The organism is Citrobacter amalonaticus Y19, from assembly GCF_000981805.1.
GTDB classification, from domain to species: Bacteria; Pseudomonadota; Gammaproteobacteria; order Enterobacterales; family Enterobacteriaceae; genus Citrobacter_A; species Citrobacter_A amalonaticus_C.
Map to the genome: position 1 here is coordinate 2,818,715 of NZ_CP011132.1, position 57,671 is coordinate 2,876,385.

The 57,671-nt window shown below is 50.8% G+C and carries 56 protein-coding genes and 4 pseudogenes (2 of these 60 running past the window's edge); 35 read left to right on the forward strand and 25 right to left on the reverse strand.

What is annotated here, in order from left to right:
• From F384_RS12995 to F384_RS13005, 3 genes are all read right to left on the reverse strand, one after another.
• Positions 1-989, reverse strand: the 5' portion of a protein-coding gene (locus F384_RS12995; protein ID WP_046483355.1) for an IS110 family transposase. 94 nt of this gene lie to the left of the window's left edge; only the first 989 of its 1,083 coding nucleotides appear in the window; it begins with the start codon at positions 987-989; the stop codon falls past the left edge of the window.
• 386 nt (positions 990-1,375) lie between these two features.
• Positions 1,376-2,317, reverse strand: a complete 942-nt coding sequence (locus F384_RS13000; protein WP_046483358.1) for an FAD:protein FMN transferase — start codon at positions 2,315-2,317, stop codon at positions 1,376-1,378.
• Positions 2,314-3,270 (reverse strand): LysR family transcriptional regulator, encoded by a 957-nt coding sequence (locus tag F384_RS13005; RefSeq protein ID WP_046483360.1) that lies wholly within the window; start codon positions 3,268-3,270, stop codon positions 2,314-2,316. Before F384_RS13005 ends, F384_RS13000 begins: the two co-directional genes overlap by 4 nt.
• A 150-nt stretch (positions 3,271-3,420) precedes the next feature.
• On the opposite strand from F384_RS13005, the gene F384_RS13010 reads away from it, so the two are divergent.
• Positions 3,421-4,029, forward strand: coding sequence for an NADPH-dependent FMN reductase (locus F384_RS13010; protein WP_046483362.1), 609 nt, complete (start codon positions 3,421-3,423; stop codon positions 4,027-4,029).
• A 5-nt stretch (positions 4,030-4,034) separates the two neighbouring features.
• Positions 4,035-6,455: a flavocytochrome c gene (locus F384_RS13015; RefSeq protein ID WP_046483365.1), complete on the forward strand. Its 2,421-nt coding sequence runs from the start codon at positions 4,035-4,037 to the stop codon at positions 6,453-6,455.
• A 101-nt stretch (positions 6,456-6,556) separates the two neighbouring features.
• On the opposite strand, the pseudogene F384_RS13020 reads toward F384_RS13015, so the two are convergent.
• A pseudogene (locus F384_RS13020) lies at positions 6,557-6,844 on the reverse strand (integrase core domain-containing protein); the annotation flags it as partial.
• A gap of 165 nt (positions 6,845-7,009) precedes the next feature.
• On the opposite strand from F384_RS13020, the pseudogene F384_RS28925 reads away from it, so the two are divergent.
• Together F384_RS28925 and F384_RS13025 are read left to right on the forward strand one after the other, a co-directional pair.
• Positions 7,010-7,499, forward strand: a pseudogene (locus tag F384_RS28925) (IS110 family transposase); the annotation flags it as partial.
• Positions 7,500-7,518: 19 nt separating this feature from the next.
• Positions 7,519-7,812, forward strand: a pseudogene (locus F384_RS13025) (ATP-binding protein); the annotation flags it as partial.
• A gap of 15 nt (positions 7,813-7,827) precedes the next feature.
• On the opposite strand, the gene F384_RS29895 reads toward F384_RS13025, so the two are convergent.
• The 5 genes from F384_RS29895 to F384_RS13045 form a co-directional block, all read right to left on the reverse strand.
• On the reverse strand, positions 7,828-7,983 hold the full coding sequence (locus tag F384_RS29895; RefSeq protein ID WP_155403997.1) for a putative zinc ribbon protein: 156 nt from the start codon (positions 7,981-7,983) through the stop codon (positions 7,828-7,830).
• 472 nt (positions 7,984-8,455) lie between these two features.
• Complete coding sequence (locus tag F384_RS13030; protein ID WP_155403998.1) at positions 8,456-8,692, reverse strand: helix-turn-helix transcriptional regulator; 237 nt, start codon at positions 8,690-8,692, stop codon at positions 8,456-8,458.
• Positions 8,693-8,801: 109 nt separating this feature from the next.
• The gene (locus F384_RS27965) at positions 8,802-9,386 is read right to left on the reverse strand and encodes an inovirus-type Gp2 protein (protein WP_052746927.1); all 585 of its coding nucleotides are present in this window, start codon (positions 9,384-9,386) and stop codon (positions 8,802-8,804) included.
• Positions 9,387-9,491: 105 nt separating this feature from the next.
• Complete coding sequence (locus F384_RS13040) at positions 9,492-10,106, reverse strand: inovirus Gp2 family protein (protein WP_046483374.1); 615 nt, start codon at positions 10,104-10,106, stop codon at positions 9,492-9,494.
• A gap of 349 nt (positions 10,107-10,455) precedes the next feature.
• Positions 10,456-10,698, reverse strand: a complete 243-nt coding sequence (locus F384_RS13045) for a helix-turn-helix transcriptional regulator (protein WP_046483377.1) — start codon at positions 10,696-10,698, stop codon at positions 10,456-10,458.
• 394 nt (positions 10,699-11,092) lie between these two features.
• On the opposite strand from F384_RS13045, the gene F384_RS13050 reads away from it, so the two are divergent.
• Positions 11,093-11,872 (forward strand): hypothetical protein, encoded by a 780-nt coding sequence (locus tag F384_RS13050; protein WP_046483380.1) that lies wholly within the window; start codon positions 11,093-11,095, stop codon positions 11,870-11,872.
• Positions 11,873-11,887: 15 nt separating this feature from the next.
• On the opposite strand, the gene F384_RS13055 is transcribed toward F384_RS13050, so the two are convergent.
• Positions 11,888-12,769, reverse strand: a complete 882-nt coding sequence (locus tag F384_RS13055; RefSeq protein WP_046483383.1) for a hypothetical protein — start codon at positions 12,767-12,769, stop codon at positions 11,888-11,890.
• A 98-nt stretch (positions 12,770-12,867) separates the two neighbouring features.
• Here F384_RS13055 and F384_RS13060 point away from each other — a divergent pair, with 98 nt between their 5' ends.
• The 15 genes from F384_RS13060 (at position 12,868) to F384_RS13130 (ending at position 23,640) form a co-directional block, all read left to right on the forward strand.
• Positions 12,868-13,749: a GTPase family protein gene (locus F384_RS13060; protein ID WP_046483386.1), complete on the forward strand. Its 882-nt coding sequence runs from the start codon at positions 12,868-12,870 to the stop codon at positions 13,747-13,749.
• A 209-nt stretch (positions 13,750-13,958) separates the two neighbouring features.
• On the forward strand, positions 13,959-14,642 hold the full coding sequence (locus tag F384_RS13065) for a helix-turn-helix transcriptional regulator (protein ID WP_005120564.1): 684 nt from the start codon (positions 13,959-13,961) through the stop codon (positions 14,640-14,642).
• Positions 14,643-14,690: 48 nt separating this feature from the next.
• On the forward strand, positions 14,691-15,986 hold the full coding sequence (locus tag F384_RS13070) for a hypothetical protein (protein WP_046483389.1): 1,296 nt from the start codon (positions 14,691-14,693) through the stop codon (positions 15,984-15,986).
• 96 nt (positions 15,987-16,082) lie between these two features.
• On the forward strand, positions 16,083-16,616 hold the full coding sequence (locus tag F384_RS13075; RefSeq protein WP_046483391.1) for a hypothetical protein: 534 nt from the start codon (positions 16,083-16,085) through the stop codon (positions 16,614-16,616).
• A gap of 171 nt (positions 16,617-16,787) precedes the next feature.
• Positions 16,788-17,606, forward strand: a complete 819-nt coding sequence (locus F384_RS13080) for a DUF932 domain-containing protein (RefSeq protein ID WP_005120561.1) — start codon at positions 16,788-16,790, stop codon at positions 17,604-17,606.
• Positions 17,607-17,958: 352 nt separating this feature from the next.
• Positions 17,959-18,444, forward strand: coding sequence for an antirestriction protein (locus F384_RS13085; RefSeq protein WP_046483396.1), 486 nt, complete (start codon positions 17,959-17,961; stop codon positions 18,442-18,444).
• Positions 18,445-18,454: 10 nt separating this feature from the next.
• Positions 18,455-18,934, forward strand: coding sequence for a RadC family protein (gene radC, locus F384_RS13090; RefSeq protein WP_046483399.1), 480 nt, complete (start codon positions 18,455-18,457; stop codon positions 18,932-18,934).
• Between the two features lie 13 nt (positions 18,935-18,947).
• Positions 18,948-19,169 carry a DUF987 domain-containing protein gene (locus F384_RS13095; protein WP_046483401.1) on the forward strand — a complete coding sequence of 74 codons (222 nt, stop codon included), beginning with the start codon at positions 18,948-18,950 and terminating at the stop codon, positions 19,167-19,169.
• Positions 19,170-19,193: 24 nt separating this feature from the next.
• Positions 19,194-19,553: a type IV toxin-antitoxin system YeeU family antitoxin gene (locus F384_RS13100; RefSeq protein WP_046483403.1), complete on the forward strand. Its 360-nt coding sequence runs from the start codon at positions 19,194-19,196 to the stop codon at positions 19,551-19,553.
• Between the two features lie 48 nt (positions 19,554-19,601).
• Entirely contained in the window at positions 19,602-19,979 is a 378-nt protein-coding gene (locus F384_RS13105) for a TA system toxin CbtA family protein (RefSeq protein ID WP_046483405.1), read from the forward strand.
• Complete coding sequence (locus F384_RS13110) at positions 19,976-20,467, forward strand: DUF5983 family protein (protein ID WP_046483407.1); 492 nt, start codon at positions 19,976-19,978, stop codon at positions 20,465-20,467. Before F384_RS13105 ends, F384_RS13110 begins: the two co-directional genes overlap by 4 nt.
• A gap of 29 nt (positions 20,468-20,496) precedes the next feature.
• Entirely contained in the window at positions 20,497-20,700 is a 204-nt protein-coding gene (locus F384_RS13115) for a DUF957 domain-containing protein (RefSeq protein WP_046483411.1), read from the forward strand.
• An 80-nt stretch (positions 20,701-20,780) separates the two neighbouring features.
• On the forward strand, positions 20,781-21,629 hold the full coding sequence (locus F384_RS13120) for a DUF4942 domain-containing protein (protein ID WP_046483413.1): 849 nt from the start codon (positions 20,781-20,783) through the stop codon (positions 21,627-21,629).
• A gap of 585 nt (positions 21,630-22,214) precedes the next feature.
• Complete coding sequence (locus F384_RS13125) at positions 22,215-23,093, forward strand: nucleoside deaminase (RefSeq protein ID WP_046483417.1); 879 nt, start codon at positions 22,215-22,217, stop codon at positions 23,091-23,093.
• 76 nt (positions 23,094-23,169) lie between these two features.
• Positions 23,170-23,640: a GNAT family N-acetyltransferase gene (locus tag F384_RS13130; protein WP_046483419.1), complete on the forward strand. Its 471-nt coding sequence runs from the start codon at positions 23,170-23,172 to the stop codon at positions 23,638-23,640.
• A 57-nt stretch (positions 23,641-23,697) separates the two neighbouring features.
• On the opposite strand, the gene F384_RS13135 is transcribed toward F384_RS13130, so the two are convergent.
• Positions 23,698-24,297 carry a DUF1062 domain-containing protein gene (locus tag F384_RS13135; protein ID WP_046483421.1) on the reverse strand — a complete coding sequence of 200 codons (600 nt, stop codon included), beginning with the start codon at positions 24,295-24,297 and terminating at the stop codon, positions 23,698-23,700.
• A 292-nt stretch (positions 24,298-24,589) separates the two neighbouring features.
• On the opposite strand from F384_RS13135, the gene F384_RS13140 reads away from it, so the two are divergent.
• A complete protein-coding gene (locus F384_RS13140) occupies positions 24,590-24,841 on the forward strand; it encodes a zinc ribbon domain-containing protein (RefSeq protein ID WP_046483423.1) in 252 nt (83 codons plus the stop codon).
• 186 nt (positions 24,842-25,027) lie between these two features.
• Here the strand turns inward: F384_RS13140 and F384_RS27970 are convergent, their stop codons facing one another.
• The 3 genes from F384_RS27970 to F384_RS13155 form a co-directional block, all read right to left on the reverse strand.
• Positions 25,028-28,123 carry an autotransporter outer membrane beta-barrel domain-containing protein gene (locus F384_RS27970; protein WP_226991593.1) on the reverse strand — a complete coding sequence of 1,032 codons (3,096 nt, stop codon included), beginning with the start codon at positions 28,121-28,123 and terminating at the stop codon, positions 25,028-25,030.
• Positions 28,124-28,834: 711 nt separating this feature from the next.
• Positions 28,835-29,482, reverse strand: a complete 648-nt coding sequence (locus F384_RS13150) for an HAD-IA family hydrolase (protein ID WP_046483425.1) — start codon at positions 29,480-29,482, stop codon at positions 28,835-28,837.
• A gap of 117 nt (positions 29,483-29,599) precedes the next feature.
• A complete protein-coding gene (locus F384_RS13155) occupies positions 29,600-37,528 on the reverse strand; it encodes an autotransporter outer membrane beta-barrel domain-containing protein (protein WP_046483426.1) in 7,929 nt (2,642 codons plus the stop codon).
• A 777-nt stretch (positions 37,529-38,305) separates the two neighbouring features.
• Here F384_RS13155 and F384_RS30420 point away from each other — a divergent pair.
• The 3 genes and pseudogenes from F384_RS30420 to F384_RS13165 all read left to right on the forward strand — a co-directional run.
• A pseudogene (locus tag F384_RS30420) lies at positions 38,306-38,491 on the forward strand (IS3 family transposase); the annotation flags it as partial.
• A gap of 232 nt (positions 38,492-38,723) precedes the next feature.
• The gene (locus tag F384_RS13160) at positions 38,724-38,975 is read left to right on the forward strand and encodes a zinc ribbon domain-containing protein (RefSeq protein WP_046483428.1); all 252 of its coding nucleotides are present in this window, start codon (positions 38,724-38,726) and stop codon (positions 38,973-38,975) included.
• A 7-nt stretch (positions 38,976-38,982) separates the two neighbouring features.
• Positions 38,983-39,570, forward strand: coding sequence for a dienelactone hydrolase family protein (locus F384_RS13165; protein ID WP_046483429.1), 588 nt, complete (start codon positions 38,983-38,985; stop codon positions 39,568-39,570).
• Positions 39,571-39,585: 15 nt separating this feature from the next.
• On the opposite strand, the gene F384_RS13170 is transcribed toward F384_RS13165, so the two are convergent.
• Positions 39,586-40,059 (reverse strand): methyltransferase family protein, encoded by a 474-nt coding sequence (locus F384_RS13170; RefSeq protein ID WP_052746929.1) that lies wholly within the window; start codon positions 40,057-40,059, stop codon positions 39,586-39,588.
• A gap of 126 nt (positions 40,060-40,185) precedes the next feature.
• Between F384_RS13170 and F384_RS13175 the strand changes: the two genes are divergently transcribed.
• Positions 40,186-40,518, forward strand: a complete 333-nt coding sequence (locus F384_RS13175) for a YegP family protein (protein ID WP_042317724.1) — start codon at positions 40,186-40,188, stop codon at positions 40,516-40,518.
• 49 nt (positions 40,519-40,567) lie between these two features.
• Here F384_RS13175 and F384_RS13180 read toward each other — a convergent pair whose 3' ends face one another.
• The 4 genes from F384_RS13180 to cynR all read right to left on the reverse strand — a co-directional run bounded on the left by F384_RS13180 (position 40,568) and on the right by cynR (position 43,875).
• Positions 40,568-41,290 carry an amino acid ABC transporter ATP-binding protein gene (locus tag F384_RS13180; protein ID WP_046498144.1) on the reverse strand — a complete coding sequence of 241 codons (723 nt, stop codon included), beginning with the start codon at positions 41,288-41,290 and terminating at the stop codon, positions 40,568-40,570.
• Positions 41,277-42,041, reverse strand: coding sequence for an amino acid ABC transporter permease (locus F384_RS13185; protein WP_042317723.1), 765 nt, complete (start codon positions 42,039-42,041; stop codon positions 41,277-41,279). Before F384_RS13185 ends, F384_RS13180 begins: the two co-directional genes overlap by 14 nt.
• A 66-nt stretch (positions 42,042-42,107) precedes the next feature.
• Entirely contained in the window at positions 42,108-42,875 is a 768-nt protein-coding gene (locus F384_RS13190; protein ID WP_042317722.1) for a basic amino acid ABC transporter substrate-binding protein, read from the reverse strand.
• Positions 42,876-42,981: 106 nt separating this feature from the next.
• Positions 42,982-43,875 carry a transcriptional regulator CynR gene (cynR, locus tag F384_RS13195; RefSeq protein ID WP_046483432.1) on the reverse strand — a complete coding sequence of 298 codons (894 nt, stop codon included), beginning with the start codon at positions 43,873-43,875 and terminating at the stop codon, positions 42,982-42,984.
• 110 nt (positions 43,876-43,985) lie between these two features.
• Between cynR and F384_RS13200 the strand changes: the two genes are divergently transcribed.
• From F384_RS13200 to F384_RS13215, 4 genes are all read left to right on the forward strand, one after another.
• Positions 43,986-44,645, forward strand: coding sequence for a carbonic anhydrase (locus F384_RS13200; RefSeq protein ID WP_046483434.1), 660 nt, complete (start codon positions 43,986-43,988; stop codon positions 44,643-44,645).
• Between the two features lie 32 nt (positions 44,646-44,677).
• Complete coding sequence (cynS, locus tag F384_RS13205; protein WP_046483436.1) at positions 44,678-45,148, forward strand: cyanase; 471 nt, start codon at positions 44,678-44,680, stop codon at positions 45,146-45,148.
• A 61-nt stretch (positions 45,149-45,209) separates the two neighbouring features.
• Positions 45,210-45,668, forward strand: a complete 459-nt coding sequence (locus tag F384_RS13210; RefSeq protein WP_046483438.1) for a nucleoside deaminase — start codon at positions 45,210-45,212, stop codon at positions 45,666-45,668.
• On the forward strand, positions 45,665-46,846 hold the full coding sequence (locus F384_RS13215) for a cyanate transporter (protein WP_046483439.1): 1,182 nt from the start codon (positions 45,665-45,667) through the stop codon (positions 46,844-46,846). Before F384_RS13210 ends, F384_RS13215 begins: the two co-directional genes overlap by 4 nt.
• A gap of 144 nt (positions 46,847-46,990) precedes the next feature.
• On the opposite strand, the gene F384_RS13220 is transcribed toward F384_RS13215, so the two are convergent.
• Positions 46,991-47,233, reverse strand: a complete 243-nt coding sequence (locus tag F384_RS13220) for a DUF2545 family protein (protein ID WP_046483441.1) — start codon at positions 47,231-47,233, stop codon at positions 46,991-46,993.
• A 422-nt stretch (positions 47,234-47,655) separates the two neighbouring features.
• Here F384_RS13220 and lpxP point away from each other — a divergent pair, with 422 nt between their 5' ends.
• Together lpxP and ypdK are read left to right on the forward strand one after the other, a co-directional pair.
• Positions 47,656-48,576, forward strand: a complete 921-nt coding sequence (gene lpxP / locus F384_RS13225; RefSeq protein ID WP_046483443.1) for a kdo(2)-lipid IV(A) palmitoleoyltransferase — start codon at positions 47,656-47,658, stop codon at positions 48,574-48,576.
• Positions 48,577-48,946: 370 nt separating this feature from the next.
• Entirely contained in the window at positions 48,947-49,018 is a 72-nt protein-coding gene (gene ypdK, locus F384_RS29900; RefSeq protein ID WP_010723117.1) for a membrane protein YpdK, read from the forward strand.
• 65 nt (positions 49,019-49,083) lie between these two features.
• Here the strand turns inward: ypdK and alaC are convergent, their stop codons facing one another.
• Entirely contained in the window at positions 49,084-50,322 is a 1,239-nt protein-coding gene (alaC, locus tag F384_RS13235; protein ID WP_046483447.1) for an alanine transaminase, read from the reverse strand.
• Positions 50,323-50,709: 387 nt separating this feature from the next.
• Between alaC and F384_RS13240 the strand changes: the two genes are divergently transcribed.
• Together F384_RS13240 and F384_RS13245 are read left to right on the forward strand one after the other, a co-directional pair.
• On the forward strand, positions 50,710-52,407 hold the full coding sequence (locus F384_RS13240; RefSeq protein WP_155403999.1) for a sensor histidine kinase: 1,698 nt from the start codon (positions 50,710-50,712) through the stop codon (positions 52,405-52,407).
• A 14-nt stretch (positions 52,408-52,421) separates the two neighbouring features.
• A complete protein-coding gene (locus F384_RS13245) occupies positions 52,422-53,156 on the forward strand; it encodes a LytR/AlgR family response regulator transcription factor (RefSeq protein WP_046483452.1) in 735 nt (244 codons plus the stop codon).
• Positions 53,157-53,192: 36 nt separating this feature from the next.
• On the opposite strand, the gene F384_RS13250 is transcribed toward F384_RS13245, so the two are convergent.
• The gene (locus tag F384_RS13250) at positions 53,193-53,675 is read right to left on the reverse strand and encodes a cold-shock protein (protein ID WP_046483454.1); all 483 of its coding nucleotides are present in this window, start codon (positions 53,673-53,675) and stop codon (positions 53,193-53,195) included.
• Between the two features lie 189 nt (positions 53,676-53,864).
• On the opposite strand from F384_RS13250, the gene F384_RS13255 reads away from it, so the two are divergent.
• Entirely contained in the window at positions 53,865-54,563 is a 699-nt protein-coding gene (locus F384_RS13255) for an RluA family pseudouridine synthase (protein WP_046498147.1), read from the forward strand.
• 7 nt (positions 54,564-54,570) lie between these two features.
• Here the strand turns inward: F384_RS13255 and F384_RS13260 are convergent, their stop codons facing one another.
• The 3 genes from F384_RS13260 to glk all read right to left on the reverse strand — a co-directional run bounded on the left by F384_RS13260 (position 54,571) and on the right by glk (position 56,636).
• Entirely contained in the window at positions 54,571-55,110 is a 540-nt protein-coding gene (locus F384_RS13260) for a DUF2058 domain-containing protein (RefSeq protein WP_046483456.1), read from the reverse strand.
• Positions 55,111-55,222: 112 nt separating this feature from the next.
• On the reverse strand, positions 55,223-55,600 hold the full coding sequence (locus F384_RS13265) for a RidA family protein (RefSeq protein WP_046483458.1): 378 nt from the start codon (positions 55,598-55,600) through the stop codon (positions 55,223-55,225).
• 70 nt (positions 55,601-55,670) lie between these two features.
• The gene (gene glk / locus F384_RS13270) at positions 55,671-56,636 is read right to left on the reverse strand and encodes a glucokinase (RefSeq protein ID WP_046483461.1); all 966 of its coding nucleotides are present in this window, start codon (positions 56,634-56,636) and stop codon (positions 55,671-55,673) included.
• Between the two features lie 204 nt (positions 56,637-56,840).
• Here glk and F384_RS13280 point away from each other — a divergent pair, with 204 nt between their 5' ends.
• Positions 56,841-57,671 carry the 5' portion of an ion channel protein gene (locus F384_RS13280; RefSeq protein WP_046483465.1) on the forward strand. The gene runs 405 nt beyond the window's last position, so only the first 831 of its 1,236 coding nucleotides appear in the window; its start codon is at positions 56,841-56,843; the stop codon falls past the right edge of the window.

A 57,671-nucleotide genomic window follows, 5' to 3' on the forward strand; every position in this document is an offset into this window, starting at 1 on the left:
GCTTCCATTTTCGAGTGTCCTTCAGCTACCCGTTTTGCCACATACTCCTGTGTTCTCGTGTCCGTGCGTAATCGGCCAATGGCAATAATGTGCAGGGCACTATTGGCCGCACGATCACCACCACGGTTAAGCCTGTGACGGTTTGTTTTCCCGGAAGAGACTGGAACAGGACTGACGCCACATAGAGCCGCGAAGCCAGACTCCGAGTTCAGACGCTGAGGATTATCGCCAGCCGTAATCAACAGTTGCGAAGCACATTCATACCCCACTGCTTTACATTTGATAAGTTCCGGGGCCAGTTCATCGACTATTGACGTTATCATGATGTCCAGATCTGCTATTTCATCATGCAGTTCAAGATATCTGCGAGCCAGGGATTTCAGCGCAATACGGTAAGCATCCTGGACATTACGATAGGCGGTAACGTCGGGCCGCCACGAAGCCAGGGTACGGATCAACTGCATCCTCGTGAGGTGACGTATCTGGTCACGTAGCTCATCCGGGGCAGAAACGATATTCATCTGGATCATTTGAAGTGCAATACGTCGCGCAGCAACAGCCGTTTTGCAGCAGACTTTCAGGACACGCAACTCTTCAATCATTCCGCTACGAGTTTTTGGTGTGACGGTTCGTATGCGTGAAAAAGCTGCGTGAGCAGCACTTTCTGCATCGATGGTATCGCTTTTACCTCGCTTACGGCGTTCCATTTTATCTGGTGCTGTGACCTCCAGAACTTCCACTCCGGTACTCTGGAGATAACGCAATAAACCTGCACCGTAGGAACCTGTGCATTCAACTCCGATGCGTTTAACAGTTCCGAAAGATGCTATCCAGGCCAGCATCTGACGGTATCCCTGACGTGTTGTCGTGAAAAACTCACTACCTAAGACCCGATTATTTTGATCAACCACAGCAGCAACATGTAAATCTTTATGCGTATCAACGCCACCAACGACAGGCGATAAATGAACGAGTTTTGCCTTTGTCATAGGTTATTCCTGTACCTGCAATTATTCGCCATTTCCCCCCTGACGATAACCCGGACAGGACAGTAAAGAGACAAGCCGTCAGGCTCTTCTTGAGTCACGCGTATCGGTGAGGAGAAGCCTCGCATGGAGTACTTCCCGATAACCGACGGGTCCAGGGAAAGACACATTGCTGGTCGTTCAGAGTGTGAGTCAGGAAACCGGGAAGCCTTCACTGCATCAGTGATCCACCGGTCAGGCAAAACAGCAAGCATGATGATGAAAACTGACGCCGATATTCTTACTGTCTGAGTGAACCAGCACCTGTTTTTGGGGATTACGCCGCCATACAGCCATCAGCAGTGCGTTCAGAACAACATCCTTTGTCATCCGGGATTGCATTGACCAGCCTATGTCTGCGATGCAATCGTTATCTTATCCTTAAGTTTATCAGTAATGGCGAGTTGCCCATCAACGGTAATCACAATGGCTTCCATCCCTTCTATTTTATTGACTTCAACTAAAATTTTTCTCGGTTCCAATCCAAACAGTTTCGTAGTATAGATGTCGCAATCCAATGATTTATCAGAGATAATTGTTAGGGATGCCACATTGTTATCGGCAGGGTAGCCGCTGTGACTATCGAAAATGTGATGGTACTTATTTCCATTGTGCTCAAAGGTTCTTTCATAGATACCTGAAGTCACGACTGACTGATTTCTGATCTTTATCTTGGCGACGCTGTGGCCTCTTGGTAGAAAAGGGTGCTGTATACCAACATCCCAATCCAAGCTTTTCTTTGGCGATTCTCCATAAACAAGCAGGTTTCCGCCAATATCAATCATGGCAGAATGCGGCTCCTTTTCTTTGAAGAAATCCATGATCTTGTCACTGAAATACCCTTTTGCAATGGCACCCAAATCTATTTCAAGACCTTCTTTAGCAAAAAACACCGAATTTTTCTCATCGTCCAAGACAATATTGGCAGGATTTAAGCGCTCCAGGGCCTGGCTGATCTCTTCTTTGCTGGGAATCCTCGCTTCTTTAAAGCCAATACGCCAAAGCTTAATCAAAGGGCCAATGGCAATGTTTAAAAAACTATTGGGTTCAAGACTATGCGCTCTGCCTACCTTGATTAATTCATACAAATCCGGATCTACAGCGACCGGTTCACGGGCTGCTTTTGTTTTCAGAGCAGACAATTGAGATTGCTCCCTGTTGGCGCTAAAGATGTGCTCATAATGCCTTAACATCGCACTCGCTTCCGTTAGACACTTTTCAGCCTGATACCCCTTAAAATAAAGACGAATCTTGGTTCCCATGAGGTCTATCACTTTATTGGCGTCAGTCATTTATTCTTCTCTTCATGGTAGTAGGAGTACTGTTCGGTATCTTTATAACGCAGAAATGCATCAAGTAGGCCTTTATCGATGGCGGACAGTCCTCTCTTTCTACTATGAGCGATGAAGTAATCTAAGTTCAATTGATCAATAGGCAGTTCATAAATGTTGTATTTCGCGGGGCAAGGCTCTAATGCCAAACTTTCAGGGACAAAGGTCAAGCCCACGTCGGCCATGGCAAGATTTTTCACAGTATCTATTTCACTGCTTTCCAGAATGATATTGGCCTTTATTTTATAAATGCCCAACAAGTGATCGACTTGCATTCTAATGGCTGAACCTTTGGATGTTAGCACAAGCCTTTGCCGCAAAAGGTCTTCCATCGCAATACTGCCTTGTGCAATGGTGGCTGTGTCTTTTTGATATAACTCACAAGATCTGGGTATTACGGCATAATATCTATGTTTTCCCCAAGAAACTGCACAAAGCGCCGGCGCAATGCTGCTTGAATTCTGCCCAATCCAAAAGTCCACCTCACTCTTTAACAGTCTTTGCTCATTGTTTCCCGGTATGTCTTCCACCAGCTCTATTTGACATTCGGGATAGATAGCTAGAAACTTGGGTAAAAAAAGTGGGATAAGGTAGGTACCGATACTGGCTAAGATACCAATTTTTATGGCCGTCTTATCCGTGTCCGTTATCGTAGTTATTTTCCTGCGCATATTGACGTAAACTGCCTCGAGTGAACTTAGATAATCATAGTAAATCTTGCCCGGTTCTGTTAAACGGTAGGGCAACTTACTGCGGTTGATAATCTGACAATTCAGCTCATTTTCAATACGCTTAATGACCTGTGTTAAATAAGGTTGAGATATATTAAGGAATTCAGCAGCCTTGCTGTAATTGCTGAAATAAAGCAAAGAGTCAATATAATGTAAAATATTTTGACGTTTGTATGTTGACATTAGCTTTCCCTCCCTAATCAATTAACTTTTGCATTATAACAAATTACTTATAGTTTATAATCATATAACTATTAGCCACCTGTTTCATACTGTGATAAAACTCTATCCAGAAACTATCTATAATTATTCAGCTATAGGAAAACCTTTAATATGAACTATTTAGCAATTGTTGGCACCAATTCCAATGTGTCAACAAACCGCATGTTACTGCAATTCATGAAGGCACATTTTGAAAAAGAAGTCCAGATAGAACTTTTTGAGATCAAAGAATTACCTGCTTTTTATGAAGCAGAAGATGACCAGGTGCCTCAAGAAGTTGAAGCATTGTCCACTAAAATCCGTCAGGCTGATGGCGTTATTATTGCTACCCCGGAGTACGATCACGCGATTCCCGCGGTTTTAAAGAACGCTCTGGAATGGATCAGCTATACAAGTCAGGCTCTCACTGATAAGCCAGCCTTGATTGTGGGCGCTTCCCATGGCGCATTAGGCTCTTCTCGCGCGCAGGGACACCTTCGCCAAATTCTTGATTCTCCTGAATTGGCCGCACGAATTATGCCCAGCAGCGAATTCCTTCTGGGAAAATCACAAACCGCCTTTAATGCTGGGGGCGCGTTGCTCTATGAAGACAAGCTGGCTGAACTTGATGAGATTTTTAGAGAATTTGTTCTGTTTACCGAGCTTATTGTAAAGCTCATATCAGAGAGGGCTGCGCCCCAAAAAGATAAAAAATTCGCATGGCAGACTCAGGAGGCATAAGAAAAATGAAATTTACAGCTATCGTCGGAACCACATCACCAAAGTCCTATAACCGGACACTGCTTCAATTTATGCAAGCGCATTTTAAAGACAAAGCAGAAATTGAATTATTGGAAATCAACGAAATACCCATGTTTAACCAGGACAACCCATCTAACAGCCCACAGCTCCTGAAAATTAATGAAAAAATCATGGCAAGTGATGGCGTCATTCTTGCGACGCCAGAATATAACCATTCTATTCCCTCTAGCCTGAAGAGCCTACTGGAATGGCTAAGCTACGAGCTTCATCCTCTGGATGGCAAGCCGGTTATGATCCTGGGCGCTTCCATTGACTCTCAGGGCTCATCACGTGCTCAGTTGCATCTTCGTCAGATATTGGATGCACCCGGAGTCAATGCCAATGTTATGCCTGGATACGAATTCTTACTTGGCAATGCCCACAAGGCCTTTGATGACAATGGTCAGCTGAACAGCGAAGGTACAATCGACTTTTTGGAAATCTGCTTCTTAAGGTTCATGCGTTTTGCCAAGATCTCGAACCAATTAAATGAAGAAGAGGATTTCGCCTTCAATCCCGGCACCTATGAAGTCAAGGCCTTAGGTCATGGTGGCGACCTTCCAATAAAGGTATCCTTTAGCGAGAAGAAAATCGAAAGCATTAATATTGACACCGGCGGTGAGACAGAAGGTCTAGCTGACGTTGTGTTTATAAGGATCCCTGACAAGATCATTGAGGGGCAAACCCTTAATGTGGATGCCCTATCAGGCGCATCTGAGACAAGTCATGCGGTTATTGATGGTGTTGCCAAAGCGGTTAAACTAGCTGGTGTTAATCCTGATATCTTGAAAAGGCGTCCGAAACCAGCCAGCAGTCTGAATCGTGGCGATGAAGAGTATACCTGTGATGTCGTTGTCATTGGCGGCGGCGGAGCAGGATTAAGTGCGGCAGCAACCGTCTTGCAAGAAGGCAAGAGTGCTATCGTACTAGAAAAATACCCAGCCGTTGGAGGTAATACTATCCGTACTGGTGGCCCTATTAATGCCGCTAACCCTGAGTGGCAGAGATCTTTCCAGGAAAATCCGGGTGAAAGACATACCATTGAAGTCCTATTAAACACAGATGAAAGTAATATTCACGAAGAGTATCTGGCTGACTTCAGAGCGCTGAAACAGGAATTCGCTGTCTACCAAAAACAGTTCGGCGATGAAAAAGGTTATTTATTTGATTCTCCGCTTCTTCACAGAATGCAGACCTATTTCGGTGGCAAGCGTACGGATCTCGAAGGAAACAACATCTATGGTCAATACGATCTGGTTAAGATCTTAACAGACAGAGCTCTGGAGAGTATTAAATGGCTCGAGGAAATTGGTGTTGAGTATCATAAAGACATCGTCTTTGCCCCTGTTGGTGCACTATGGCGTCGTGGGCATAAACCCGTCAAAAAATATGGTACAGCCTTTATTCTTGCCTTAAGAAAATATATTGAAGACATGTTTGGAACCATTATTACCGATAGCCCAGCGAAAGAGCTCTTAATTGAAGATGGGGAAATCAAAGGGGTTATTGCCGTAGGTGTTAACGGTCAGAAGATTACCATTCGTTCCAAAGCAGTTGTTCTGGCCAGCGGTGGTTTTGGTGCCAATACCAGGATGCTAAAACAATACAATACATACTGGAGCCACATTGCTGACGATATTAAGACAACGAACTCCTACGCAATGACAGGTGACGGAATCCTTCTGGGTCAATCCGTGGGTGCCGGATTAACGGGGATGGGTTTCACTCAGTTGATGCCAGTAGCAGACCCTAATACGGGCGAGCTCTTTAGTGGGCTTCAGGTACCGCCAGAGAACTTCGTGATTGTGAATAAACAAGGGAAACGTTTTGTCAATGAATTCGCCGGCCGAGACGTATTGACAAAAGCTGCACTGGCAGAAGGTGGCCTCTTTTATCTGATTGCTGATGATGAGATAAAGAAAACCGCCGCCAATACAAGTCAGGAGAAAATTGATCGTCAAGTTGAAGAGGGTACTCTCTTTAGAGCCGATACTCTTGAAGCGTTGGCTGTTAAAGTTGGAATGGATCCCGCTGTGCTAGTGGATACAGTTGACAAGTATAATAGCTATGTAGAGTCAGGTATCGACCCTGAATTCCACAAGGACACCTTTAGCTTGAAGGTCGAAAAAGCACCTTTCTATGCAACCCCGAGACAGCCAGCCGTTCACCATACGATGGGCGGACTTAAGATCGATACAGCCACTCGGGTTCTGGATGAAAATAACCACCCTATCAATAACTTATATGCGGCTGGTGAAGTAGCGGGGGGGATCCATGCAGGTAACCGCTTAGGGGGAAATGCACTGGCAGATATCTTTACTTTTGGCCGCATTGCTGGGAAAACTGCGGTTGACGAAATGAACTAAAACAGGTTGTATTGCGTGAGAAAAGTCAATTAACGCTCGGCTTTTCTCACCACTGACCCTGACCCCGAATATGCTCCAGTCATAATCAGGAATAACCGGCTTCATGTTGGCTGCATATTCTGCCAACCGGCAGACTTCTCAGCGAATTCGGATGGCGTCATCCAGCCCAGTGCGGAATGGGGACGGCATATGCACCAGGCCTCGATTTTGCACCGGGCATCTTCCACAGACATGAACCAATTCTCGTTCAGACATTCCTGCCGTAATCTCCCGTTGAAGGACTCTATCGTCGCATTATCCGTCGGTGTTCCTGGCTGTGAGAAGTCGATTCTGATCCCTCTTTCATACACCCATTTATCCAGCATTTTACCTGCAAATTCAGAACCATGGTACCTATTGAATGCATCCAGTTAGCGTTTTACTCGTAAGACAGTATGACTTTCCGTGAGACAGGTGCTGGCCAACGTGGGATATTTAACGCGGGTTAACATCATTGTCAGAGCCGCATGGGTGAGCAATTGCTACACCCCGATATTTCCATCACGGAGGCCAGCATGAACAACCATAGTACGTTGTGCGTCGGATTAGATGTTCACAAAGAATCGATTACTGTCGCCTATGCTATCAATTCTGAACCTGTTGAGCTGGGGTACAACACCTACCGATATTAAACGAATTGGCAAGCGTCTGGGGTCAAAGTCATCGCAGGTAAGTATCGTTTATGAAGCCTGTCCCTGTGGTTATGGCCTTTATCGGCGGCTGGTGAAGTTCGGGTTTAACTGTATGGTCTGTGCGCCCTCGCTTATTCCGAAATAAACGGGTGAGCGGGTTAAAACTGACCGACGTGATGCCATCAGGCTGGTGCGTTCACTGCGCGCAGGAGATCTATCTGCTGTTTACATTCCTGGAGTTGAAGATAAGGCATTCAGAGATTTAGCTCGAACATGGGCACCTGCCCGTGAAGATTTAAAGTGTGCGCGGCAGCGGCTGAAGTCCTTTCTTCTGCCTCATGGCATCCATTACATCGGTCGGGCAGACTGGGGGCGGCGCATCGCCGTTGCGCTTGGCACCGAAGCTGCTCATCATTGATGAAATAGGCTATCTGCCGTTCAGTCAGGAAGAGGCAAAGCTGTTCTTCCAGGTCATCGCTAAACGTTACGAAAAGAGCGCGATGATCCTGACATCCAATCTGCCGTTCGGGCAGAGGGATCAGACGTTCGCCGGGGATGCAGCACTGACATCGGCGATGCTGGACCGGATCTTACACCACTCACACGTTGTTCAAATAAAAGGAGAGAGCTATCGACTGAAACAGAAACGAAAGGCCGGGGTTATCGCAGAAGCTAATCCTGAGTAAAACGGTGGATCAATATTAGACCGTCGGTGGAGATGTAAGTGGATCACTTTTTATCCGTCGTTGACAGCAGGAGGTACAGCTCCATGCCAGCTCCGGTGCCCGTATCGCCTCACCGGCAGTGACTAAATGTCCGGAGCTGTCGCTCGCCATATAGCATTTCAGCATACGCATGTCGTCACCCCGGCAGCTTCATTATCAAAGCCTGTCGCTCCAGGGCGTGCCATTGCAGAAAACCATGTTCACCGTGACAGCGTTTCCCACAACCAGTGTGGCGCTTATACGGGAAACGTTGTGCGATCCACTTGTCAATAAAGTGGTTATTGCTGTCAGAAACCATAAACGATTTTGCATTCACAGGATTTGTTCCCTGCCACCAGACTACACGCAGGCATGAGTCGTCCCTGTTCGGGCTGCATGACGGGCGGTGTCTGGCGGATAAATGATGTTAAATTGTGAGCCTGCGGAGGATGTTGATACGGGCTATACGAATAACCGGGGATGTAGCGAACAGGCCGTCAGTGCGTGCTCAGCCGCCAGCAGAAAGGACAGGGCTTCTCACCACGGTACCGGCGTCGGCATTTGTCGCATATCCAGTACGGCGGAATGCCACCCGACTTTGGGGGACGTCGCGTACTCATTGAGGTCAGGTCCCCCGTGAATCAGCAATGCGCTGCTGCATCCAGTGTTCCACTTCACTCCTGAACCAGCGGGAACTGCGGCCAAGTTTGACGGGTTTCGGAAACAACCCGTCGCTTATTAGTTTATAAAACCACTTGTCGGTCATGCCGGTGTATGTAGTGATGAACGTCATATCGATAAGCGGATCTTCCGCACGGAGTAACTGCTGCGTGGTGCTCCCGGTATGCGTTGTGGTGGTCATAATCGCGCTCTCCCTCTGAATGATTAATGGCGGGAGCAGACCGGCGTGACTGCGTTACAGGACACGCCGATACTCCTTCAGAGGATGAGGAACTTCTGTTAAAAAATACCTACCAGGCACTGCTCTCCAGCGCTCTGGCTTCCGGATTTGTCACCCGGGCACGATCGCGGGCCATATCACTGATATGCCAGATCAACCGGTTCAGTTCCTCCCGGTAATCACAATGGTTCGGATCCAGCAGATAAACATCATTGACTCTCTCACAGAACGGTGATGCCGTTGAGAGCCCGGAAAAACCCTGCACGTTCCTCCAGGTACGGCTGAGCAGTTGATCCAGACTATCTGCACGGCTGGTCCTGGCTGTATCCGCGTCGAAGGTGTCCTGATTCATGAAGAGCACCGCATGGTAGCAGGGTCGGCTTTCATCCCGTGTCCACAGATAGCTGAGCTGACTTTCCGGCGTGTTGTGCTCCCTGCTGTAAGACGCCAGCGAGGTCCGCAGCGCGTCGATAAAATCAGCAGACAACCAGTGACGGCGCTCCGTCAGCGTCTCCAGCGACAGCCAGAGTTTTAGTCTGACAGCCAGCGTTCGCGGATGCGTTCTTTGAGCCTGTGCGATGACAGCGATGATCTTGTCCTGGTAGGGAGGATAAAAGGGTTCAAACCGTGTGTTAAAGCAAAGTGGATAATGCATGGGGTATTCCTGTCCGGGATGTTTCACCAGGAAGTTGATTCGGTAGAATGAAGTTGAGGACGAAAGATATTCGTTCCTCAGAACATTGCCCTCTTCAGTTATTGTTTACTTCTGGCTGCATCCCATTGAACGCTTATCCGGGCTGTAAATCTTGGTACGCTCTTTTGCCAGATAACTTAATCGTGAAAACAACTTATCGAACTGTATTAAATATTCAGAACTGTTATAGTCCAGGATATATACTCCTTGCTGAGGGAAATGAACCAGTCGGTAATACTCGTTGTAAGCGGATACGTCTAATGCGCTTAACCAGGCATCAGATATCATTGTCCAGAGGCATTGTTTATCGCCAGTGACATTACCCAGTTTCCAGAACAGATCTTTGTTCAGAAAGATTACAACATGGTAATGCGGAAACACTGCATCGTTTATTTCTTTTACCCAGAAATATCTCAGTGTACACGGATGAGCTCGTTTCCCTTCTTTACTAATCCTGTAGCGATAGTGCTCAATCTTCGCTTTTAGTGAGCGGGTAAAACGCGCCATTACGTTTTCTGAGAGGTTAGGATAGCAAGTTATCATCTCGTTATCATACCAGTCGGGTGATAAGTGTAAATCAATCCGGACAGCCAGAGTCCGGGGATGTTCTCCGAGTGCCTTATCAATCACATGGGTTATTTTGTCGAGATAGTGCGGGTTATATTTCTTTTCATTCATCATGGTATTTATTCCTTAATGATTTAAATGTGCAGATACAGCAATACCTCAGCAAAGGTGTTTCTGTACTTATATTTTATTATTTATCCAAGATGGATTGTGTCTAACAGATAACTGAATGATGATACTTACAGTAAGTTAGGGCAGTAATGATGCTTACAGTAAGAAGGTATATGACAGCAGACCAATACGGATGTACAAATGAAGATATATAAACAAGGATATATTACTATTACCGACATCAGGCCATATTGTTTTAACATGGTATTTCACATGGCAGATGTGAAGTTCAGTATTACATCGTTAATGATATCACTCTCAAGTTAGCGCTGGATGAATAAAAACATCACAATCACTTCCCTCCTGATTCCATAACGCTCTCCTGCATCCAGATTTCCACTTCGCTCACTTTCCAGTGAGAACTACGTCCAGGCTTAATCGGTTTTGGGAATTTCCCTTCAGAGATGAGTTTATAAAACCACTTGTCTGTCATACCGGTAAACTCCGTGATAAATGCCATATCAACAAGTTGATCGTTCAGGAGAGAAGTGTTAACGGGTTTACTGGAAATAAAGGATTCTGTTTTCGTTGTCATTGTAAGGTTCCCGTAAATTGATGAGTTCGGGAGACAACTCCAGTTAGTCAATCGCAGGTAACTGATGCCGTTCCCATACAATGACACCGGAAGTATGAACTTACTGCTTTACTGCCAGCCATCTGCATAAATGCCTTTAAAGGGTACCTTTACCTCATCCTGATGGGAGTTACAGCGAAAGGCATCCTGACATGACAGCCCTTCACGTTGAGTTAAGACCGCATAACCCTCCTCTCAGGTAATAGAGACTCCAAACAAGGTATGTAAACCAAAAAGTAAGAATTTTACAGGAATTTTTTCGACATTTTTTTGCATGTTAAAGCTGGATTTATTGACTTTTGATGACGCCTAAAGTAGTAAAGTTGATGAGAGGAAATGAAGAATGGAGTGAGTGATGGGTAATGATAAATCTGATTCAATAGGGAGACCTTTTGTCAGACGCACCAGAGAAATATCAGGTGAGGCATGGTCGAATCTGAAAGTGAAAAAAGATACAAAACCTGACTGGGTTAATGGTGAACGTATAATTTTCTGGTGCTGGCTTTTTATTCTTAGAGCCGATTGCTCAACCCTTAATATTGTTATTGATGGCAATGATAATACAGAACCACTTTATAACTATCTCCAGTTAGGCAAGGCCCCTACTTCGCATGAAGAACGTGTGTTCGCTGTGAAATCATGGTTTAATATGTTAAGTAAAAAAATATCAGAGCATGACTTTAACCGTGTTGTTTCAGATATGCGTGATGAATGGGCTTACTTATCTGATAAAATAAAAGATCTTTCATGGCTACCAAAGACAGAAAAAGCAACAAAATGGGCATGGGAATTCATAAAGAAAAAGAATCCTTTTGATTCCCGTAGTTTTATTTACAATTACTATCCGTATAACACAACCGAGCGTTACCATGCTATTGTTGCAGCCATAGATGAAATATATTTAAAAGAATATGAGAAACTGGATGGTATTATTCTAATTAGAAATAACTTTATTACTTTTTTCCATAACGCCTATAAAAATAAATTTATAAACAAAAAAGATGATAGCATTACACAAATTACAGTGAAAATAAGTTTAGTGGCGAAAAAGAAACTGGATAAACTTGTCAAAGAGAGAAAAACAACACAGCGCGCTTTAATTGAACAGATAATCCTTAATAGTAAACTCGATTGATGCATTATTTGTTGTTTACTTTTTTTTACGACGTTTAGTTGCGGGTGAGAGATATTTTTTATACACAAGAGCAATGAAATCATCCGTTTTTTTATTCATATATTTAGAGTGGAAGTTTTTAGCTTCAGGAATAAACAACCAGTAAAAAAAAGAAGAAAGCGAATCATCTTTATCCCAATACATTAACATGAAGAATAATGCGCAGGATAATTTATGAAATTTCTCTGTTTCCTCACTGTTTATTATTCTTATCATTGCCTTCATTGGTTGTTCGAGATCATGAAAATAGCCGAGGCGCCTGCATTCATAACAAAAAAGTCTGAAAACAGTAACGTACTGCGAATGGACTTTTCGATATATGTCAATACTGAGCTCAGGTGCTGCATGTATTTCTTCTCTGGTAACAGGCAAATCAATAATCATCTTATTAAGTTTTTCCATATCTTTTTTATACACATCACATAGCAAGGCATAGAGGCTTCCACTAAATTCTGGTTCTTTATCAACATTATCTGTAATCTGTTTTTCTGTCATTTGTCGGAAACCTTCAGCCTTACGCCTGACAGAAAGAGGAACAATTATATATGGTGGAATGATATTACTGCTAAAGCCATAAAGTTTTGCGACTTCAACCTTACCCGGAAAATGTTTATGTTGATTGATTAATCCAGCGGCAGTATGGAGCATATACAGGTATCTGACAGTATGAAAACTAAAGGTTCCTTGACCATATTCAAATTTTCCGTCCTCCTGTTCCTTTACACATATCAGCCCACTCCTCTTGAGTGTTCTCTGCGTATTAACCCAGGCTTTACTGTACAGTATCTCCTCAATACGGGCCTGTGTTCGAATCTTTTGCAAAAACACCTGCCTGCTGTTACTACCATTTTCAGACATCTCACAACCCCTGATTTTCCAGAAAATCTCACGGCTATATTACCTCCATGATTAGCCTGGCTGTCAACGCCAGGATGCCTTTATCATACGGAGCGACTATGTCCACACTACATCCCGCGCTGCAAAAACTGCGCACGCATCTTACTTTCCTGCCTGAAAATATCCTTCAACAGCTTCTTGAGCATCTTCATCAGACCATCCACTATAAACCCGTTATTGGCATCATGGGCAAGAGCGGCACGGGTAAAAGCAGCCTCTGCAATGCCCTGTTTCAGTCCCCGCTTTGCGCCACGCATCCCCTGACAGGCTGTACCCGCGACGCTCAGCGCCTGACTCTGGAGATTGGTGAGCGGCAGATGACTCTTGTGGATTTACCCGGGGTCGGAGAAACACCGGAGTATGACCGGGAATACAGAATGTTATATCAAAGCCTGCTGCCTGAACTTGATTTGATTATCTGGGTACTGAGGGCGGATGAACGGGCTTATGCCGCTGACATCTCCATGCACCGTTTTTTGCTGGGTGAAGGGGCTGATCCCTCACGGTTTCTGTTTGTGCTGAGCCAGGCCGATCGCATTTCGCCAGCCCATGAGTGGGATGCGCAGCATTTATCGCCCTCCCGCCAGCAGCAACTTTCGCTGGCGGCTACCAGCGCCAGAGTGGCCGGATTATTTCCTTCCTCCTTTCCGGTTCTGCCCGTTGCCGCTCCGGCAGGATGGAATCTCCCGGCATTTGTCTCTCTGATGATCCATGCGCTGCCTGCTCATGCCACCAGCGCCGTGTTCAGCCATTGTCGTCAGGAGAATTGCTCGGAGCAGGATCAGCAGCAGGCCCGGGAAGATTTTGGTGAAACAATGGGAGACAGCTTCGATCGGATTATCGATACTTTTTCCCTGCCCTCCTGGCTTATTGCACTTCTTCGCAGGGCCAGACAAAAAATCATCGGGTTGCTTGTCTCGCTCTGGGATAAATTTTTCTGATTTCATTCCTCCAGCGACAGGTTGTGTCGCCACCACTTATCATAATGCCCCTGCATGCAAATTTATCATTGAATATCAGCCTGTTAACTCAGGTGATTTTTTTAGTGTTTTTTGCATCCCCTGGCTCTTCAGCGACATAACCTGGCAACCTCATATTGCATAATAACCCCATGAAATAACTGGCATTTACTGTCCAGGAGATCCCGCTTATGCCTGACAACAGCTCACGACACGATCGGCTGGCTGTTCGCTTATCACTGATCATCAGTCGCCTGATGGCGGGGGAGTCTCTGTCACTGAAAGCGCTGTCTGACGAGTTTGGTGTTACCGAACGTACCCTGCAGCGTGATTTCCACCAGCGGCTGATCCATCTTGATTTAGAAAATGATGAGGGCCGCTACAGGCTAAAAGCCGGTGTCAGCCAGGCATTCACACCGGAAATGCTTTCCTTTATACGCAATACGGGTATTGCCCAGATACTTCCGGATCAGAACCCCCGGCTAATGTCCTGTCTGACAGGGGATCAGGATCCTTTTCCCTGCCTTATCTGGTTTTCACCTTTAACTACAACTACCGCGCTGCCGGACTGTTTTTCACGGCTGATCCAGGCTATCAGGCAACAGCTTTGCATTTCCCTGTTATCGGACGGACGACGGCATTCGCCCCTGGAGCCCTATCGTCTCATCTATTACGGATGCGACTGGTACCTGGTGGCTTCACAAAAAGGGGAGATCCGGGTGTTTCTTCTGGCAAAGATCAGCACGGTCACCCTGACATCAGCGCGGTTTGAGCGGAGAGAAGATATCAGCAGCCTGACGGCTGAAGAGAACTTCATTTCTGCGCTGCCGCATTTCCCCTTCATCAATAACCTTATAAACAGCTTTCGACCGTGACTGCCAGCAGATTATGGCGGCAATCACACGGACGAATATGGAGAAAATATGTTAACCACCAGAAAGTTAAGACCACAGATATTCCGGCATTCTCTGATCATCGTTGCGGCAATAACCACGCTTACCGGGTGCGATTACTTTTCCGATAACTGGGAAATTGAAAGTGGAAAGTGTCAGGCCCTCAGCAGCGGACAAAACGAAATCGCGATTGTGTCTGAAGGCAGCGTGGGATTTCTGAAAATGGAGAAAGGCTGTCCGGATAACCTGGATATCCTGGGCTCTCGTTTTACTGATATTGAGATTAACGGAAACCCTTATAAGGCCACACTGCTGTGCAGTGACGCGACGGGTAATCGCAGGGTGACCATGCTCGGTACCAGTGAAAACTCAGCATCGACGCTGTCCGCTCAGGCGATGAGAGAATTCACCGGGTTCATGGGCGCGAAGGTCACTATCGAAGGGGAGTCCTCCCGCTTTTATAAAGGCAATTTCACCAAAATCTGCCAGCGGTTCCTGCCACGCCAGACGGCCAGTGCACCTTCCCCGTCTTCTGATAATTCATCCCTGACATTAGGTGATTTGCTGAGTGGCGGGAGAAAAAATGAACCCGCTCCGGAGCCTGCCGCAGACCCTCAGGCGCAGATGATGGCTCAGGCGGGATATGAAAAGATTGACGGTGAATGGAGGAAAAAATCCCGTCACCCCCTGGCTGTGACGGAGCAGGATCGCGCCGCAACTGAACGCATCCAGTCTCAGACTCGCCATCAGTATCAGGGAAATGGTAATGACATGCCCGTCTCTGCATACGGGCATAATGCCGGGGAAAAAAGCACTCCGGAAACGGAGAGTTCTGACACCCCGGCCCCAACGCCATCCGTACCGGAAAACCCGCAGCCCTCAGTATCACACACGGACGCACCAGCAACGGTAGTCGCAGACTGTAAGCTCACGAATGGTAAAGCTCTGTCGGTGCTTGCTCAGGACGGCTTTCCATACACCTATAACCTCTTTAAAAAAGATGGTACCCAGGAGCTGGAGTTAAAAGAAGGGATGTCTGGTGTCAAAGCCTTTCACTACTACCGTGAACTCAATCGCGGTAAAGGTGAGCTGAAGTATCTGCGTTTTAATAAAGGGAAATATGACTATGTTGTTGTACAACGCTATGACGGTGAAACCCCTGCCTTCGATGGCATTATCGTATTCAACAATGGTACGAAGATTGCCACACTTGCCTGTAAAGGAGCGTTCAATAATCTGTTCTCCGTTGAACAACTACCAAAAAATAGCCATGAAGACAGTGAAGATATAGCTGACTTTATTATTGGCTATACAGTGAGAGATTAATTTATTTCTCGTCCCACCATTCAGAAGAAGATCAGACAATTTTTGTTTTATCACGAAACATTCTGACATCAACCATCAATTATAAGGTATTTTTTAATGAGCGATTCAACTATTTCATCTTTAAAAGAAAAGCTGAACACCCCAACATGGCATCTGGTATTACTGGCAGCTGCCACATATGGAATATACCCCCTGATGTGGCTGTATAAAAATCAGGACACCATTATGGATGAAGTTGGGCAACGTTTCTCATCCGGAACATTTATTGTCTGGATGGCGGTATGCTCCGGCGTTTCCGTCATGCTTAATCTGCTTTTTCCGGTTCAGGTTGATCAATATGGATACGCCTATGACAGTTCCGCACAAATGATGGCCGGACTTGCCTTTCTAATCTCGCTGGCCTGGATTGTACTGACCATTGTCTGGGCATTTAAAGCCAGAGCTTCACTGCAACAGTACGCGCTGACGCAGTTTCGTTTTGAATTAAGAATGAATCCTGCATGGACAATTCTGTTCCATGTTTTCTACATTAACTATTGCATCAACACAATGCCGGAAGCCCTGGCAAAGCATCAGATAATTCACGGTAAACCCGATGTAGCAACAACAACCTCTGATGCTGAAAAATAGTATTTTTAGCAGACATATTTTTTCTGAAGAGCAGTGCGTTTTAGAGACGCACTGCTCTTTTCCATTTATACCGTCCTGACTACTTTTTCATTCTCGTTAAATCCCATACCCACCCCCGCTTCTGACGGAGCCGGGGTTACTTCATTTCTGTTTTCAAATAAGGAATACACCATGCGATTAGCCAGTCGTTTTGGTCGGGTGAACCTGATCCGCCGCGACCGTCCGTTAACACACGAAGAACTGATGCAGCACACACCCAGCGTATTTGGTGAGGATAAACACGCCTCACGCAGTGAACGGTATGCCTATATCCCCACCATCACCCTGCTGGAAAATCTGCAACGGGAAGGTTTTCAGCCCTTCTTTGCCTGCCAGACCCGGGTGCGTGACCCTGATCGACGGGAGCACACGAAACATCTGTTACGTCTGCGCCAGGCCGGTCAAATCGCCGGTCAGCAGGTCCCGGAAATCATTCTACTCAACTCTCATGACGGCTCCAGCAGCTACCAGATGCTGCCGGGACTGTTCCGTAGTGTCTGCTGTAATGGTCTGGTCTGCGGAACATCTTTTGGTGAAGTGCGGGTACCCCATAAGGGCGATGTGGTGGGAAAAGTCATTGAAGGGGCTTACGAAGTGCTCGGGGTATTTGACCGGGTGGAAGAGAAGCGTGAGGCAATGCAGTCGTTGATGCTGCCTCCCCCGGCACAGCAGGCACTGGCGAAGGCTGCGCTGACATACCGCTTTGGCGAGGAGCATCAGCCAGTGACCGACGCACAGATTCTGTCCCCCCGCCGCTGGCAGGATGAGAAAAACGACCTGTGGACGGTGTTTAACCGGCTGCAGGAGAACCTGAGTAAGGGTGGTCTGCCAGGCCGCTCAGCGCAGGGGAAAAGTAGCCGGACGAGAGCAGTCAATGGCATCGACGGCGACATCAAGCTGAACCGCGCACTGTGGGTGATGGCAGAAGAACTGCTGCAGGTTCTGAGCTGATGCAGCACGTTCCTGCGAATGTGCACCAGACAGCAATCTGGCCTGTTTCCCTGCAAAACCAGCCCGGCAGCCGCTCCATATCCGACGATGACCTCTGCTCCTGGTGCAGACATCTCTGTTACCGACCTGGCGAACTTAGCCTGTGTCAGCAGACTGATTCAGATGGTATCTGACCCTCACAGTACGATGTCGATGGCTATGCACAATCCTGCCCACAGTTACACCTGCATCTGACGCCTGCTGATATTACCTGCCGGTAACACGACTCGTCTGTTACACCAAAAATCAAACAACTTACGCGCTCCCGTTCAGCGGGAATGCACTTATGACCTTTACAAAAGGAACAACTGACATGACCGACATTATCAACCTTAACGATACCCTCCAGTTACAGCCACAATCAACCGATGCTGGTTCTGCGCCTTCACTGACCGCCATGCCGGTCCCGGACGAACAGCGCGCTGACTTCTGGCCACAGCACTTTGGCAACATACCGCAATGGATAATCCTTGAACCCACCATCTTCGCGTGGATGGACCGCTACTGCGCGGACTACAACGGGGGCATCTGGCAGTTTTACACAATGAGCAACGGCGGTGCCTTTATGATCCCGGAAGCGAATGAGGATACCGATGAAAAATGGTCTCTGTTTAACAGTATGAACGGTAACTGTGCGGAGATGAGCGCAGAGGCCGCGGGCATAGCCGGCTGTCTGATAACTTACAGCCACCACGCCATGCGTACCGAATGCGACGCCATGACGGAACACTATTACCGTCTGCGGGACTACGCGCTTAACCACGCGGAATCCAGCGCTATCATGCACATCATCGACTGAGAGCCTCGCTATGGAAACACAATTACCGCTGTTTGCCGCCGAATTGCCGGCATCCGCACAGCACACCATCCGGGAGGCGCTCACCCTGCTGGAACGTCAGTTACGTGAACCCGGGGTGTCATTCACGTCCAGCCACGCCGTCCGGGACTGGCTGCGCCTGCAGCTTGCCACACTGGAACGGGAAGAGTTTACCGCGCTCTTCCTTGATAACCAGCACCGGCTGATTGCGCACGAAACCCTCTTTACCGGCACCATCAGCCATACGCAGGTCCATCCCCGCGAAGTGGTTAAGGCCGGTCTGAAGCATAACGCGGCGGCGATTATTGTCGCTCACTGCCATCCGTCAGGGCACGCTGAGCCCAGCAATGCTGATCGTCAGGTCACTACGCGTATTCAGCAAGCGCTGGATCTGGTAGATATTCGCCTGCTGGATCACCTGGTTATCGGTGGCCTGGAAATCGTCTCGTTTTCCGAGAGAGGCTGGCTTTAAGGAGAGAATACCGATGAAAATCATCAGCAAACGTCAGGCAATGACGATTTACCGCCAGCATCCGCAGGCACGGTTGTTTCGCTTCTGCACGGGTAAATACAAATGGTCCGGCAGCGTCTGCCACTACGCAGGACGGGAAGTGCAGGATATCAGCGGTGTACTGGCCGTATTCGCAGAGCGCCGCCAGGACCGCAACGGCCCGTATGTCGTATTACGCAGCGTAAGCCTGAATTAATTCACGATTAAGGAGAGCTACATTTTGTCGAAGAAAACCACGATAACAACGAATGATGTCAGCGAACCATGGTGGGGGCTCAGACGCAGCATCTCCCCGTGCTTTGGTGCCCGTCTGGTCCAGGAGGCCAATTGCCTGCACTATCTCGCCGACCGCACCAGTATCACCGGGCAGTTCAGCGACGCTGATTTGTGCCATCTCGATCAGGCGTTTCCACTGCTGTTGAAACAACTGGAACTCATGCTCACCAGCGGTGAACTCACTCCCCGCTATCAGCATCGCGTCACGCTCCACGCAAAAGGACTGACCTGCGAGGCGGATACCCTCGGCAGTTGTGGTTATCTCTATATCGCGATTTACCCGACACCTGCAATAACCGAATAAACCTCCCGGCATTTTCCTTCATTTAACTCACCAATAAAGGTTTCCATTATGCAAACACAACCTGTTCCCCCGACACGGGAGGTTTCACCACGCCCGTCACCCGTGGCGATATGGCAGCGCCTTCTGAGCCACCTGCTGGATCGTCACTACGGCCTTACGCTCAGCGATACGCCGTTTGGCAATGATGGCGTGATTCAGGAGCATATCGACGCTGGTATATCACTGTGCGACGCCGTGAATTTTATTGTGGAAAAATACGATTTGGTTCGCACAGATCGTCAGGGCTTCAGTGCAGAAACACAGTCGCCGCTTCTTAGAAGTATCGATATTCTCCGCGCCCGGAAAGCGACAGGGTTAATGACCCGCAACAGCTACAAAGTGGTGACCGACATCACCACCGGCAAATACCGTGAGGTGCAGCCATGAAGCTGTCCCTCACCGTAGAAGCCGGCACCATCAACGTTCTGGCCCTGAATGCGGGCCGGATCGCTGTGGATATTGACGGCATTGAACTGGCTGCGCTGCTCGATGTGGTCTGTGACAACGGTTATTCCCTTCGCGTTGCTGACGAGCCCGGAAAACTGGTTGTCGAAGATCCTCTTCCGCCCGTCGCCCGCGTTAACGGCATTCAGTGCAGCACCGCACATATCACGGAAGAGGACAATTCACTGCTGTTTACCCTTTCACACCAGCATGAAGACTTTGGTGAGTCTGAATGGATTAGTTATACCGGCTCGGGTTATCTGTTCCACCTGGGGGCGTGGTCGTTTCCGGTCTTACGCCTCAAACGCCTCGGTCTGTCAAAAGCCTGCCGCCAGTTAGTGGTGACGCTTATCCGTCGCTACTCTGCTGGCATCATTCATCTGGATGCCTTTGGCGAAGTGCTGCCGGGCTTCGCTACGTTTGACTGGTAGCTCAACCTCAATCTCCATAAGGTTTTCACATGCCGGAATTAACCACCGAAGCGGCTCTCAACATTCTGATTGGCTGGCTGCAGGACAACATCGATTGCGACAGCGAGATAATTTTCGACAACGACGAAGATAACACCGATTCAGCAACACTGCTGCCCTGGATTGAGCAGGCGCTTAAAGACGTTCGCGATCTCCGTCATCTTCAGCGTCTGCAACAGGCCAGTACAAATTAGCCACCTGTCCGAACTCATCACACACATACAAGCGCCAGCCCTCACCAGCTGGCGCTTTGCTTTATATAAAAGGAAAAATGATGTCAGACTTTACCCTCACCGAACCTGAAGTTTTGACCGGCCATACAGATGTGATTTGCTCCACCAGCATTGAACGCATCGTCAGCGGACGTAACGCCGCGCTTACGCAGATTGAATCCCTCATTCAGCAACTGGACGATATCTCGACGCTGACCCGCAGTATCGGCGGTAAAACGGCGCTGGACTGGGCCATGAAGCAGGAATTCCGCTGTGGTTGCTGGCTGATGGAAAAACCAGAAACAGCGATGAAAGCCATTACCCGTAATCTCGATCGTGGTATATGGCGCGATTTAATGAAAAAGTCAGGGATGCTTGCGCTCATGGACGAGCAGGCCCGTGATGAGTGGTACAACAGTCTGGAGAAAGACGACATCCCGGCGATCTCTGAAGCCAACATATTGAACACGTTTGAGCAACTGCATCAGAGCAAAGGTGAGGTTTTTGAGCGTGGCGTAATTAACGTGTTCAAAGGTCTGAGCTGGGACTTTAAAACGAACTCGCCCTGCAAGTTTGGTGCGAAAATTATTGTGACGGGACTGGTCAAATGTGACCGATGGGGATTTGGGCTTAACTGGGGCCGGCAGCGCGATCGATTAGCTGACCTTGAGCGGATGCTGATGCTTCTGGATGGCAAGCCTGTCCCCGACAACCGCGCTGACGTTACCCGTCGTCTCAGCGATCATATCCATGAGAACAGGCATAGCAACTATTACGAGGACGAGATGTTTGCGATCAAATACTTTCAGAAGGGAACGGCACATATCTCTTTTAAGCGATCGGAACTGGTCGATAAGCTGAATGACATCATAGCCAGACATTATCCAAGGGCGTTGCCCACTAAACAGTAAGGAGCCAGATTATGGTATCATTTTCAAGCATGGATGGTGCTCGCTACGATTCCGTAAATGGTCAGAGCACCGTACCATCCAATCCAATCCAATTCAATTCAAATGGACGTAAAAATTCCCGTTAAACCTTCTAGTTTTGACTTAATGCAAGCGGGGGCCTTACTGGGGGCTCATGCATTAATCGAACAAATTAAATTTATTTAATATCAATATGTTAAAAATCACATCCGAAGTCTGCAGGGGACACCATATCGCCGTACATCCACATCGACGCATTCCCAGTAACCCGTCCCTGTTTGACAATTCCATTGCCATTGACTCCCGCCCCAAAAAGGCGAGCGGCATGACTTTAGTTGTCTTCCGGGCATGCTAACGGAGGAATGCCTGATGTCTTCATTCGGTGGCATCGCGATCGCACTCGGTGCCTTTGTGCAGGAATGCCCCTTTTCAGATAAATAATCAGTCACGAATCTTCACGTAAATAACGCGTTTCTTTGTGCGACAGAGAATTCTATTATTGTTCCTTGCCACCGGAATAACGCTGGTGTAATAATCCATAAAAATACACCACGGAATAAATAACTTATGGATGATATTATTCAACTTGAATCTTATATGCGCCATGCTATTCGAGAGGCAGAAGAAAGTCTGCGCGAAGGAAATAAAGGATTTGGTGCAGTCATCATCAAGGAGGGGGAAATCATTGCCTCTGCGCACGATGGTGAGGAAACAGAATCAGACCCAACATCGCACGCTGAAATTAATGCCATTAAACTTGCCGGGAAAAAGATCGGCAAAGATTTATCCGGCTGTCTTCTTCTCTCGACCAGTGAACCCTGTCCGATGTGTGCTTTCGCCATTGCGTGGTCAGGTATCAAAGAGATAGCTTATGGCTATTCTATTCAGGATGCGTTGGATCAGGGGCGGCGGCGAATTTTATTCCTCTGTACCGAGGCGTTCGACAAAGCGGGAATGGATATTACCGTGCATAAAGGTATTCTTCAGCGGGAATGTTCCATTCTTTATCGCGCCGATGTTCGAAATGAAATCAATAGACTACGTTCGGCGACCGATGACGATCTTAAGGCGCTGAATGCAGATTCCATTGCGCGTCGAACCGCCTGGTTCTGTGAGAATAGTGCGGTACTGCGTGCTGAACACAGCAATCTGTTAGAGGCGGCCCATCGCTTGCTGGTAACCCGATTTCACGCCACGGTGGATGAAATGCCCGTGGTGGCAAGAAGTGAAAAACAGATCACGTTCCATTCCATGAATTTTTGTCCAACGCTTGAGGCGTGCAAAATATTACGTCTGGATACACGGTATGTGTGTAAACTTCTGAATGAAGACTCCACAAACAGGCTGATCAAAAATATTGACCACAGACTTCGCTTCTCACGAAATTACGCGAATCTGCGTCCTTATACGCCTTATTGCGAAGAATTTATCTCACTTGAAGAGTGATATTTTTGGTGAAATCGTTCGTGAAATAAAAAGACATCATCACGGTAACCGAAGACTGTAAACAAGAGTGAACAAAATGGATCTTACCATCGAACTGGCCACCCCCGTAGATGCAGAAAATATATTGTTGCTTCAAAAAATGGCTTACCAGAGTGAAGCATTACTGTATCAGGATGATTCGATTCCTGCATTGCAGCAAACGCTTGAATCATTACTGGCGCAATTTACCGACACACTCATGCTTAAAGCGTCTCTGGGGGAAGGGCAAATTATCGGCTCGGTGCGAGGTCATGTTGTCGGGAATACCTGTCATGTGGGGCGTCTGATTGTCCATCCTGACTTTCAGCGCAGAGGAATCGGCTCAGACTTACTCAATGAACTGGAAAGACAATGTCCTGATATCACACGCTTTGAACTCTTTACCGGACATAAAAGTGCAGGCAATTTGCGATTGTATCACCGACACGGCTATCAGGAATACCGTCACGTCCCCATTCACGCAGGACTGACCATGATCTATCTTGAAAAACATCGGATAAAGTCCTGATTCAGCGTCGCGTTATTCGCCATTTCGACACCCGCCATACTGGCCGGGCGTCGTCGTTTAGCGCTTCATTTTCCGGGTTGAGTAGAACGCCTCCGGGCTCATCCAAAGCTCATGCGTCGTATCATGATGTTTGCGATTTTTAAGTTCACGCAGCGTAATGCCGCGAATCTTCCCTTCGGCAATCCGTCGCGCGACCTCCCCCGTACTGAGTCGCAACTGCTTTTTCATCACCGATAACAGACTGACCTGAAAGGCGGCCGTTAAGCGGATAGTGACCTTCACCTGCTGATGGCGGGCAAGTGTCACCCGCCACTGTTCACGAACAGCAAAGTCCGGACTCCCGGAGAGCTCGGCATTATTTCGCTTCAGAATTTGGCGATCGTGGGCGAAAAGCAGGATCGCGTTTGCGTCATTGGCAACGATCCGCGCATAAAGGTCGCGGTCAATACGGCTGACAGGGAGTCGCGAGAACAGACTGATATTCCAGGTATAGTCGCAATGAAGGCACTTATAGATGCTCCAGACATCCAGCAGCTTCTTTTGCGAATTCATTCTGAAAGCCCCGGAAGGGATGAAATCGCGTTTGATATTGCAGGCAGGACAACGCTTTGCAATGCGCTGATATCCCACGGGACTGACGGTCCATGTGACGTGCATGTTGACCCTTTTTTAACCCATACAAAAACGGATTCGTCCTGAACGAACCATGAATTTTGCTATGCGAAAAATATTTGAAGATATTTTTCAGTGGGTTAAGAAAAGATTTCCAGCACAACAATCCCTTGAGTTATCGATAAGCCAATCAGACTAACAGACCCCCATTCTCTCAACACATAAGTCAAATCAATATTTGTGACACGACTATCAGGGTTATTTGATCTGGCATCGGATTCGACTTGTCTATAATCCGTATATTTATTAGACAACCCGAAAACACAAGGAGCGTTAAATGTCACAGCAAGAACAGTTTTGCCACGCCTGCGGAATGCCGCTGTCCGCACCCGATGCTAAAGGGGCGAGCGATAAATACTGCGCGTATTGCAGTGATGCCGAAGGCAATCTGAAGCCCTGGGATGAAGCCGTTTCCGGTCTGGCGGGATTTCTTGATTCATGGCAAAAAGTTGGCCCAGAGGAGTCACGTAAACGCGCAATCCGTTACCTGACGTCTATGCCTGCCTGGGCACACAAAGCAGACGACTAAACCGCGGGTGTCATCCTGTCAATCACGGTCTTTACCACTTTCGCCCCGGTCAGTGCCGGGGCTTAAGGTATGGGAGGACGTCATGTTGACAACAAACGTGTGTCCGTTCACCACCGACGCCTTGTGGGACATTGACACGGCTATACCTGAAAAAGCCCACCCACAGTCATGCGGGTGGGCAAGGGATCAAAACGTGTATTTCACGCCCAGTATTCCCTGGGTATCGCTATAACCGTTATTGCCTATCTGTTGTGAGATGTTCCCCCACAGATGCAAATTCTGGTTGATCTGGCTTTCCACACCCACTTTCAGTTCACCGTAGTTGCGCGTGCCGCTAATCTCATTGCTGACACCGTCCATTTTCAGGCGGAATTGATTGGTATTGTGGATCCAGTTAGCCTCAACAAACGGCAGGAAGCTTCTGTCCTTTCCTTCATCCATTTTGTTATAGCTCTGCAGGTATGCTTTCACACCAACACGGGTTTGCAGATTACCCTCTGAATTATCAACCACGCGGGTACCGTTTTTCTCTGTGTGGTCGTCAGCGCGCACGTTCATCCAGATTGCCTGCACCTTCGGCTGTAACCAGTAGCTGGTGCGGGCGTCGCTGCTGCCAGCAACACGGAAGTTATACCCCGTTTCCAGAGAAGCCGTAATACCATCCGATTTGTATTTCTCCGTTTCCAGATAGTCACCGGAAACGTCGTTATCAAACCAGTTGTACAGTAACCAACTGTCAACCCAGGCTCCCGTTTTATCAATATCGTTGGCATGCCAGGTACCGTAGATACCCGCGCTATAGCCGTGAATTTGTCCACGAGAGGAGTATCCCGTCAGGTTAGAGTGGGTATGGCTACTGCTGGTGGCATAACCGGCCATCAGGCCAAGGTGCCAACGGTTAACACCATTGGTGCTCCACTGTGCAACATCCCCTCCCAGTTGCACAATGTAACGGTTGCTCTGAGTGCTCAACTGACCAGAGGTATCTTTGAAACGGGTATGACCTCCCGTATGGCGCATCCATAGACTGGTTGACTTTTGCTGCCCGGTTAACATGTCGGTGTACTGCGCTTTACCCAGCCGATCGTGCATTGTGGTGGTAAACAGCGTATTCGCGACCAGTGCGTTAGCCAGATAGATACCCGGCTCAGGACGGTACTGCTGTCCACCGCCTGGTGCAGTGGGTTCTACAGGAGGCGTGTCTGCCGGAACGGGCTCTGGACCCGGCTCTGGCTCAACCACGATGTTGTTCGTCAGATACCAGTTTTTCCCTCTTTTGACGAGGTCATATTCATAAATCCCCGCAACGATTCGATCCACTTTCTCGAAGGTTCCGGCAGAGTTGCCAAGGACTTCAACGAGTTCGATACCATTTGCCGCCGTCGCCCCCGCGCCACCTGCGTTAGTTACCGCAACAAGGGTATCTCCGGAAGTATCGCCTTCCACGACTAATTTATCGGTAGGGGAATTATCGCCGCCCAGCTTTGTACTCATATTCAACGTACCGCCGCCATTGAAATTGCCTTCAACCGTCAGCGTTTTGAAGTTACCGGCGTGTCCCGGCGGCAGAAAGTTCACGGTACTGTTGTCCATCGTCAGGTTCGTAACATGAGAACTGTCGGTCATATTCCAGACAGAACCGTTTGTCAGCGCCAGATTGACGGTACCAGGCGTGGTGTCAAAATTGGTTTCTGTATAGCTGGCCGCTGTCACCCAGGAGTCTTCATTATTAAGAACCATGTTGAGCGTAGCATCATTAATCGCGCCGATATTACCTTTGAGCTGAATAGTACCCGTACCAGAAGTATTCACATCGATCAGGCTGTTTTCTTCCCGGGAGAAAAGTGACCAGGTGGCATTGTCGTTGTCAGTAATTTGTAATCCCTTTTGTACTTCGATAACGCCACCACCTGCGGCTTCCATACCGGAAACGTATCGGGCGTCAGAACCGGCAAGGGAGATAATAACATCATCTCTGAATTCAGCCCGGGTGGGGGTAGTGTCTTCGGTCGTGCCTATAGAATAGACTGCGCGCGTGGTATCTCCGCCATTCAGCATATTGATACGGACTTTACCATTGAAATACGCTTCACTTTCCCAGAGGTAGAAGCCGGTATTATAATAACCACCATTGCTGGTTATTATAAAGTCATCATTCGTCGTCAGCCTGGAGTGGTCCATAATTGTTATTGTTCGTAACCAGTACCCATCTTGCCAGCCGAGAAATTCATGATCATAGCCGGGTCGGGTCCCCAATAAGGTCAGGTTCTCACCAACAACTTCAGTGACACCGTTAAAGGTAATATCAGTTGAAAGCAATTCAATTGCTCTACCACCAACAATTTCGCCATAGTAGATATCCACATCTCCTCTGGAGAGCGCTTCTATTTTAGTCTGACCGGTAAACTCAATCTGACTGCTGACACCATTAGCGTCAAGATTTCCCCCTCCCCAAAGACCTATTTGACCTGATTTAATCGATATATAGTCTGCCTCAAAGTTAACACGGTTCATCACATTGTTTACTACAGGGTAATTGCTGCTATCCAAGCTTGCTGATAAAAGCATCGCGACTTCACTGACGTCAACCTCGATAAGATCTGCTTTAATGTCAACAGTACTGCCTGCAGATACTGCCAGCCCTTCGCGGTGAGAGAGACCATCGTCCTCGGGATCACCTTCAATTTCGATCCTGAAACGTCCGCCATCAAAGCCGAACTGTCCCTGGTACAAACCGATCCCATGGCGGTCAGCTCTCGCGGGGCCGACCATTGGCATCAGAACTGAAAGATTAATTTTATTATCGCCATCGCTTTTGAAATCAAATTTCCCTCCCGGACCGGCAAACAGGGCATAAATATATGAATTGCCAGTATTCGACTCGTTACTGACGATAACATTTCCCCCGGTAAAGCTCATCCTGCCGCCGTAGGGTCCGCCCCGCTCATAGGCATACAGCGTGGTCCTTTCACTTGTTCCCTGATTGTTGTTGAAGCCTCTGAACGTCAACGTTCTTCCCGGGTCAATAATGAAATCAATATCGCCGTTAACGGTATTGGCCAGGGGGCGTTGACCACTAGAATGTCCGGTATATCCACTGGCATCCCGGATGACATCTCCCTGACTGACAGTATATGTCCCACCAGTGGAAATGGAACCCATGCCAGTAGTGTATGTCGCACTTGTCAGTTCTTCTGATTCGACAGATTCGGCACAGGGAGCGACTAAAAAAGTGCACCCAAATGCTAATGAACAAATTTTTTTCCATTTAATGGTATTCATATCCTTGCTCCACTTCCGCAAAAAATTATTACGCATATAATTTAAAAGGTAATAAAATAAAAATGATGAAATTCATCCCTGTCCCCTGCCAGAGAGTGTTATTTTTAATAAAGGATAAACAGATAGTATTTTTATCGATGTCAGTCAGGAAATTGTTTAAATAGTGCATAGTAAAGAATACTAATAGTTTTTAACTATCAATGAAATAATACAGATCGTTGCTAACGATCGATTTTTTTATTCAGACAGATTAAAACGATTAAAGCATTCTTGCATTTCATTCAAAGACAACTTTAAAACAGCCAATGAAACAAGCGATTGCATTTTTACTCTGGTGACTACCTTTCTTTTTTCTTCATTATTCTGAGAGGGTAAGATTCATTCTGTTATAAATCCATTACACTTAATATTGTTTATACGTTTTTTAATTAGATATTTCTTAGTCACTAGATTACAACATATTGATAAGGATCAAGTTATCAGGTCAGAAATGCAGTCCCTGTGGACGAGTAAGATTCCCAATCCGGAGATGAAACCTCTGCACGAGTTGTGTGGCGGAAGTCTCTGGTTGATGTGAGAGTTCAACCATGTTGATTTTGAGCTCAACGGGATATTCAGGCTTTTTTACGCACTGAATTGAATGATTTCATGGATAGTGTCCACTCCCCTTTCTGGTGTTTCAGGGGCTGCCAGACGGTACTGAAATGACGCTTACTCTTCAGCCATGAGCAAGGTTATTCTGAAGCCACTCGTGTCGGGGACGATGTTCAGCATGGTTAATGTGGCGCAGGCAAAAGCTTCCTGAGCGCCGTTAGCATCGGGGACGACGGCAATCACGCGCGCACCGCTTGCATTACCGGCACGTATCCCGGCAGCCGCATCCTCAAAAACAATACAGTCCTGAGCACGATAACCAAGAATCGATGCGGCTTTCAGATAGCCTTCAGGCGAGGGTTTTCCTTCTGCGACATCCTCTGCACAGACCATCACGGCCGGAAGCGGTAATCCGGCTGCATGCATCCTGTTAATAGCCAACTCCCGGCTTGCGGAGGTGACGAGTGCCCAGCGATCCTGCGGCAGGCGCTGCAACAAATCGGCCGCCCCGGCAATGGCAACAATCCCGTCAAGGATCATCAGTTCACGTGCATCCAGCTCATCTGCAGCCGTCACGGCCTCTTCGCCAGCGCCTAAGAAATGAATAACCGTATCGAGCGTTTGTCGCCCATGAGCAAAAGCGATAACCTCTTCTGCATCCAGATCAAAGCGGGCGCTGAACCTGCGCCATTCATTTTCAACCACCTCCGTTGAGTCTACCAGGGTGCCGTCCATATCAAACAGAAACGCTTCAGCATGTAACATGTCATTCTCCTTATCTGAGCTGTATTTCAGTCGCATCGTGTCGCCACAGACGTTGTCATTGCACAGGAATAATAAAACAGGAGCCGGTTTCCCGGCTCCTGTTTTTAGCACAATGCGTTACCAGCTGTATTTTATCCCCAGCATGCCCTGGGTGTCGCTGTAGCCTTTGTCACCCATCTGCACGCCCACGTTACCCCAGACGCTCAGACGGTCATTCAGCTTACCTTCCACCCCGGTGCGGATTTCGCCCAGATTACGCGCGCCGTCACGACTGACTTGCGTGCCGTCCATCTTCACGCCGAAGCTTTCGGTGTTGTGGATCCAGTTCACTTCCACGAACGGCTGGAACTCACGCTGTTTACCGTCATCCATTTTGTGGTGACTGTTCAGGTAAGTCTTCACGCCCAGACGCGTCTGGATGTTGCCGTCGCCCTGCGTTTCGATACGGGTACCGTCTTTCCGGGTGTGCGCATTGTCCTTCACGCCCATCCAGGTGACCTGCGCCTGTGGCTGCACATACCAGGTGTTCAGCGTGCCCTGGCTGCCGTTGAACTCACCGGCTTTCAGGGTGTAACCCGCTTCCAGTGAGGCGGTCAGCCCTTTTGAGTCGTAGCTGTCGCTGTCGCGGTTGTCCGCTTCCACGCTGCTGTCGAACCAGTTGTACAGCATCCAGCTGTCAACATAGGCTCCGGTTTTGTCCGCCTCGTTCTGGTACCAGGTGCCGTACAGACCGGCGCTGTAGCCGCTGATGCGCCCGTCTGAACCGTAACCAGCACGGTCGCTGCGGGTGTTGCTGTGCGCATTCGCATAGCCGCCCATCACGCCCAGATGCCAGCGGTCGGCACCGTCGGTACTCCACTGTGCGATGTCGCCACCCAGTTGCAGCACGTAGCGGTTGCTCTGTGTTTTCAACTGACCGTCACCGGCAGAAGACCGTTCGTGTCCGCCGACATGACGCATCCACATGCTGGCGGCCAGTCCCTCGCCTTTCAGCGCATCGGTGTACTGTGGTTCACCGAGACGGTCGTGCAGACGGGTGTTGAACAGCGTGTTGGCGGCCGCGATATTGCCGATATAGCTGCCCGCTTCCGGACGCAGCGCGTCGGGTGCTGTCGGGTCAACCACCGGTGAGGTCCCCGGCTTATCCGGTGTGGCCGGGGAGACCGGGTCTGTCGGGGTGGTGCTGTTTTTCCATTTACTGGTCAGATACCAGTTTTTCGCCGCGCTGCCGGTGCCTTTCGCCAGCGCATAGACATAAGCCCCGGCTTCGACGGTGCCGGTGGTCAGGGCGAAGTTCCCGGCAGAGCTGCCGTTCACCTGAATCACCTCAATACCATTTACCGTCTGCGCCCCGGTGCCGCCGGTGTTGGTGACGCTGACCCGGGTGTTCCCCGCCGTGTTGCCGTTCACCGTCAGTTTGTCGGTCGGGGAGCTGTCGCCGCCCAGTTCCGTGTTGAACGCCAGCAGACCGTTGCTGCCGGCGTAGTTGCCGTTGACGGTGAGGGTGTTGCCCGGCTGACCGTCTGTACGGGTCAACAGAACGGAACCACTGTTGCTCAGGTTGCCGCCCACCGTGAAGTCCGTCACCTGCAGGGTCCCGCTCTGCATGACATCCACATGCCCGGCGGTGCTGCCGTAACCGGTCAGCGAGGCACCGTTATGAATATTCACCAGACTGCTCGTCATATTCACCGCAGAACTTTCATCACTGCCAAGCGCCAGTTCACCGGTGGTGATGTCGGTAGTGCCGGTATACGCGGCGGAGTCCGCCGTCAGGGTCAGGGTGCCTGCGCCCTGTTTGTCCAGACCGCCGCTACCGCTGATGCTGTTCACCAGCGTCCAGTCACTGGCGGTGTCGACGGTCAGCAGACCGTTATCGTTCACTGTCGCCGTACCGAGGTGGTTCTGTTCGCTGACGGTCAGGTTGCTGCCGCTGTCGATGGTAAACAGACCGCTGAACCCGCTGTTGTCACCGGACAGGGTGGCGTCCGTGGTGTCTGTGGCGTTCACATTACCGGTACCACTGATAATGTTTGCCAGCATCCCGGTGACATTATCCAGCGTCAGGGTGCCTTCATCATTGATATCACCGGTACCTGCGCCCTGTGCATCACTGATGACCACTTCCGCACCGTTGCTGATGGTGGTGATGGCACTCAGACCGCCGTTGGCACCGTCAATGGTCAGCACGCCGCCATTAACGTTCAGCGCACCGCCTCCGGTCAGGATACCGCTGCTGTACCCGCCACTGCGCAGGCTCAGGCTGCCGCCGTTGACGTCAAGCTGTGAGCCGCCATCACCGGCCAGGATGCCGGTCGTCTGCCGTGTACCGTTGAGGTCAGCTTTCGCTCCGCTGTTAATCGCCAGTTTCGCGGTATCTCCCAGTGCGCCGTCAACGTCTGTACGCAGGGTGCCACTCAGGACCGTGGTCTCACCGGTGTAATCGTTGCTGCTGTTGGACAGGGACAGGACGTCACTGCCTGTAGTACTGACTGCCAGGCTGCCGCTGCCGGTGATACGGGCGGACTGGTCCGCCGCCGCGCCGGTGGCGCCCGGTGTGCCATCAAGCGTCAGGGTCTGACCTGCCAGCAGCTCCAGCTCTGTCAGGCCGTAGTTGACATACAGACCGTCCTGGCTGCCGGACGTCCCTGCGGTGGTCAGGCGGTAATCGTAAGTGCCTTTCGCCACCGTGCTGCCGCCCTGGGCGATATCCACCTCTGTGTCATCGGTGATGAGATTACCGCTCTGGTCCTGCAACACCAGGTTACCACCGGCACCGTTAACCAGTGCAGCACCGACCAGCTCCAGGCCAATGTTGGCGTCATCCTGAGTCATCAGTGAGGCGGTGGTGCTGGTTTCATGACCCGGGACATACGGTGCCGGAACGTTAATCTGTACCGTACCGTTGCCGGATGCATCCAGCTTGCTGACCGTCATATGACTGGTCGCCACTTTCTGTGCTGGCGCGCTGGCGTTAAATGCCACTTTACCGCTGGCGAAAGTCAGACCGCCGATAACCTGTTCCCCGTCCGCCACGGTGGTAACGCTGCCGGTGTCGGCCTTCAGGGTGGCATTCGTCAGGGCGGTGGTATTCACCCCGCCCAGCGCCAGGGTCGCATTGCTCAGGTCCACGGTCCCGGCAAAGGCGCTGCCGGTGGTAGTGGCGAAGTTAAACGCCTGTCCGGCGTTCTCCACCGCCACGGTGCCGGTTCCGGTCAGGGCACTGGTCAGCGTCCGGTCGACCGTGCTGTTCACCGCCAGTACCGAGGTGGCATCAATATTAAACCCGGCACCGCCGGCCGGTTTACCGCCGAGGGCATAGTTGTTATCCAGACTGAACAGCGAGCCGTTACGCAGATTCACCTGGTTGTAGTTGTTGATTTGCGCGCCGGTGCCGTCCATATGGAAGCCCGCCGTCACCCCGTCAAACACCGCCGTGGCCGTACCGCTGCCACCGTTGAGCGCCGTAAAGGTGTTGCCGTTACCCAGAACGGTGACCGTATCGTTACCCGCCGAACCACTGACGGTGCGCACGTCCGCGGTGTTTTTCAGCAGGACGGTATTGGTGCCGTTACCGCTCAGCGCGATATTGCCGCCGACGGTTCCGTTGTCCACGGTAACCGCGTTATTGCCACTGGTGGTGGTGATATTGTTACTGACCGTACCGCTGTTGTTCACCGTACCGCTGGCACCGTTCATCACCACATCGCCGTTGATGGTCCCGGCGTTAGTCACTGTGGCATTCGCCGCGTTCATCGCCAGCGCCGGGTTACCGGACGCTGACGCGGTGATAACCCCGGTGTCGGTGTTGGTAAAGGCAGTAGCATTTGCCGTCTCCACCGTCGCCGTCGTGGTACTGGCTGAGGTCAGCGTACCGCGGTTGGTGGCGGAGGTGACGCCGTTACCGAGTTTCAGAGCCGCGCCGCCGGTGGCGCTGCTGACGTTCACGCTCACGGCGGTATCAGTGGTGCCGGTGGTGTTCGCATAAATCCCCGTACCGCCGGTGCCGCTGACGTTAATGGTCAGGCCGGACGAACCGGAGAGGTCCAGGTTACCGCTGGTCGCACTGCCATCGGCGTTTGTAAACGCAATCCCGGTACCCGCGCCGCTGACATTAATGGTACCGCTGTTGGTGTCGTCGATAGTCACCGCAGTGCGTACCCCGGCACCGTCTGCGACATCAATGGTGGTGTTCGTCAGTTGCAGGTTGGTCAGGTTGCCGGCGTTCTCGATGCCGTTACCGGACGCGCCCGCCGCGCCGACAATAATATGGGCGCCGGTCACGTCGAGTCCGGTCGCGCCGCTGCTGACCAGTACGCCGTCTGCCGTGCCGCGGGCTTCAATGGTGCCCACGCCGCTACCGACGAGGTTCAGGCTGCCGGCCGCCAGTTCGATGGCCGCCCTGCCGTCGGTCGCCAGTACCGTGCCGCTGTTGGTGACGGTGGAGGCCTGTCCCTGGTCACCGGCCCCGATATACAGAGCCGTGCCGTTCGCTTCGATGCTGCCGGTGTTGTTGACTTTCCCGCCCAGTACCTTAATGGCGGTGGAGTTTGCACCGGTCAGCAGGACATTACCGCTGTTGGCAAGCGTACCGCTGTTTTTGGCGGTAAAGGCGGTGGCGCCGGAGACCGTGGAGCTGATGGTCGCGGCGTTAATCAGTTCCGCGCCGGTATTTTGCTGCGAGAGCGAGCCGTCAGAGGCATAGGTGTTGCCGTCAACCAGCCCGGCGGTGGCACCGCTGCCGGTCAGCGCCAGCGTCGCGCCGCTCTCAATGGTGGCGGTCGCACTGCCCGAAGAAATCACCCCGGTAGCGCCGTTACCGCTGATATTAAGCTGGCTGCCGCTGCCGATAACCGCCGTCGTATTTTCACCGGTGGCGTACAGCGCAGTTGCATCCTTTCCGCTGGCCGCCACCTGAATGTCGCCGTCCATCGCCGCCCCGTCTTCCAGACGGAACAGGGTGGAACGCTCACCGGACGCATCCAGCACCGTCCCGCCCGGGACACTGGTGTTGATGGTGGAGCCTGCGCCGGAGATGGCAAACAGGATCTGATCCGTCGCGGAGGAAGAAAACGCTGGCGTCGCAGTACCGGAGAGGTTCACGGTTGCTCCCTCAGAGGCCCGCACGCCGGTGGCGCCGTTGCCGTTCAGGGTCACCGTACCGGCGGTCATGTTGACGGTAGTATTCGCGCCGCTGGCAACGATCCCGGTGGTACGGTTGGCGGTATTGCCGCCGTTCAGCACCAGGTTACCCGAGGTATTGACCACCGTGGTGTGAGTACCGGTTGCATCCTGTGCCACGATCCCGGTACCGCCGGCACCAACCGTGATACTGCCGGTGTTATTGCCGCGGGCACCCGCCTCGACCAGCAGACCGGTGGTGTTGCTTCCGGTAAAGACGATGTTCCCGGCGTTGCTGACTTCCGCCCCGTTGCGGGCAATGAAGCCGGTGACGGCATCCAGCGCGGAATTCAGCGCCGCCTCAGTGACCAGCAGGGTGCCGGACCCAAAACCTGCCGCCCCCGCGGCCAGTGCCGCGTTCGACAGCACGCCCGCAATCGGGCTGCCCAGTGCATTACCGTTGATGTCATAGCCCTGACCGTCGGCAATCCCGGCCACCGCGCCGGTGGCGGTCATGTTGATGGTGGCGTTAGACGAGATTTTACCCTGTGCGCCACCCTGGATAACCACGCCGGTGGCATCCTGCCCGGAGAGGTTGAGTGTCATACCACCGGAGTTAAAGGCGGAGACATTGCCGCTGGTGGCGTCTTTACCGTTGGCGACCACGGCGGTTGATCCCTGACCAGACGCGGTGAGGACGGATGCCGCACCGGCGCCGCCGGTAAAGTCAGCCCCGTCATCGACGCGGAACAGCACGGAGTCTTCGGTGCTGACATTCTGCGCGCCGGTGCCGTTGTTGGTGATGGAAGCCGTCTGCCCGTAGACGTAGTAGCCAATCTGGTTGCTGCCGTCAGTAAAGTTCACTTCACCGGTACCGGAGATGGTCACATTGCCGCCATAGCGGGCATGAACGCCTATCGCCCCGTCCCCGTCCAGATTAATCTGGCCGGAAATATCGACCTGCGAGCCCGTGCCTTCAGACCAGACACCGTAGTTACGCAGTCCGGTTGACAGCTCTGCGCCACCGGTAATATTGATGTCGCCGGATAATGACGCTTTGCCGCCGGAAACCGCTTTGATCCCGGTGTTATTCACGCCATTAAGGTTGATGACGCCGGAGCTGCCGACAGTCCCCGCCGTCTGGCTGAACGAATAAATCCCGATACTTTCAGAGGGAACAAATGCGCCGTCGTCCCCGTTGCTGTTGACATTGATAGTACCGCTGTTTACCAGGGACGCAGTACCATCAAGGGCATGCAGACCATAGACACCGTTGGCCATCGAACTCAGCGTTATGGTCCCCTGGTTGTCGCCACGGCCACCGGTTTCCGTGTGAATCGCGGCACTCTCGGTGTTCAGATACGCTTCGCTACTACCGTCCTGGTTGTAGCCTAAATTGATATTACCCGTCGGCGTGTTAACGAAAGAAGAGGCGTTATACACCTTGGCAATCCAGACGCTGCCTGTCTGAAATTGATCGACAGCGTTGCTCCAGTAACCGGTATTAATGGTCCCGGCATTTTCAGCCGTGGTTCCGATATGTGTCTGAACCCCTTCTACAATCCCATTCTGGTTTTTATTGGTGTAATTGTAACGGGGGGAAATGGTGTAGGTACCCTGAGCGCTGTTTACAAAACGACTACCGTTGCCATCAACGACAATTGCGATATTTTGATAGGCGCTATCCGGGATATTCCCCCCCAGACTCAGGAACCCATTATTGATGAAGGATGAGCCACTGTTAATGTGGGCGATCCTGTTAGTGGTCATTGCCGTACCGTTATTAATAAACGTGGCATTATTATTCAGTTTGACAAGCAGAAATGACGCGCTGCTGCTTGCTCTCAAATCAATTGAACCACCCGGGGCAATGTTGATAGTGGCATTTTGCCCATTTGCCTGAAGAACAGCGACATCACGCTCACCATAAACAGAAACGTCAAACCCATCCGGGGAGTGAGAGACCTGATAAGTCAGAGAGGTTGAGGTATACGCTTTTTTCAGCTCGGTCTGATAGCTGGTGTAAGCCAAATCGCCGGAAGACAATTTACTGATAAGCCAGTTATTCCAGGTTTTAAAATCAGCCAGGGAACTGACGGTATGCGATGAACCGTCAAACGCGGTGAAGGTCCCCACATAACTGTCAGTCTTAATGCTCCGGTTAATGGGTGAACCCAGCGTATCCAGGTCACTCGGAATATTTGCATAAATGAGTTGTTGTGACGTCCAGTTAGCCGTGGCGTCATTTGTCGTGGTGCCATCCACATAAACCAGGGCGCTTTCTCTTAATTCCCCAAGGTTATACTGGCTTTTATTCAGCGATATATTAGCAACACCATTGGTTACCGTTGCCAGTCGGGTATCAATATAAGGCTCAGCATCCGCTAAGACAAATGATTCAGCCGGGTTGAAATAATAGGCATCAAGCTCGGTAAACGCACCAGAGCTATAGACCATAACCGTTTTGTTACTCGAGGTGATCGGATCAAATACGGTTACCGCCGTGGTCAGGCCAGGGAAAATAATCGTGTTCCCGGCCGCAGGCAAAGACGTCACAGCACTCCCGCCCTGCATTACAGTGTAGCCTGCGTCAATGACTTGCTGGAGATGAGTATAATACTTATAGGTCATATCTCCTGCCCGCCATGTGTCCAGCCCCGAAACCGACCAGGTATTGCCGTCAGTAATAACCGCAGCGCCGGTCTCATTGCTGTTTGTTGCCGCACTCCAGGTGGCATCAAGCTGGCAATTCAGGGTGGCAAGATCACAGGAGGCAGCAACTGCCCCTGCGGTCATTGCCGCCATCAAACCGGTCGCCTTCACAGCCTTGCTGACGGCTCTTTTGATTCTGGCGCGACCAAACTCCGAAGTGACGACCCATTGCATCAGGGTGCTGTTCCAGATAACGCGATAGATTTTATTCATATTGCACACTCGTTAGATATTTAAATTCACCTGTCTGGTTCATTGTTTTTATTAAAATAAAAATAATGTGGCAGGCTTATTTTATTGAAGTTCAGGCAACACCCGTCCCTTCAGAAAGAAATATCTGAAAAGCCTCTTTAACAGGATGTTAATTCCTGTTAAATTAAGTGTTCCATTTAATCCCTCCATGTATCTCCACCATGAAGGGATTGTTGTGTAGATGTTATTTCTCTAAAACAGCACAAAGGAAATAATGATGTCTGGAAGTTATTCCGGCTTACGCAGAAATACACTTACCCTGGTAATATTTCACATTGCTTGATATTTCCTTGTTTTAAATACTCTAACAGAACAGAGGACAGAATATGTCTGGGTGATATTTCTATGCGATTACCAAGGTTTATCTGCATCCCTGCACTGATTCAGAGCTATTCAATTAGCACCCCTTATGTATCCTGAGTGAAGTTTTACATTGCACAAAAAATGAGTCAATAGAGGGGAAATGGGCAGATCGGGTATCAACGGCGGTTCTTAACTGCTTATGTGGGCAAAATCTCAGTCGCACCTGATCTTTATTCCTATTTTATCGTGACTTACATTATTCATCGGCTCTCAGTTTAAGAAGTTCTTCCCGGTATTTAAGAACATTATAAATTATTAAACTGTCTTATCATTTAGTTATCGAACGCACATTTACTGTATAGCGCGTGACAGGAACAGGCATCGGTTTCCTGGCACTTGTGTAGTGACACAGTAAATTTGGCCACCTGATTAGAAGTGATATTCTCACCTCAACACACAACAGGTGGATTCATGAACAAGAAAACTAAGCGTACTTTTGCCCCTTAGATCAGGCTGGAATGTGCAAAGTTGATGGTTAATAAGAGCGACTCATATAGACAAGCCAGTGAAGCGATGAATGTCGGTTCTACCACGCTTGAGAGTTGGGTACACCAGCTCAGGTGAGAGCGTCAGGGGATTACGCCCTCTGCAAACCCACATTGCTGCAGAGTAGCAACGTATTCGCGAACCGCAAAGTCCACAAGCCCAGAAAGCCTGGCAGACCCTTATTCTTCAATACATAAATCAAATCAATATTTGTGACACATCCATAAGGGTTATTTGATCTGGCATCGGATTCAGCCCGCCCAATAACCGTATATTTATTAGACGATCACAAAACAAGGAGGATGCAATGTCAGAAAAAGAACAGTATTGCCACGCCTGTGGAATGCCACTATCGATACCTAACGCTAAAGGGGTGAGCGATACGTACTGCACCTATTGCAGCGACGCAGAAGGCAATCTGAAACCCTGGGAGGAAGCCGTAACGGGTCTGGCGGCCTATCTTGACTCCTGGCAAAACGTAGGCCCAGAGGAATCACGTAAGCGCGCTAAACGCTACCTGACTGCCATGCCCGCCTGGGCACACAAAGCGGACGACTAACCCGCAGATGTCCAGCCAACGGTCAGATGCCGTCGTCATTCTGCATGAAATCTACGGCATCAATGCGCATATCCGGCGTACCAGCGAAATGTGGCGAGCGCGTGGGTTCGAGGTCTACGCGCCAGCACTTTTTCCACATGAGGCTCCGTACAGCTATGCCCAGCAAGATGAGGCGTATCACTATTTTTCACACCACGTTGGTTTTGATCCACAACCCGTCTTAACGTTGCTTGCCCCACTGCGCGCGCAATATCGCAAACTGATTGTCATCGGCTACAGCACCGGAGCAACGCTCGCATGGCGAGTTGCAGGAAGCGGCTTGTGTGACGGGGTAATCTGCCATTATGGTTCTCGCATTCGTCAGTACAGCGATGAGTTACCGCACTGCCCTGCGCTGATGATTATGGCTCGCCACGAGCCGTCATTCGACCCTACGGTATTACAACAGAAGCTGGAAACCCTGCCCCTGGTGCAATGTCATATGTTCGATGCGCAGCACGGCTTTTGTGACGCGGACAGCCCCGGATACCTTGCGTGGCAGGCGCGTCACGCTGTCGCCGATGCCATCGCCTTTGTCGATGCAATCTGCGGATAGTCAGCATGATGGCCTTTATAGCCAGCGACGAACCTGTTTAGCGTAGTGTTCCCACTCCGAACCAAAGCGTTTATGCAGCTGGTACTCTTCAAAATCGATATGCAATCGGGCTACCACCAGCATAAAGAACGGTACGGCAATCACGCCTGGCAGACTGCCCATCCAGAGCGCAACGGCAAGTTGCACACCTGTTAGTCCAAGATAAATAGGATTTCGACTCCAGGCATAGCATCCGTACGTGACCAGCGTCGTTGTTTTATCCGCCTGAAGCGGATTAAGCGTGGTGCGATTCACATGCATGTGCCACGCGGTCGTCAGGATGACGCCGAGGCTTATCACCGCGATCGCCATACTCAGTACCTGAGTGACCAGGCCAAAGGTAAAACGCGGATTTGCGCTCAGACAATCCCCGACCACAAAGATTAACAGAATGACCGGCGGTGGAAACCGACTCCTGAGTTTTGCAAGACGCACGTTGATCGGTTTCATTTCTCTCCTTCTGCACCGCGACTATTTGAGATTTTTCAGATCCCTTCGAATATTGCCTGATAAATTATTATTAAACTATGCTCAATACGGTGCGGTAATTCCTCTCTTTTCAAAAAGGTGATAATTATGGCCGGTTGGTTTGAATTAAGTAAGAGTACAAACGATCAGTTCCGCTTCGTACTGAAAGCAGGTAATGGTGAGGTGATCCTCACAAGCGAACTGTACACCACGAAAGCGGCGGCAGAAAATGGCATTGCCTCCGTTCAGTCAAATAGCCCGCTGGACGAGCGCTACGAAACGAAAACGGCGTCGAACGGTAAGTTTTTCTTTAATTTAAAAGCAGGCAATCATCAGGTTATTGGCACCAGTCAGATGTATGCCTCCACGCAGTCGCGTGACGTGGGTATCGCGTCGGTAAAAACAAACGGCAGCAGCAAAACAATAAAAGAGCAGATCTGATTTTTGACGTAAATGGCCAGATCGGAAAATACCGATCTGGCATCTTATATCAGAGAACCTTACTTAAAAATTCAGCCGTTCGCGGATTCGCTGGCGACGTAAAAAGCACCTCAGGCGATCCCTCTTCCTGGATAATACCGTGATCGATAAAAATGACCCGGTCGGCCACTTCACGGGCAAATCCCATTTCGTGGGTAACGATCGCCATGGTCATGCCTTCGTTAGCCAGGTTCTTCATCACCGCCAGCACATCGCCGACTAACTCCGGATCCAGCGCCGAGGTGGGCTCATCAAACAGCATGATCGAGGGATTCATTGCCAGCGCGCGTGCAATCGCCACGCGCTGCTGCTGACCGCCCGACAGACGCGAAGGCCAGGCATCGCGTTTATCACTTAACCCGACCTTTTCCAACAGCATTTCCGCCTGGCTGACCGCTTCACTGCGGGAGAGCCCCAACAGCATTTGCGGCGCCATCATCAGGTTGTCCAGCACCGTCATGTGCGGAAACAGATTAAAACGCTGGAATACCATTCCCACGCTTTCACGCATTTTATTGAGATCGGTTTTGCGATCGTGAACGGCAAAACCGTTCACCACGACTTCGCCTTCGGTAACCGTTTCGAGCGCATTCATGCAGCGTAAGAAGGTGCTTTTCCCGGACCCTGACGGACCAATGATACACACCACTTCCTGGGGTTTGATATCACAGTCAATCCCGCGCAGAACGTGGTTGTCACCAAAGTGTTTATGTAAATTTTTAATGTGGATCACTTTTACCAAACCTTTTTTCCAGACGGTTAACCAGCTGCGCCAGCAGGAAGGTGAGTACCCAGTACACCAGTGAAATGGTCAGGTAGGGTTCCCAGTAGGTTGCGTAAGCACCTGAAACCGTACGCGCTGCGTAGGCCAGATCGGCAAGCCCGATAGCCGAGGCGAGTGAGGAATCTTTGACAATCGCAATGGCGTTGTTGCCCAGCGGCGGGAGAATACGGCGAAAAGCCTGAGGCAGGATAACTTTGCGCATGGTTTTCCACCACGGCATTCCCAGCGCCCGCGACGCCTCCATCTGACCTGGGTCAATCGACTGGATCCCCGCACGGAAGATCTCGGAAACATAGGCCCCGGCGTTTAGCGTTATCGCCACAATACAGGATAAGAAAGCACCGTAGCCCGAGCGCAGTTCGCGGGCGACATCGGCGCTCATCAGCCCGCTGGTAACCAGCATCCCGTCTCGGGGATTGATGAACAACGGCACCAGCGCAAAATGGACGACCATGATCTGAACAAACAGTGGTGTTCCGCGAAAGGCGCTGACGTAGAAACGAACGGGATACTGAACACAATAGCGGAGTGCGTATTTCCAGAAGCCGTGCTCGGCTTTTGCCATGCGGCCCAGCCCCAGCGTTAACCCCCAGAGTGTGCCCAAGCAGACACAGATGATGGTACATTTTATGGTCATCCATGCGCCTTCCATAAACAATGGCGCATACTCCTGGATGATTTCCCAACGAAATCCCGTCATGGTTTTCCCCTGCAAAAAAGCTGACACAGACAGCGTGTCAGCTTAAAAATAAATTAATAATGCAAATTACTCTGACGGAAGCGTCGGGACTTCGCTGTCAAACCAGGTTTTATAAATTTTATCGTAGGTGCCATCAGCGATGATTTTCTTCAATCCCGCGTTAATCTTCTGCTGTAATTCGGTATTCCCTTTGGCGACCGCAATACCAAAATACTGGCGCTCGAACTTGGCGTCCGGGACGAGCTTGAACTGTTTTTCCGGGTGCTGCTTGATGTAGTATTTCACCACGCCGACATCGCCAACCGCCGCGCTGACACCGTCTTCAAACAATTCCTGCAACATTAACGGCGTATTGTCGAAACGCTTGATCGCGGTGCTGTTTTTCCCCAGAACGCCAGAAACCACAATGTCGCCGGTGCTGGAGTTAACGACGCCAACTTTTTCCGTCTTCAGCGAGTCCAGAGAACTCACTTTTGAATCAGCCGGAACGACAATGGACTGCTCCGCCGGGAAATAAGGGAGAGAAAAATCCACCATCTGTTTACGTTTATCCGTGATGGTGATCCCCGAGATAATGATGTCGCGATCCCCGGAACCCAGCGTCGCGAAGATACCTTCCCACGGCGTGTTGACCAGCTTGACATCAAAGTTTTCCGCTTTCGCGATGGCTTTAATAATATCGATATCAAAGCCTTCCAGCTGTTTCTGGCTGTTTTCAAACTCAAACGGGCGATAGGTGCCACCCGCGCCGACCACGTAGGTTTCTTGTGCTGCAAAAGCGGCCCCGGTCAACGCCATCATCAAACATCCTGCTTTTATCCACTGACTGAACATTCCCTTCTCCTTTTATTTTTATGCACATTTACTGCATAAAAATACCCAAACTGATTTCCTTATGCAATCACTATCTGATCCGCAGTTTGCCTCACCGGATCCCCGCTTAACTCGCCGCTGATACTGCCTTTGCGCCTTCCTGCGCCATCGCGACAAACGCCCTGGCGGCAGCGGTTCGCCAGGCACCTTTGCGCTGCATTAATACGGCCGTGCGTTCAAGGAGTTGCGGAGTCAGTGAAATCGCCTGTAGGTCGTGACTCTGCGCGGCGATGGGCGCAGGCAGCAGCGTGGATAATCCGGTGCGCCGCACCAGTTCCAGCACCGCGCTGATGGAGTTGACCTCCATGAGAATCTGCGGTCGCAGTCCTGCCTGACGGCAGTAGCGATCAATCTGTTCCCGGGTAGCGAACTCCGCATTCAGTAAAATCAATTTTTCGTCATTGAGCACGCGCAAATCCACCGACGCCTGTGCGGCCAGCGGATGATGATTTGCCACGACCAGGGCCAGGTTTTCAGTCAGCAACGGCTGTGCATCAATATCCGATGAGTGAACTTCATCGAAGGCAATACCGACGTCCAGTTCGTCATTAACCAGCCTCTCTTCGATTCTGTCTTGTGATATTTCCTGTAGCTGTAAGGTCACATTGGGATAGCGGGCATAGAATTCAGCCAGTAATGGGCCGATAAACCAGGCGGTAAAGGTCGGCGTGACCGCAACGCGCAGGGAACCCCGGCTCAGATCCTCCACATCATGAATGGCGCGTTTGCCCTCTTCCAGCGCCTGTAGCGCACTGCGCACATAGCGCAGATAGACCTCTCCCGCATCGGTCAGCCGGGTCATACGCCCGCTGCGATCGAACAACTGCACGCCCAACATCTCTTCCAGTTGCCTGATTTGCTGCGAAAGCGCCGGTTGCGAAACGTGCAGCGCCGCCGCTGCACGGGTGAATCCGTGATGCTCCGCCACGGCGAGAAAATAGTGGGTGTGTCGATCCAGCATCGCCTTTACCTATAAGATTTTCCAATAGACTCCATTATAAATGAGTCTTTTATCTTATGATACGAAGCACGTAGCCTGTGTTCATCGCATAGCGAGACAGAGGATTATTCGTGAAAGAGATTATTGATGGCTTCCTGAAGTTTCAGCGCACTGTATTTCCTGAACGCGCGGAATTATTCAGACGCCTTGCCACCCAGCAAAACCCCCGTGCGTTATTCATCTCCTGTTCGGACAGCCGCCTGGTCCCCGAACTGGTCACGCAGCGCGAGCCGGGCGATCTGTTCGTGATCCGCAACGCTGGCAATATTGTGCCGTCATATGGTCCTGAACCCGGTGGGGTGACCGCCTCGGTGGAATACGCCGTCTCTGCACTTCGCGTTACCGACATTGTTATCTGTGGACACTCCGACTGCGGCGCAATGACCGCGATTGCCGGATGTCACTGCCTGGACCACATGCCAGCCGTCGATCACTGGTTGCGCTATGCGGACTCCGCTCGCGTAGTCAACGAGTCACGCGAGCACGCCTCTTTGACCGAAAAAACGGCCTCGATGGTGCGTGAAAACGTCATCGCACAACTCGCCAACATTCAGACCCATCCCTCAGTGCGTCTCGCACTTGAAGAGGGGCGCATTGCGCTCCACGGCTGGGTCTACGACATCGAAAGCGCAGAGATTGCCGCTTACGACGGTGCCAGCAGACGGTTCGTCTCACTGGCAAAAAACCCGAACACCTGCGCGATGCCTTATCGCCAGTCATCCGCAGCCTGAGCTATTTTTTAACGTATCAAAGAGGTTCCATTATGATTCAGTCGCAAATTAACCGTGATATTCGCCTGGCCCTGGCCGACCAGATCCTGCTGAGCAAAGCCAGAAAAGATCTCACGTTTGCCCAACTCGCGGACGGCACCGGCTTATCAGAAGCATTTGTCACTGCCGCACTGCTCGGTCAACACGCCCTTCCGGCCGATGCTGCGCGTCTCGTCGGCGAGAAACTGGCCCTCGACAACGATGCGGTACTGTTGTTACAGACCATTCCACTGCGCGGCAGTATTGACGATCGCGTACCGACAGACCCGACGATGTACCGTTTCTATGAGATGTTGCAGGTATACGGCACCACGCTAAAAGCGCTGGTTCACGAAAAATTTGGCGACGGCATTATCAGCGCCATTAATTTCAAGCTGGATGTCAAAAAAGTGGCGGATCCGGAAGGCGGCGAGCGCGCTGTGATTACCCTGGATGGTAAGTATTTGCCGACGAAGCCCTTCTAATCCATCAGAACGGTACGCGCAGGCGTATCGTTCTTCTTTTCTCTGCTCACAGGAGTAAAGCATGTCTGCACATGATAACTATCTGCAACAGGCGCTGGCCCTGGCAGCCCGCAACGTTGAACAGGGTGGACGCCCATTTGGCGCGGTCATTGTCCGCAACGGCGAAACGATCGCCGAAGCCGTCAACACCCTGCACCTGGATGATGATCCCACCGGGCATGCGGAGCTCAACGCCATTCGGGCGATTGCGGCTCATTCAGGCAGCGCGACGCTTCGCGAATGCGTGGTTTACGCCAGCGGACAACCGTGTCCGATGTGCCTTAGCGCAATGTATCTCACCGGCGTGAAAGAAGTCTGGTTCGCCAACAGCAATGCCGATGGCGAAGCATTCCATCTCTCCACTGCGGCAATTTATCAGCAGTTACAGCAGCCCCTCGATCAACAAATCCTGCCCGTTCATCATCTTGCGCAACCCAATGGGCTGGCAGTTTATCAACGCTTCGCTGAAAAACAGTCATGAACAAAACCCCGCACATTGGCCTGGCTCTGCTGGTTCTGGTGCTGATTGGCCTGAATATGCGTCCGCTGTTGACCTCTGTCGGCCCACTGCTGCCGCAACTGCGTGCCGCTAGCGGCATGAGCTTTGCCGTGGCGTCGCTGCTCACGGCATTGCCGATGATCGCCATGGGCGCGCTGGCGCTGGCCGGAGGATGGATCAATCGTCATATCAGCGAACGTCTCAGCGTCGCCTTAGGTTTGTTGATGGTGATGACTGGCGCGTTGCTTCGCGAACTGGCACCGCACAGCGTTATGCTGCTCAGCAGCGCCCTGCTGGGCGGCATCGGTATTGGGATCGTTCAGGTGGTGATGCCAACGGTGATTAAGCGTCTTTTCCATCGTCGCATGCCGCAGGTGATGGGGCTCTGGTCGGCCGCCCTGATGGGCGGAGGGGGACTCGGCGCGGCGATGACGCCGTGGCTCGCGCAGCACAGCGAACTCTGGCACCGCTCGCTGGCATGGTGGGCCCTGCCCGCGCTGATTGCCCTGGTCGGCTGGCTGGCGCAACGTCACTCAACAGAGATTCCTTCACCTCACCCGAAAAGTGCTGCCGTGCGCGTCGTACTCAACCCGCGCGCCTGGACGCTGGGACTCTATTTTGGCGTGATCAATGGCGGTTACGGCAGTCTGATTGCCTGGCTGCCGCCGTACTATATTCAGTTGGGAGAAAGTGCACAGTTCAGCGGCACGCTGCTGGCGCTGATGACCGTCGGTCAGACCGCGGGGGCGCTGATATTGCCAATGCTCGCGCGTCATCAGGATCGCCGTAAACTGCTACTTTTCGCGCTGACCTTACAGATGCTTGGCTTTTGTGGTTTTATTCTCTGGCCTGCGCAGTTGCCAATTCTCTGGGCCGTGGTTTGCGGTTTTGGCCTGGGCGGCGCATTTCCTTTATGCCTGGTGCTGGCGCTCGATCATGCCCAACATCCGGTGATATCCGGCAAATTAGTCGCTTTTATGCAGGGGATTGGTTTTATTATCGCCGGTCTCTCTCCCTGGCTCTCCGGTATTTTGCGTAGCCTGAGCGGAAATTACTGGCTTGACTGGACGTTCCACGCCCTCTGTGTTGCCGGGTTGATGGCGCTCACGCTGCGTTTCGTGCCCGCACGCTATCCACAGGAATGGTCTGTCGCCGATTGAGGACGAAGGAAAGAAGGAATTTGCCGGATTGTTTTTGTTGGTCCTGACAACGAAAGTGCCAGTTGGCTGGCACTTTCTCATACGACTCGATAACTCTTTCTAAAAATGGCAATCATCAATACTCATGATTTATTGCCGGGCCAATTAGCGTTTACCGTACCCCACCATAAAACGGATGATCAGACCGCAGGCAGGTGAAAGAAAAAGAAACAATCCTGTGACCATTTCATCACCCGCAGTCAACCACATCGTGGTGTAGTATATCAGCACCGCCAGAATGACCATGCCGACAAACGCGCTAATGGCTGAACCCCAACCTAAAACCTGTGCGATATAGCCGCTGACACCCAGCATACTCACGAGCAGAAAGGCTAAAAAAAAGATCATCGCTGTACCTCCTTTTTGCGTGAACTCAAAACGTAAATCATTACTCTCCTTATATTTTCAATCATAAGCTAAAGTGGCCCTTCCGGCAAATCTCGCCACTTTTTTATAACAATGGTAATTACACGAATATTCCGCATTGTTCTTTTCTAACTTTATTAAAAACAACCCATTAAAAATCACGCCATTATTTTTTATGTACAATGCAAATATTTACGCTTCTTGATTAATTATTTGTGGCTGACATTAATCCCCGGATGGTACATTATACGTCCAGCATTCATGCCCCTCGTGGTTTTATCCTGACGCAGTTTTACACTCTTTGCAGGAACCATTGTCGTACATGATGGCCTAAAACATTGAGTGTACCGCGTTGGAGAATACGTCTTCTGCGATACAAAAATGGGTATCAATAGAAGGTATTTATGTTCCCAACATGCAAATTTTCCCGCGCGTTCTTGCATCCGCGTTACTGGCTCACCTGGTTTGGTCTTGGTGTGCTTTGGTTATTGGTGCAACTGCCCTACCCGGTTCTGTGCTTTCTCGGCACCCGAACAGGTTCGCTGGCACGCCCTTTCCTGAAACGTCGCGAGTCCATCGCCCGTAAAAACCTTGAGCTCTGCTTCCCGTCTTATACTCAGGAACAGAGAGAAAAGATGATCGAAGAGAATTTCCGTTCTCTCGGCATGGCGCTGCTGGAAACCGGCATGGCCTGGTTCTGGCCGGACCGTCGCGTGCGTAAATGGTTTGATGTTGAAGGACTGGACAACCTGCAACGCGCGCAGGCGCAAAACCGCGGCGTGATGGTGGTTGGCGTTCACTTTATGTCACTGGAACTCGGTGGCCGGGTGATGGGTCTTTGCCAGCCGATGATGGCGACCTATCGTCCACACAACAATCCGCTGATGGAGTGGGTACAGACCCGTGGACGGATGCGTTCAAATAAAGCCATGATCGGCAGAAACAATCTGCGCGGCATCGTCGGCGCGCTGAAGAAAGGCGAAGCCGTCTGGTTTGCTCCGGACCAGGATTACGGCCCGAAAGGCAGTTCATTCGCCCCGTTCTTCGCCGTTAAAGACGTGGCGACCACGAACGGTACCTATGTGTTGTCGCGTTTGTCAGGTTCGGCCATGCTCACCGTTACGATGGTCAGAAAAGTGGATAACAGCGGCTACCGTCTGTATATCTCTCCTGAGATGAAAGGCTATCCGGCTGATGAAAATCAGGCCGCCGCCTATATGAACAAAATTATCGAGAAAGAGATCATGCGCGCACCCGAGCAGTATCTCTGGATCCACCGTCGCTTTAAAACCCGCCCATTGGGTGAAGCCTCGCTCTACATTTAAAAAAGGCCGCAAGGCCTTTTTTATTGTCTGCCACCCGCCAACAACCTTGATTAGACTATGGTTTTTATCCTCGTTTTTTGCGCTATACATCGCGTCGCTCAACAGTGATTTATTACCCTCTGCAATTATACTGTCGCCGAATCCCGACAGTTGTAAGTTACTAAAAGTAAATAAGAAAATCCCTCTTGTCTCGCTCCTTTTTTAGGCGTACATTAGCGCCGTCTGGAGCAATCAACGCACAGAATTCTGAGGTGATACCACAGACGAAACAGGGAATATTCCGGGTTTCGTTTTTACCGGTCTCAGCTCTCTATAATCAGATGAGATGAAATTCATTCAGGCGTATCAGTCATTACGCGGAGAGATGAAAGTGAAATATTTCTTTATGGGCATTTCTTTTATGGTCATCGTTTGGGCCGGTACGTTCGCCCTGATGATCTAGAGACAACAATGCAGCAAAAAGCAGGAGCCGATGGCTCCTGTTTGCGTTTGGATGGACAGAACGTTTTACTCGAGGGTTTCAGAGGTCGATTTCGTTCCGGCAGGCAGCAAGCCATCGGCGCGGAACATCGATTTAATCCCTCTGATTGCCTGACGGATACGATCGCGGTTCTCAATCAGCGCGAAGCGCACATGGGTATCACCGTAATCACCAAAACCAATGCCGGGCGATACACACACTTTGGCGTCATTCAGTAGCTTCTTCGCGAAGTCCAGTGACCCCATCCCGGCATACTGTTCCGGGATCTTCGCCCACACGTACATCGAGGCCTTCGGCATTTCGACCATCCACCCTGCCTCATGCAGTCCTTTCACCAGCACGTCACGACGACGCTTATACTGTTCGGCGATATCCCTCACGCACTGTTGATCGCCTTCCAGCGCCGCAATGGCGGCAACCTGCAACGGGGTAAACGTACCGTAGTCGTGATAGCTCTTAATCCGCGCCAGAGCATTGACCAGCGTTTTGTTGCCGACCATAAAGCCAATGCGCCAGCCGGCCATGTTGTAACTTTTCGACAACGTGAAAAACTCCACCGCCACGTCGCGCGCCCCTGGCACCTGCATGATGGACGGCGCTTTCCAGCCATCGTAAACGATGTCGGCATAAGCCAGATCGTGTACCACCAGTACATCGTAACGCTTCGCCAGCGCGACCACTTTCTCAAAAAATTCTAACTCGACGCACTGTGCCGTCGGGTTAGACGGGAAACCGAGGATCATCATCTTCGGTTTTGGATAACTTTCGCGAATCGCGCGTTCCAGTTCGTTGAAGAAATCGATACCTTCCACCAGCGGAACAGAACGCACCTGGGCGCCAGCGATCACCGCGCCGTAGATATGAATGGGATAGCTGGGATTCGGCACCAGCACCGTATCACCATGATCGAGCGTTGCCAGCATCAGGTGCGCCAGCCCCTCTTTTGAACCAATGGTGACGATCGCTTCGGATTCCGGATCAATATCAACGTCATAACGTTCCTGATACCACCGGGAGATGGCTCGACGCAGACGCGGAATACCGCGAGAAGTGGAATAACCGTGCGTATCCGGGCGCTGCGCCACGGTACACAGTTTTTCGACGATATGAGGCGGCGTCGGACCGTCCGGGTTCCCCATGCTGAAGTCGATAATATCTTCGCCGCGCCGACGCGCAGCCATCTTCAGTTCAGCCGTGATGTTAAAAACGTAAGGGGGGAGACGATCAATACGCGTAAAGCGACGTTCAGGGCGAGAGTCAGCCATAATTTCCTCAGATTCACGTTAGCGCCCGGACCGTCCGAGCGACGCTGCCACGATGGTGGCATGTTTAGAAAATAGCCTGATTAAAATCCCTCTGTCGAGAGGGAAAGGAAAATATTTTTTCGTCTCACAAAAGAGGAATGTCGATTTTAAAAGAGGAAATAATCTGTTTTCACTGTCGTTAGATGTTACTTTTTTATAACACTTTGTTGTTGTGCTGGTAACCACGAAAGCCCGCGATTGATGAGATGTATTGTCAATACACCAATCGCCCAACAATCCCCTTTTAAAATTAAGGTTTTTCCTCATTAGCCACCCGATCTCAGCAGACTGGTCATCCGCCCTGCGGTTACCTATCATAGTGCTTTAACCCTTTGGCAAGAGTCCCCCGTGCACGAAATATTTACCATGCTGCTGGCCGTCTTTGACCGGGCAGCGCTGATGCTATTCTGCCTGTTCTTTCTCATCCGCATCCGCCTGTTTCGCGAGCTGCTGCATAAGTCTGCCCATACGCCAAAAGAACTGCTCGCCGTCACCGCCATTTTTTCGATGTTCGCGTTGTTCAGCACCTGGTCCGGCGTGCCGGTAGAAGGTTCACTGGTGAACGTGCGTATTATTGCCGTGATGTCAGGCGGGATCCTGTTTGGTCCGTGGGTGGGCATTATTACAGGGGTCATTGCCGGAACGCATCGCTATCTGATCGACATTGGCGGCGTGACGGCGGTCCCCTGCTTTATCACCAGCATTCTGGCGGGTTGTCTCGCTGGCTGGATTAACCGCAAGATCCCCAAAGCCCAGCACTGGCGCGCCGGGATATTAGGCGGCATGCTGTGTGAAACGCTGACGATGATCCTGGTTGTCCTCTGGGCGCCAACCACCGAACTGGGGCTGGATATCGTCTCGAAAATCGGTATTCCAATGATCCTCGGCAGCGTCTGTATCGGGTTTATCGTGCTGCTGGTACAGAGCGTTGAGGGTGAGAAAGAAGCAAGCGCCGCGCGACAGGCCAAGCTGGCACTGGATATTGCCAATAAAACCCTGCCCCTGTTTCGCCAGGTCAACAGCGAATCGCTGCGCCAGATCTGCGAAATCATTCGTCACGATATCCACGCTGATGCGGTGGCAATTACTAATACCCAACACGTGCTGGCTTACGTCGGCGTCGGGGAAGCCAACTACCGCAACCACGATGACGTTGTCAGCCCGACCACTCAGCAGGCGATCAGTCATGGTGAAATCATCATTAAAAACAATGATGAAGCGCACCGCACGCCGGAGATCCACTCCATGCTGGTCATTCCATTATGGGAAAAGGGCGTCGTGACCGGCACGCTGAAAATTTACTACTGCCACGCCCATCAGATCACCTCGTCATTGCAGGAGATGGCAATCGGTCTGTCGCAGATTATCTCGACTCAGCTCGAGGTGTCCCGTACCGAGCAATTACGGGAGATGGCAAATAAGGCAGAGCTACGCGCGCTGCAAAGTAAAATTAATCCTCATTTCCTGTTTAACGCCCTGAACGCGATTTCATCATCGATTCGGCTTAATCCGGACACGGCCCGTCAGCTCATTTTTAATTTGTCGCGTTACCTGCGCTATAACATTGAGTTAAAGGATGACGAGCAGATCGACATCAAAAAAGAGCTGTACCAAATCAAGGATTACATTGCCATTGAACAGGCCCGTTTTGGCGACAAGCTGACCGTGATTTATGATATTGATGAAGAGGTCACCTGCTCCATTCCCAGCCTGCTGATACAACCGTTAGTGGAGAACGCCATTGTTCATGGCATTCAGCCCTGTAAAGGAAAAGGCGTGGTGACGATTAGCGTCGCCGAATGCGGCAACCGGGTGCGCATTGCCGTAAGAGACACCGGCCACGGTATCGATCCGAAAGTGATTGAGCGTGTGGAATCCAACGAAATGCCGGGCAATAAAATTGGCCTGCTTAATGTCCATCATCGCGTTAAGCTGTTATATGGTGAAGGCCTGCATATTCGCCGCCTGGAACCCGGTACTGAGATCGCCTTTTATGTGCCGAACCAGCACACCGCGACCGCGACGCCCGCCACGTTATTGCTTTAAGCCGGAGTAACACTGTGAAAGTCATCATCGTTGAAGATGAATTCCTCGCCCAACAGGAACTCAGTTGGCTGATTAAAGAACACAGCCAGATGGAGATTGTCGGCACGTTTGACGACGGTCTGGATGTGCTGAAGTTTTTGCAGCATCACCGCGTCGACGCCATTTTTCTCGATATCAATATTCCGTCGCTGGACGGCGTTCTGCTGGCGAAAAATATCAGTCAGTTCGCTCATAAGCCGTTTATTGTGTTTATTACCGCGTGGAAAGAACATGCGGTTGAAGCGTTCGAACTGGAAGCGTTTGACTATATTCTCAAGCCATATCAGGAATCACGGATCGTCGGGATGCTGCAAAAGCTGGAGGCGGCCTGGCAACAGCAACAGTCCGGCACCGCCGCGGCTGGGCCCGTTACGCGTGAAAACGACACCATCAACCTGATCAAAGATGAGCGGATCATCGTCACGCCGATCAACGATATTTATTACGCCGAAGCGCATGAGAAAATGACGTTTGTCTATACGCGGCGGGAGTCGTACGTGATGCCCATCAATATCACCGAGTTCTGCAACAAACTGCCGCCTTCGCATTTTTTCCGCTGCCACCGCTCGTTCTGCGTCAACCTGAACAAGATCCGTGAGATTGAACCGTGGTTTAACAATACCTATATTCTGCGGCTCAAGGATCTGGAATTTGAGATCCCGGTAAGCCGCAGTAAGGTAAAAGAGTTCCGCCAGTTAATGCATTTATAGTGGACGGCGTTGCGCTGTCGCCTGGCCGCGCAGAAATCAGACTTTGAGCATGTTGACCGTGGACTCGATATCAATCTCATCTTCCGAGAAGATCAGCGTCGTGCCCTGAAAGGTGGTGATCGCCAGTTTTTTCACTGTGCGCATTTCACCTGATTTCTCCGTGGCTTTCGGTCTGATATTGCTCATCAGCAGCCCGACAGAGAGCACCGCATTTTCTTTATCAATCGGCGTATCGGCCGGAACCTCTTCGCTGAACACCACGAATGACTTAATCGAGGTGAGCTTCAGGCGCTCGCCCGCGATATAGATATATTTGCTGTCCGGTACGACCTTCACCGCATACGCAGAGAGACCTTTGTTATTGGTGGTGGGCTCAAAGGTTACCGCCGCATCTTTCTTGAGAAGCTCTGGGTTGGCAACCTTAATCACATGAAAATAGCGGTTATCGCCGTTCTCATCTTTGATAAATCCAAAACCTTTATCTTTAAACCACGTTGTGATTGTTCCGTTCATCGCCATTACCGTCTGGTTAATCTACTCAATTTTTTGCAGCGCGCAGTGTAAAGCACAATGCCTGCGCAGGCCACGTCTTTGGGTTAAGTCTGGATGATAAATTTCAGCGACGCGAGGGAAAGTGAAGTCACCGTCATTCGCCGGGCGGCGGAAAATGGGTTATTATCCGCACCCACTTTCCCGCCGGGCAGCCTGATGTCGACGATTATTGATACCTTTATTGCCCCACCGTGCGACGACGAGATAGAGACACTCTATCAGGACGATCACCTGGTGATTATCAACAAACCCGCCGGGTTGCTCAGTCTTTCAGGGAAGAATCCGCAAAATCTCGATTCAGTACACTATCGACTGGTTCAGCAATTCCCTGGCTGTACGCTGGTCCACCGCCTGGATTTCGGCACGTCCGGACTGATAGTGGTGGCGCGTAATAAAGCGATCAATGCCGCTCTCTGCCACCAGTTCAGCCAGCGCACTGTCAGTAAAGTCTACAGCGCGCTGCTCTGCGGACATCTGGACGCTGACGAGGGAACGATAGACGCACCGATTGCTAAAGATCCGGCCCTGTTCCCGCTGATGTCGATTTGCCCGATCAAGGGCAAGCCCGCGCGGTCGCATTATCAGGTCGTTGAGCGTGTTGTCTGGCAACTGGCCGATGGAACCGCAATACCGTTGACGCGGGTGCAACTCACGCCGGAAACCGGGCGTACACATCAGCTACGCATTCACTGCCAGCGAATGGGGCACCCCATTCTGGGCTGCGACCTGTATGGCGGTCGCCTGCTGCCCGGTACAGAACAAACTTCGCGTCTGATGCTTCACGCCAGCGAACTGCGCTTTGTTCATCCCGTCAGCGGGGAGTGCATCAACGCGCATCACGCCGCGCCATTCTGAGCGCGACTTACCACATCAAATCATCAGGCACTTTAAAATCAGCATACGGATCGTCTTCATCCTGCTCTTCCTGACTCAGCGCGCTGTGTAAGACGATGCTGTTTGCATCGCGCTGCGCAATTTTATCGGCAACGCTGGCCGGGATAATCGCGTATTCGCTCTCGTCGCTGTTATCGGTAGCCAGACGCGCTATAGCCAGACGTCCGTTGATAAGCTGCGCCTGGGTCTGCTTATCCACTTCGATTTTTTTGATAAGATTGTTATCGGTGAAGTTAAAGCCAATGTCGCCTCTTGCGACAGTGATCCGATTCATTTCAATCAGTTGCTTCACCTGGGCTTTAAATTCTTTCGCCAGCGTCGCCTGTTTTTGCTGCTCGCTGAGCTGTTTGTCACGCTCAAGCTGCGCCTTTTTATTTTCTTCGACCGCCTCTCTTGCCTCACGAGCCTGCACGCGTGATTTTTTAGCCGTTCTCTGGACTTTCGCCATCTTTTTGCTGGTTACTAAACCCGCTTTGAGCATCTGCTCTTGTAAGGTAAGTTTTGTCATCTTTGCTTATAAACCTGAGGAGTGATGTCTGAGATTATACCTGCAATTTTCACGCCGATACCAGTTGGCAGACACGTTTCACCGGTGTCGTCATGATGCAATAAAGCCTGAATCAGAGTCCGAACACTGTCTCAATTTCGATTCTGAGATCGGGTGAAAAAAGACGGCTGACTTCAACGAGGGAACTGGCTGGCAGATATTCACCGTAGTGCCGGTAAAGGACCTCACGCAACGTGTCAATTTCATCAAATGAGGTAATGAAAATAGTCACTTTTATCAGCGCGGAAAAATCGATGCCTTCTGCGGCGGTCACTTTCTTTATCTGAGCGAATATCTCTTCCGCCTGTTCTGCGATACCACCGCGCTGAGCCGGCGTGCCAAAGGCGGTCAGCCCCGAAATATAGAGCATCCCATTGTATTTCACCGCATGAACATAAGGCGCGTTAACGTCACCTAATTCAGGGTAGTTTTTGCGTTCTACCGTTTTCATTCTGTCGGTTCCTTTATCAAATGGGTGAAAAAAACCGCGTGAGACACGCGGTTTTTTCGTTTAACGTGGTTTACAGAATCTGGCCTAACGTCTGGCGCAGATGCGCGCCGGCACCCAGCAGGCCGGGATTATCGTGAACGATCAGATACACCGGAATGTCCTGAACGTAGGCCTTAAAGCGACCTTTATCTTCAAAACCACCGCGGAAGCCTGAGGCTTTAAAGAACTCCAGGAAGCGCGGCACGATGCCACCGGCGATGTAGACACCGCCAAAGGTGCCCAGCGTTAACGCCAGATCGCCGCCGAAACGTCCCATGATCACGCAGAACAGCGACAGCGCGCGGCGACAATCCGTGCAACTGTCGGCCAGCGCGCGTTCGGTAATATCTTTCGGCTGCAGATTTTCCGGCAGACGTCCGTCGGATTTGACGATCGCGCGGTACAAGTTCACCAGCCCCGGACCAGACAGTACGCGCTCCGCAGAAACGTGACCAATCTCGGCACGCAGGACTTCCAGGATGATCGCCTCTTCTTCACTGTTCGGCGCGAAATCGACGTGACCACCCTCGCCCGGCAGGCTGACCCACCGTTTATCGACATGGACCAGATGCGATACTCCCAGACCGGTACCCGCCCCATAAACCGCGATAGGTTTACCCTCAACCGGTTCCGCGCCGCCAAACTGGATCAGATGCTCTTTTTTCAGCATCGGGATCGCCATCGACACCGCGGTGAAATCATTAATGATTTCCAGATGGCTGAAGCCAAGATTCTTTTTCATCTCCGCAATAGAAAACGCCCAGGTATGGTTGGTCATCGCGACCCAGTCCCCCGTAATCGGGCAGGCAATCGCGATACAGCCAGCGTCCACGTCAACCTTGTGCTCATCGAGGTAAACACGCACGACAGCCTCCAGGCTGGGATAGTCCAGACCGGAATAGGTTTTGGCCTGCGAGATTTCACCACTGTTGATATCACACAGAGCAAGACGGGCGTTGGTGCCGCCGACATCACCTACTAAAGCATACTTTGTCATTCTTCTACTGCTCCGCTAAAGTCAAAATAAGTCTTTGCCACACTGTAAATACACGGGGGCATAACAACAACGTCAGAAAAGCGAGTCCCCTGAAAATATCGATCCAGGTCACACAATAACTTTATCGTTTCAGCACCATTTGCAGCGATGCCATCCGGCTGACGCGGCAAACTGAACGCAAGATACGGCATTAAGGAAAAAAACATGCTCCATCCGCGAGCCAGAACCATGTTGTTATTGTCGCTTCCCGCGTTGCTTCTGGGGATCGCATCCAGTTTAGTCCTGATTGTGGTCATGAAGTTTGCTTCCATCTTGCAGAGCATACTCTGGCAACGTCTGCCGGGAAGTCTGGGGATCGCTGCCGACTCCCCCGTCTGGATCATGCTTACCCTGACGCTAACCGGGGTTATAGTCGGTCTGGTGATTCGCTACAGCACCGGGCATGCCGGTCCTGATCCGGCCACTGAACCGCTGATCGGCGCGCCGATTTCTCCTGCGGCGTTGCCAGGCTTGATCATCGCGCTGGTGTTGGGTCTGGCGGGTGGCGTCAGCCTCGGCCCCGAACATCCGATTATGGCGGTTAACATCGCGTTAGCCGTTGCGATGGGTCGTCGGTTTTTCCCGCGGATTGGCGCACTCGACTGGACCATTCTGGCCTCTGCCGGCACCATCGGCGCCCTGTTTGGCACACCGGTCGCCGCCGCATTGATTTTCTCACAAACCCTGAGCGGCTCTAACGATACCCCGTTGTGGGATCGCCTCTTCGCGCCGTTAATGGCGGCGGCGGCAGGTTCGCTGACCACCAGCCTGTTCTTTCATCCGCATTTCTCGCTCCCGATAGCCCACTATCCCCAGATGCGGATCGTGGACATTTTCTCCGGGGCCGTGGTGGCGGCGATTGCCATCGCGGCAGGGATGGTGGCGGTCTGGTGTTTACCCCGACTGCACGCTTTATTGCATCGCCTGAAAAACCCGGTGCTGATCCTCGGCATCGGCGGCTTCCTTTTAGGGATACTCGGCGTGGTGGGAGGACCG

Excerpts from the sequence above, each read along its gene's own strand:
- F384_RS13000 (WP_046483358.1), bottom strand. The coding sequence starts at position 2,317 with ATGACTGACGCCAATAAAGTGATAGACCTCATGGGAACCAAGATTCGT.
- F384_RS13005 (WP_046483360.1), bottom strand. The coding sequence starts at position 3,270 with ATGTCAACATACAAACGTCAAAATATTTTACATTATATTGACTCTTTG.
- F384_RS13010 (WP_046483362.1), top strand. The coding sequence starts at position 3,421 with ATGAACTATTTAGCAATTGTTGGCACCAATTCCAATGTGTCAACAAAC.
- F384_RS13015 (WP_046483365.1), top strand. The coding sequence starts at position 4,035 with ATGAAATTTACAGCTATCGTCGGAACCACATCACCAAAGTCCTATAAC.
- F384_RS29895 (WP_155403997.1), bottom strand. The coding sequence starts at position 7,983 with ATGCGTATGCTGAAATGCTATATGGCGAGCGACAGCTCCGGACATTTA.
- F384_RS13030 (WP_155403998.1), bottom strand. The coding sequence starts at position 8,692 with ATGACCACCACAACGCATACCGGGAGCACCACGCAGCAGTTACTCCGT.
- F384_RS27965 (WP_052746927.1), bottom strand. The coding sequence starts at position 9,386 with ATGCATTATCCACTTTGCTTTAACACACGGTTTGAACCCTTTTATCCT.
- F384_RS13040 (WP_046483374.1), bottom strand. The coding sequence starts at position 10,106 with ATGATGAATGAAAAGAAATATAACCCGCACTATCTCGACAAAATAACC.
- F384_RS13045 (WP_046483377.1), bottom strand. The coding sequence starts at position 10,698 with ATGACAACGAAAACAGAATCCTTTATTTCCAGTAAACCCGTTAACACT.
- F384_RS13050 (WP_046483380.1), top strand. The coding sequence starts at position 11,093 with ATGGGTAATGATAAATCTGATTCAATAGGGAGACCTTTTGTCAGACGC.
- F384_RS13055 (WP_046483383.1), bottom strand. The coding sequence starts at position 12,769 with ATGTCTGAAAATGGTAGTAACAGCAGGCAGGTGTTTTTGCAAAAGATT.
- F384_RS13060 (WP_046483386.1), top strand. The coding sequence starts at position 12,868 with ATGTCCACACTACATCCCGCGCTGCAAAAACTGCGCACGCATCTTACT.
- F384_RS13065 (WP_005120564.1), top strand. The coding sequence starts at position 13,959 with ATGCCTGACAACAGCTCACGACACGATCGGCTGGCTGTTCGCTTATCA.
- F384_RS13070 (WP_046483389.1), top strand. The coding sequence starts at position 14,691 with ATGTTAACCACCAGAAAGTTAAGACCACAGATATTCCGGCATTCTCTG.
- F384_RS13075 (WP_046483391.1), top strand. The coding sequence starts at position 16,083 with ATGAGCGATTCAACTATTTCATCTTTAAAAGAAAAGCTGAACACCCCA.
- F384_RS13080 (WP_005120561.1), top strand. The coding sequence starts at position 16,788 with ATGCGATTAGCCAGTCGTTTTGGTCGGGTGAACCTGATCCGCCGCGAC.
- F384_RS13085 (WP_046483396.1), top strand. The coding sequence starts at position 17,959 with ATGACCGACATTATCAACCTTAACGATACCCTCCAGTTACAGCCACAA.
- radC (WP_046483399.1), top strand. The coding sequence starts at position 18,455 with ATGGAAACACAATTACCGCTGTTTGCCGCCGAATTGCCGGCATCCGCA.
- F384_RS13095 (WP_046483401.1), top strand. The coding sequence starts at position 18,948 with ATGAAAATCATCAGCAAACGTCAGGCAATGACGATTTACCGCCAGCAT.
- F384_RS13105 (WP_046483405.1), top strand. The coding sequence starts at position 19,602 with ATGCAAACACAACCTGTTCCCCCGACACGGGAGGTTTCACCACGCCCG.
- F384_RS13110 (WP_046483407.1), top strand. The coding sequence starts at position 19,976 with ATGAAGCTGTCCCTCACCGTAGAAGCCGGCACCATCAACGTTCTGGCC.
- F384_RS13115 (WP_046483411.1), top strand. The coding sequence starts at position 20,497 with ATGCCGGAATTAACCACCGAAGCGGCTCTCAACATTCTGATTGGCTGG.
- F384_RS13120 (WP_046483413.1), top strand. The coding sequence starts at position 20,781 with ATGTCAGACTTTACCCTCACCGAACCTGAAGTTTTGACCGGCCATACA.
- F384_RS13125 (WP_046483417.1), top strand. The coding sequence starts at position 22,215 with ATGGATGATATTATTCAACTTGAATCTTATATGCGCCATGCTATTCGA.
- F384_RS13130 (WP_046483419.1), top strand. The coding sequence starts at position 23,170 with ATGGATCTTACCATCGAACTGGCCACCCCCGTAGATGCAGAAAATATA.
- F384_RS13135 (WP_046483421.1), bottom strand. The coding sequence starts at position 24,297 with ATGCACGTCACATGGACCGTCAGTCCCGTGGGATATCAGCGCATTGCA.
- F384_RS13140 (WP_046483423.1), top strand. The coding sequence starts at position 24,590 with ATGTCACAGCAAGAACAGTTTTGCCACGCCTGCGGAATGCCGCTGTCC.
- F384_RS27970 (WP_226991593.1), bottom strand. The coding sequence starts at position 28,123 with ATGAATACCATTAAATGGAAAAAAATTTGTTCATTAGCATTTGGGTGC.
- F384_RS13150 (WP_046483425.1), bottom strand. The coding sequence starts at position 29,482 with ATGTTACATGCTGAAGCGTTTCTGTTTGATATGGACGGCACCCTGGTA.
- F384_RS13155 (WP_046483426.1), bottom strand. The coding sequence starts at position 37,528 with ATGAATAAAATCTATCGCGTTATCTGGAACAGCACCCTGATGCAATGG.
- F384_RS13160 (WP_046483428.1), top strand. The coding sequence starts at position 38,724 with ATGTCAGAAAAAGAACAGTATTGCCACGCCTGTGGAATGCCACTATCG.
- F384_RS13165 (WP_046483429.1), top strand. The coding sequence starts at position 38,983 with ATGTCCAGCCAACGGTCAGATGCCGTCGTCATTCTGCATGAAATCTAC.
- F384_RS13170 (WP_052746929.1), bottom strand. The coding sequence starts at position 40,059 with ATGAAACCGATCAACGTGCGTCTTGCAAAACTCAGGAGTCGGTTTCCA.
- F384_RS13175 (WP_042317724.1), top strand. The coding sequence starts at position 40,186 with ATGGCCGGTTGGTTTGAATTAAGTAAGAGTACAAACGATCAGTTCCGC.
- F384_RS13185 (WP_042317723.1), bottom strand. The coding sequence starts at position 42,041 with ATGACGGGATTTCGTTGGGAAATCATCCAGGAGTATGCGCCATTGTTT.
- F384_RS13190 (WP_042317722.1), bottom strand. The coding sequence starts at position 42,875 with ATGTTCAGTCAGTGGATAAAAGCAGGATGTTTGATGATGGCGTTGACC.
- cynR (WP_046483432.1), bottom strand. The coding sequence starts at position 43,875 with ATGCTGGATCGACACACCCACTATTTTCTCGCCGTGGCGGAGCATCAC.
- cynS (WP_046483436.1), top strand. The coding sequence starts at position 44,678 with ATGATTCAGTCGCAAATTAACCGTGATATTCGCCTGGCCCTGGCCGAC.
- F384_RS13210 (WP_046483438.1), top strand. The coding sequence starts at position 45,210 with ATGTCTGCACATGATAACTATCTGCAACAGGCGCTGGCCCTGGCAGCC.
- F384_RS13215 (WP_046483439.1), top strand. The coding sequence starts at position 45,665 with ATGAACAAAACCCCGCACATTGGCCTGGCTCTGCTGGTTCTGGTGCTG.
- F384_RS13220 (WP_046483441.1), bottom strand. The coding sequence starts at position 47,233 with ATGATCTTTTTTTTAGCCTTTCTGCTCGTGAGTATGCTGGGTGTCAGC.
- lpxP (WP_046483443.1), top strand. The coding sequence starts at position 47,656 with ATGTTCCCAACATGCAAATTTTCCCGCGCGTTCTTGCATCCGCGTTAC.
- alaC (WP_046483447.1), bottom strand. The coding sequence starts at position 50,322 with ATGGCTGACTCTCGCCCTGAACGTCGCTTTACGCGTATTGATCGTCTC.
- F384_RS13250 (WP_046483454.1), bottom strand. The coding sequence starts at position 53,675 with ATGGCGATGAACGGAACAATCACAACGTGGTTTAAAGATAAAGGTTTT.
- F384_RS13255 (WP_046498147.1), top strand. The coding sequence starts at position 53,865 with ATGTCGACGATTATTGATACCTTTATTGCCCCACCGTGCGACGACGAG.
- F384_RS13260 (WP_046483456.1), bottom strand. The coding sequence starts at position 55,110 with ATGACAAAACTTACCTTACAAGAGCAGATGCTCAAAGCGGGTTTAGTA.
- F384_RS13265 (WP_046483458.1), bottom strand. The coding sequence starts at position 55,600 with ATGAAAACGGTAGAACGCAAAAACTACCCTGAATTAGGTGACGTTAAC.
- glk (WP_046483461.1), bottom strand. The coding sequence starts at position 56,636 with ATGACAAAGTATGCTTTAGTAGGTGATGTCGGCGGCACCAACGCCCGT.